Origin of the sequence: Pseudomonas sp. MWU12-3088 (assembly GCF_023242405.1) — a bacterium.
Classification (GTDB): Bacteria; Pseudomonadota; Gammaproteobacteria; order Pseudomonadales; family Pseudomonadaceae; genus Aquipseudomonas; species Aquipseudomonas kribbensis.
The window spans coordinates 798140-855810 of record NZ_JALJEA010000001.1 but is presented as its reverse complement, the minus strand read 5'-3'; the positions used below and the strand labels follow the sequence as shown (position 1 = coordinate 855810).

Genomic DNA, 57671 nt, shown 5'->3' with positions numbered 1-57671 from the left:
ACGGCCAGAGCGGCACGCAAACCAATGGCAGCACTTCGACCACCAACAACGGCAGCACTGGCGGCAGCTACGCCCAAGGCAGCAGCACTGGCAGTGGCAGCAGCAACGCGCAAAGCAGCGAGCAGAACGTGGCCTTCAGCGCCGGCGGCGTGACCATTCAGGCGGACGCGACCACCAACACCTTGCTGATTTCCGCGCCGGAACCGTTGTACCGCAACCTGCGTGAAGTCATCGACCTGCTCGACCAGCGTCGCGCGCAAGTGGTGATTGAAAGCCTGATCGTCGAAGTCGGCGAGGACGACGCCAGCGAGTTCGGCGTGCAATGGCAGACCGGCAATCTGGCCGGCAACGGCGTGATCGGCGGCGCCAACCTTGGCGGTTCGGGGATCAACGTCAACGGCAAGACCAGTGTCGATGTATTGCCCAAGGGTTTGAATCTCGGTTACGTCAACGGCACCGTCGACATCCCCGGCATCGGCAAGATCCTCGACCTGAAAGTGCTGGCCCGGGCCCTGAAGAGCAAGGGCGGCACCAACGTGCTGTCGACGCCGAACCTGCTGACCCTGGATAACGAAGCGGCGAGCATTTTTGTCGGCCAGACCATTCCGTTTGTCAGTGGCAGTTACGTCACCGGCGGCGGGGGCACCAGCAACAACCCGTTCCAGACCGTGACCCGCGAGGAGGTCGGCTTGAAGCTCAACGTGCGGCCGCAGATTTCCGAGGGTGGCACGGTGAAGCTCGACATCTATCAGGAAGTCAGCAGCATCGACGAGCGCGCTTCGGCGGCGTCCACCTCGGCGGGGATCGTCACCAGCAAACGTGCCATCGACACGAGCATCCTGCTCGATGACGGGCAGATCATGGTGCTCGGCGGCCTGCTGCAGGACGGCTACAGCCAGAGCAACGACGCAGTGCCGTGGCTGTCGAGCATTCCGGGGCTGGGCGCGCTGTTTCGCAACGAACGCCGCTCGATCACCAAGACCAATCTGATGGTGTTCCTGCGCCCGTACATCATTCGCGACAGCGCGGCGGGGCGCAGCATCACGCTTAACCGCTACGACTTCATGCGTCGCGCTCAGGGCGGTCTGCAACCGGAGCGCAGCTGGGCGATGCCGGACATGCAGGCGCCGCAGTTGCCGACTGCTGCGCAGGGCGTGCCGGCAGCCGTTCCGACTTCCGGGCCCCGCGCGGTCATAAAGGCTGTGCCGATTGAAGCAGGCCCGCGGTTATGAGCAGCTTGCCTTACGCCTGGGCCAAGGCGCAGCGGATTTTGCTGCGCGACGGCGTGCTGACGGTGTGCCCGTCGACGCCGGGCTGGTCGATCAGCGAAGTACGGCGGCGGTTCGGCGCGGCGAAGCTTGAACGGGTGCGCGATGACGAACTCGACGGCTTGCTCGCCACAGCCTACGCCGACACTGGCAACGCGGCGGCGGTGGTCGGTGCGGCGGAGAACGAAGTCGACCTCGACCGCCTGATGCAGGACATGCCGGAAATCACCGACCTGCTCGACACCCAGGACGGCGCGCCGGTGATCCGCATGATCAACGCCTTGCTCACGCAAGCGGCGCGGGACGAGGCCAGCGACATTCATATCGAACCGTTCGAAACCCATTCGGTGGTGCGCTACCGGGTCGACGGCACCCTGCGCGACGTGGTCTCACCGCGCAAGGCATTGCACGGTGCGCTGGTGTCGCGGATCAAGATCATGGCGCAGCTCGATATCGCCGAAAAACGCCTGCCGCAGGATGGGCGCATTGCGCTGCGTGTAGCGGGGCGACCGATCGATATTCGTGTTTCCACCGTGCCCACCGGTCATGGCGAGCGGGTGGTGATGCGTTTGCTGGACAAGCAGGCCGGGCGCCTGCATCTGGAAACCTTGGGCATGGACGCGCAAGTGCTGGCCAAACTCGACCACCTGATCCGTCAGCCCCACGGCATTGTGCTGGTCACCGGCCCCACCGGTAGCGGCAAGACCACCAGCCTGTATGCGGCGCTGGCGCGGCTCGATGCGAGCACCAGCAATATCCTCACCGTGGAAGACCCGGTGGAATACGACTTGCCGGGCATCAGCCAGATTCAGGTCAACGCCAAGATCGACATGACGTTTGCCCTGGCCTTGCGGGCGATTCTGCGGCAGGACCCGGACATCATCATGATCGGCGAGATCCGCGACCTCGAAACCGCGCAGATCGCGGTGCAGGCTTCATTGACCGGTCACCTGGTACTCGCAACGTTGCACACCAACGATGCGGTGTCGGCGGTCAACCGTTTGGTCGACATGGGCGTCGAGCCGTTTCTGCTGGCCTCGTCGATGCTCGGGGTGTTGGCCCAGCGCCTGGTGCGGCGGCTGTGCAATCAGTGCAAACAGGAAGACCCGGCCACGCCGGGCACCTGGCGCCCGGTGGGTTGTACGGCGTGCAATCACACCGGTTACAGCGGCCGTACCGGCATTCACGAATTGTTCTGCATCGATGACGACATCCGCACCCTGATTCACCAAGGGGCAGGGGAGCAGGCGTTGCGCGCAGCGGCGAGCAAGGCTGGGATGTTCAGTCTGCGTGAGGACGGCGAACGCTGGATCCGCAGCGGTGCGACGGCGCCGGAAGAAATCCTTCGTGTGACACGGGACGCCTGATGAATCGCTATCGTTTTGAAGCCGCCGATGCCAGCGGCAAGATCGAGTCCGGGCATCTGGAGGCGGACAGTCAGGGCGCTGCATTCGGCGTGCTGCGCGGTCGCGGCTTGACGGCGTTGTCGGTGGAGAAGGAAAGCAACGTCTCCCAGCACGGCGGCGGTGGATTGTTCAGCGCCAGGCTGTCGGACAACGATCTGGCTTGGGCCACACGGCAACTGTCGAGCCTGCTCGGCGCCAGTCTGCCGCTGGAGGCTGCGCTGAGTGCCACGGTCGAGCAGGCCGAGAAAAAACACATCGCCCACACCCTCAGCGCTGTGCGCGCCGACGTGCGCAGTGGCATGCGCTTGGCGGAAGCGCTGGCGGCGCGGCCACGGGATTTTCCGGAGATTTACCGGGCGCTGATTGCGGCGGGCGAGGAGTCCGGGGATCTGGCGCAGGTGATGGAGCGGCTGGCGGACTACATCGAAGAACGCAACAACTTGCGCGGCAAGATTCTCACCGCGTTCATCTATCCGGGCGTGGTCGGGCTGGTGTCGATCGGCATCGTGATTTTCCTGCTCAGCTACGTGGTGCCACAGGTGGTCAGCGCGTTTTCCCAGGCGCGGCAGGATCTGCCGGGGCTGACGCTGGCGATGCTCAATGCCAGTGATTTCATTCGCGCGTGGGGCTGGTTGTGCGCCGGGATCATGGCCGGTGCGTTCTGGAGCTGGCGCCTGTATTTGCGCAATCCGGCGGCGCGCTTGAGTTGGCATCATCGGGTGCTGAAGCTGCCGCTGATCGGGCGGTTTGTGCTGGGGCTGAACACCGCACGGTTCGCCTCGACGCTGGCGATTCTCGGCGGTGCCGGGGTGCCGTTGTTGCGGGCGCTGGAGGCGGCACGGCAGACCTTGTCGAATGATCGCTTGAGCCTGAGCGTCAATGAGGCCACCGCCAAGGTGCGCGAGGGCGTCAACCTGGCGGCAGCGCTGAAAGTGGAGAACGTGTTCCCGCCGGTGCTGATTCACCTGATCGCCAGCGGCGAGAAAACCGGCGCGCTGCCGCCGATGCTCGAACGCGCCGCACAAACCCTGTCCCGCGATATCGAGCGCCGGGCGATGGGCATGACTGCGTTGCTTGAGCCGCTGATGATTGTGGTGATGGGCGGGGTGGTTTTGGTGATTGTGATGGCGGTGCTGTTGCCGATCATCGAGATCAACCAGCTGGTGCAGTAAACTTTTCCAATCTTTTTTCCTCTCGTCCAACTATCACCCGAGCGCGGAAGCAACCGTCCTCGGGTTCTCCTTTCTGTCATCTGCAACGGCCCTTCAAGGGCTGTGGCCGATTCTCTCGAAAAGCCTGCTGCAGACACTCCGCACAACCCCCGGAACACCCGAGAAAATCCCTCGAAAAACAGCCTGCACCTCCCGAGGTTTTTTCCTTTATCTGTCACCGGAAACTGCGAATTTCTCAGTGCGACTTAACCACGGACCCCGCTTGCGAAGGTCAGCGGTGAGTCCTCCCAGTGTCATGCAAGCAATCCGAAAACCTGTGTTCCCAACCTAGTTGAAAAGGAGATTCTTCATGTTCAAGCGCACTCTGATCGCAGCTTCCCTGACCGTCGCTGCCCTGGCTTCCGCCCAGGCCATGGCTGCCAACGTAACCGGTGGTGGCGCCTCACTGCCTGCCGCTCTGTACAAAGGCTCTAGCAACAGCATCCTGCCTGCCAACTTCAGCTACGCCGTAACCGGTAGCGGCATTGGCAAAAGCGCTTTCCTGACCAACACCGCTTCGCAGTTCGGCACCACCGGCACTGTGCATTTCGCTGCCAGCGATTCGATCCTCAGCGCTTCGGAACTCAGCACCTACACCGCCAACTTCGGTACTTCCTACGGCCCGCTGATTCAGCTGCCATCGGTTGCCACCTCGGTAGCGATCCCATACAAAAAGGCTGGCAACACCACCCTGAACCTGACCAGCGCTCAGCTGTGTGACGCACTGTCCGGTGCCAAGACCACTTGGGGTGAACTGCTCAACAACGACGCCAAAACCGACGAGACCCCGATCCGCGTTGTTTATCGCACCGCTTCCAGCGGCACCACTGAAATCCTCACCCGTCACCTGAACTCGGTTTGCCCTGGTCAGTTCGCCGTCAACACTACCTTCACCAGCGCTCGTCTGGGCGGCTCGCCGCTGCCAGCCAACTGGGTAGGTGTGGTCAACACCGCTGACGTCGCTACTGCCGTGAACGCTGTCGACGGTTCGATCGGTTATGTCGGTCCGGACGGTGTGAACGCCTCGAGCAACGCCGTTGTGGCGCGCATCAACGGTGTTCAGCCTACCAGCGCCAACGTCAACGCTGCCTTGTCGTCGGCTGCTCTGCCAGGCACGCCTTCCAACCCGGCTCAATGGGTACCGGTTGTAGCCAACCCGAGCACCGGCTATGCCATGGCGGCCTACACCAACTTCATCTTCGGCCAGTGCTACAAGGATGCAGCCGTTGCCGCTGACGTGAAGGCCTTCCTGACCCAGCACTACAGCACTCCAGGCAACGCCGTTGCTACCGCTGCCCACGGCTTCATTCCAGTTCCAACCAACTGGAAAAACGCTGTGACCGCCAACTTCATCACCAACTCCACCGGCAACAACCTGGACATCAACAACGCCAGCGTCTGCAACGCCGTCGGTCGTCCTTTGTAAGCTTCGCAGTCTCCCCGCAACACGAATGGCAGCCCTTCGGGGCTGCCATTTTTTTTGCCTCGTCGCGCCGCTACACCCCAATCATGAAGTTTGTGTGACATGAGTTCGGTCGCGTCCCTCGCCAACTGCCTATGTCGTAACAGCAGGTTCTCGCCAACCTGCGGCAATCAAAAGGATCTCGTAGTGATGCTCGCTCGCCCATCCCGTCGCCGTACCCAAGTTCAGTCCTCCCCGCGTGATGCCGTGGAGCCGGCACTGTGGCTGCTCAAGCCGCTGGCACAGGCCGTGGCGCTGTGTCTGGTGGCGGGCGGTGCGCAGGCGCAAACGGCGTTCAGTTCGAGCTGGTTCGCCGCCAAGGGCGCTGCACAACAAGCGGCGGCAGCGCGCCCGAGTAGCGGTGGTCTGCCGGGCATGACCCCGCCGCTGGCTCAGCAACAACGGGCCAATCAACAGTTGCAGCGTTCGCTGCAGACGTTGAACAACACGGTCGCGGCGATTGCTGCGCAACAGGCTGCGCAGGCTGCCGGGCGTGCAGCGGCGTTGGGTTCTGTGCAAGTGGTGCCGGACGGACTCGGCGAGGGCGGCCTCAAGGTCGACAACAGCCTGTCTCAGGGCTGGCTGAACGCCAAAGGCCCGCAGCAGACGCAAGTCGACGGCAAGACCAATGTGAAGATCGAGCAGACGGCCGACAAGGCCATCCTCAACTGGGAGACCTTCAACGTCGGGCGAAATACCACCGTCGAATTTGCCCAGCAGTCGAATTGGGCCGTGCTCAACCGGGTGAACGATCCAAATGCGCGCGCCAGTCAGATCCAGGGCCAGATCAAGGGTGACGGCACAGTGATGCTGATCAACCGCAACGGCATCGTGTTCAGTGGCAGCAGTCAGGTCAACGTGCGCAACCTGGTGGCTGCCGCCGCCAATATCACCGACATTCAGTTCCGTGACCGCGGTCTGTATTTCGACAGCAACGGCAGCCAGCCGACGTTCACCGATGCCGCCGGTAAGGTGCTGGTGGAGCGCGGTGCGGTGATTGAAACCCACAAGCCCGCCGTGTCGACCGACGCCGGGGGCTATACGCTGTTGCTCGGCAAAGACGTCGTCAATGACGGCACCATCAACACCGTCAAAGGCCAGACCGTACTGGGTGCCGGTGATCGTTTCTACATCCGCAAAGGCTCAGGCACGGAGGGCAACACGTTATCGACCACCTTCGGTAACGAAGTCACGCCAGGCTTCAAGTCGGGCGCGAGTGCCGGCCGGGTCAGCAACAGCGGTCTGATTCAGGCCGCCACAGGCGACATCACCCTGACCGGGCATGAGGTGGAACAGGCTGGCGTATTGCTGAGTAGCACTTCGGTCGCCACTCGCGGCACCCTCCACTTGCTCAATCCGGCGAGTGACACAAGCGGCAGCGTGACCCTGGCACCCGGCAGTGTGACGGCTGTCATGCTCGACAGCAGCGACCTGACGGCGCTGGACAGTCAGCATCAGGCGGCCCTGAGCGGAGTCAACCTCAACAACAGGATTCGCGGCGATCAGTCGCGCATCGATCTCCAGAGCGGCGGCAGTGTCGACTTCCAGAACGGTTCGATTACCCTGGCCACCGGAGGGCAGGTCGCTGTTGCCGCGCAGCGCCGCAGCCTGGTTCGTGAAGGCGCCGTGATCGACGTTTCCGGCGCTGTCGGCGTCAAGGTGGCGATGGAATCGAACAACATCAAGATCAACGTGCAGGGTAACGAGCAGCGCGATGCCTCGGTCAACCGCGAGAAAGGCGCGCTCAACAGTAATGATGTCTGGGTCGATGTGCGTGAACTGGTCTACGTGCCGGCCGGCACCAATGGCTATGCGACGGACCGTTGGTACACGGCGGGTGGCTTGCTGGAAGTCGGCGGTTATCTGGGCACCCAGGGGCATGGCATCGGCGAGTGGATGGCGCAGGGCGGCACGGTGAGTTTTGCCGGCAACGACGTGGTCACTCAGAAAGGATCTCTGATCAATCTGTCCGGCGGTACCCTCGATGTGCAAAGCGGCGAGATTCGTCAGAGCTGGCTGCGCGGCACAGACGGTCGCTTGTATGAAGTCTCGCGCGCGCCGGGGGATCTGCTCTACACCGGTTTGTACAAGGGCTACGAGGATCACAGTGAGCGGTGGGGCCAGACCCGCACGTTCTACAACCCGCTGATTGCACCTTCCAGTCGTAAAGAGTCGGGTTACACCGTTGGTCGCGATGCCGGGCAGTTGGTGGTCAGCACTCGAAACGCGCTGCTTGACGGGCAACTGCAGGGTGACGTTTTTCAGGGTGAGCGACAGACTCAGGCTCCGCGTGCGGTGATCGACGGTTATGAGCAGAGCCAGACTGCGCTGGCACGGCGCGCGCAGTTGATCGTCGGCAGTTATCTGCCGACCTATCAGGCGGCGTCCGGCGGATTGCGCTACACCCTCAATCCGCTGATGGATCAGGTTCTGATCGGCGGCGAGCGGCGGGACGAGGAGTTTACCGGGGATCTGAACAACGCGGTCGCGCAAGACCGTCAGGGCAAGTTGTTTCTCGACGCCGCCCGGCTCAATGGCTTTGATCTCGGCGCGTTGAAGATTTCGGCGCTTGAGCGGATTGAAGTCAACGACGCACTCAGGGTAGACGCCGGTGGTGACATCACGCTGTACGCACCGGATGTCCGCGTTGCGGCCGATCTTACGGCTCGCGGTGGCAGTCTGAACCTGGGCAACGTGTTGAACCAGGTGCGCAGCACCATCCTTGACGACACGCTGATCGCGGCGCCGACGGGCAATCGGGCTCAGGTAGCGATCGCCAGGGATGTACGACTCGACACCCGTGGCCTGTGGAGCAATCTGCGTACTGATCAGGACGACGTGGCAAGTCTCGGGTACCTGAACGGTGGTCGAGTCTCGATCCGCAGCAGTGGCGATATCGACGTCGCGACGGGCAGTCTGATCGATGTGTCGTCCGGTGGGGCGATTCTGGCCAATGGCAAGTCCCGGGGTGGCAAGGGCGGCGACGTGAGTCTTGAGTCCAGCGCGATTTCTGCGCCTGGCGATTCGCATCTGACGCTGGCCGGCGACATTCTCGGCCATGGCGTGACGGGTGGAGGTACGCTGGCCATTCAGGCCAACCGAGTGCGGATCGGTGCGTCCGCGGACGCGTTGCCAGAACATACCTTGCAGCTGACGCCCGAGTTGTTCGACAACGGTTTCTCTGCCTACCGGGTCACCGGCCTGAACGGTCTGGACGTGACAGCGGGCACGCAGATTGATGTCACGATGCCGGTCTACCGTTTTGCGGATACAACGCTCAATCCGGTCAGCGGGGTTGACCCGAACCAGGCGATGGAACTGTGGACCCCCACGCTGTACCAGGAAAACCCGCTCAAGGGCGTGCTGACGCAGCGCGCCGGTGCGAGCCTGGCGTTGCAAGCCGGCTCGAGTGAGCTCAATCGGTTCGACACCGCCAGCACCCTGACGCTGGGGCGCGGATCGCGCATCACAGTCGATCCCGGACAACGGATCAATCTGCGCGGGACCGGGCAGATCACCCTGGAAGGCGAGCTGCAGGCCTGGGGCGGTACGCTGGATATTCGTCAGCAACAATTCGGTTCGATGGACGTTGCCACTTCACAGGAACTGGCCGACGGCACTGCGCACAACCGGTCAATCTGGATCGGCGAGCAAGCGTTGCTCGATGTCGCGGGACGTGCTCACACGGCTGTCGATGCGTTGGGTCGGGTCTACGGTCAGGTCGACAAGGGCGGCAGCATAATCATCGGCGGCGAAATCGATCCCAAGCGTGCGACGGCGACGGCGGCCGATGCATTTCTGATTGTGCGCGAAGGCGCACGTCTGGACGCCTCCGGGGCACAGGCTGTGCTGGACATCAACGGGCAGGGCCCGACCCACATTGCTTCGGATGGCGGACGAATCAGCCTGAGCTCGTATAACGGCCTGTGGATCAATGGTGAACTGCGCGCTGCTTCAGGTGGCAGCGGTGCTGCCGGCGGACGGTTGGAAGTGGCTCTGGAAACGCCGCTGTATGCTACGCAGAAGGCAGCGGCCGAAGTTTTGCGAGCGCGGGAAATCGTCATTGGCCAGGGGCCGGACGATGCTCTGTTACCCGTGGGCCTCAAGCCCGGTGAAGCGACGAACAATCTTCGCTACGGCCATGCCCGACTGAGCGCCGATACGTTGATGTCGGGCGGATTCGACAATCTGAGCCTGTTCAGCAACGGCCTCCTGTCGTTTGACGGCGACGTCGGCCTGCACATGAACCAGAGTCTGAATCTCTACGCCGGGGCCTTGTCCCTGGCGCAGACTTCCAGCGATTCGGCGCGGATCAATCTGTCGGCGCCCTCTGTGCGGTTGTCCGGTGTGGGGACTTATTACGGCGTGGTTGGCACCCTTCGTCCTCGGGTCCTGAACAGTCCGACTGCAAGGGTTTCGGCGGCGCAGTTCAATGTGAATGCCAACGTGCTGGATATTGCCAACAGTCTGTCGTTCGGCACGCAAGATTCCATCCTGCAGAACAACGCAGCCCCGGTTGAAGTCAGCCGTCGCGGCTTTGATCAGGTATCGCTGACCAGCACCGGGGACGTGCGGTTTCTCGCGCCTACCAGTGGTCAGGCGAAGTCAGAGTTGTGGACACCGGGAGACCTGAATTTGCGCGCCGCGCAGATCTACCCTGCGAGCGGAGTCTCGGCCGAAGTCCGGGTCGGCTATCAGAGCCAGCGTTTTCTCGTCGATACCGATCGGACATTGCGCATCTCCGGTCAAGGGGCGGCGCCGACAGCGCTGCCATACTCGGTGTTTGGCACGCTGGCGATGAACGCCAGCCGGATCGAGCAGGGTGGTGTGCTGCGGGCACCTCTGGGCGTCATCAGCCTGGGTGACGATCTGCTGACCAAAACCAAGGAATTACGCTTGCTGCCGGGCAGTACGACGTCGGTCAGTGCGGCCGGTCTGGTGATGCCTTATGGAGGCACCACCGACAGTATCGAATACCTTTACAACGGCGCGGCGGTCGCATTGAAAGGTATCAGCGGCGACAGCGCCGGTGTGACCCTGCGTTCACAGTATGTAGATGTGCAGTCCGGCGCGCTGATCGACCTGTCGGGCGGTGGCGATTTGCGCGGCGCCGGGTTTGTCTCCGGTCGCGGTGGCTCCACCGATGCACGGTTCAATCCGCTGGTACGTAATGCCAGCGATGGAACGTTCAATCTGCCGGGGCTGGCCAGCAATCCGGTGTACGCCATTGTCCCGGGGGATCAGAGTGGATACGCGCCGATACTGGGGGAAGCGGGAGCGGTCGATCCGCGCATCGGTCAGCAGATCACCCTGGGCAACGGTGTGCCAGGGCTGGCGGCGGGCACCTATACGTTGTTGCCTTCCACCTTCGCATTGCTGCCGGGCGCATTCCGGGTCGAAGTGAACGGCCAGGCGGTGCCGGGTGCCACCAACGGCGCGGTGGCAATGCGCAACGGCTCGTGGACAAGCAGTGCGCGGATGTCGATTGCCAATACCGGCGTGCGGGAAAATCTCGCCAGTCAGGTCATCGTGACATCGGCGGATGTGTTGCGTCGTTACTCGCAATACAACGAAACCACACTGGAGCAGTTCATCGTCAGCGATGCGACGCGCCGAGGTGTGCCGCGTGCTTTGGCGCCCATGGACGCCAAAGCACTCAACCTGTTTTTCCTCGCGGGGGGCAAGCAAGATACCGCGCTGGACTTCAACGGCCGGATCGCCTTCGCAGCCGCCAAGGGAGGTGTGGCCGGGACGGCTGTGATACGTGGCGGCAGTGGTGCCAACTTTGAGATTCTCGGTACCGGACAGTCAGCCACGGAAGGCTTTGCCGGCGTCTCGCTGAAGGCCGATACACTCAACCGGCTGGGCGCTTCTCGTCTGGCGATCGGCGCGAGCCCGACGGTGTATTACGGCACGGCCGGCAATATCGTCAGCTTCATCGGCAGCACCTACAACATCACTTTGCGTGAAGGCGCGCTGCTTTCCGCGCCCGAGGTCCTGCTCTGGACCAACAAGAAGGACGGAGCCATCACGGTTGAGGCCGGTGCCGGCATCAATTCTCTGGGACGCGGCGAAGTGCCGTACGATTCCGCGAGCGGTTTCGTCTATCAGCCCGGCGCCGCCAGTCTGCTGGTGGTGTCCAACGGCTGGACGAATGTCCTGGCACCAGAGGTCAGCGACAGCGCAGCGTCAGGCAGCATCCGCATCGGAACCTGTGATCACCAGGCGTGCGCCAATCCGGCAATGCTCTATTCCAATGGCAGCATCACGGCGGCCACCAACAATCAGTTCGAGCTGGCCGAGGCGGTGCGTTTCGGCACTCGTCATCTGGCCTTGGCTGTCGGAGCGGTCAACATCGGTACTGCCGAGACACTGGCGGCTGTCGGTCGCTTGCCTGCCGGTCTGACACTCAACCAGAGCGTGCTGGACCGGTTGCTTCGCGGCGATACGCAGTTCGGTGCACCAGCCCTGGAAACGCTCAGCCTGACCTCCCGCGACGCGTTCAACTTCTACGGTACCGTCGCGCTGGACACCCTGGATCCTCAGTCCGGGCGTAGCAAGTTACAGAATCTGATCATCGCGACCCCGGCCCTCTACGGTCTGGGCGATACCGGCGACGTGGCCACTATCCGCACGGCCAACCTTATCTGGAACGGTGCCACTCAGGCGCCCGGGGCTGTGGTCAGCGGTGGTGCGGGCACCGGACATGGCACGCTGAACATAGAGGCTCAGCGCATCGATTTTGGCTACGGCCCCTATTCCCAACCGAACGGTCTGGATCAGAACGCTCGCCTTGCACTGGGCTTTGCCAACGTCAACCTCAACGCCAGTGATCGCATCACCGCCAACCACAAGGGCAGTCTCGCGGTTTACGAGACGCAGGGGACTTACGATCCGATCAAGGGTTACCTCTACAGCGGCGGCAACCTGAACCTGCGCACACCTTTGCTGACCGGAGAGGCGGGCTCGGTGAGTGCGCTCAAGGCCGGCGGCAGTCTGGTGCTGAGTGGGCAGGCCGGGACGGGGCTCGCCGATGCACTGGGTGCCGAACTGACTCTGGAGGGACGTAATGTGGTACTCGACGGCCGGATTGCCCTGGCCAGCGGTAAATTGCAGGTCAAGGCCGAGGGCGATCTGACCCTGACGAGCGGGGCCATCCTCGATGTGGCGGGCCGAACCCTGCCATTCAACGATATCAACCAGTACAGCTGGGGCGGCGATGTGGCGTTGTACAGCCGCGAGGGCAGTATTCGTCAGGCGGCCGGATCGCGTATCGACCTGTCGGCGCAGAACAATCAGGCCGGCAATCTCAGCGTCGTGGCACTCTCGGATACGGCTGGCGAGGTCGATCTGCAAGGCGAGATCCGTGGCAGCAGCACTGGGCATTACGATGCGGGCGGCACGTGGGTACCGTACAAATCCGCTGGCGTGGACATTCGCGCGCAACACCTGGGTGGGGCGTTGAATGAGCAATTTGCCGCGCTCAACCAACGGCTGAACGCAGGGCAGGTTTTCGGCAGTCGCAGCTTCCAGCTCAAACAGGGCGATCTGGTGATCGGCGATGGCCTCAAGGCGGGTGAGGTTACGGTTTCGGTGGATAACGGCAGTCTGACGGTAAACGGCCTGGTCGATGCCAGCGGCGAGCGGGTGGGCAGTATTCGGCTGTCGGCCGCCCATGGTCTGAGCGTGGCGGGCAGTGCGGTGCTGGATGCTCACGGCCGGGTATTGCGAGTCGACAGTTACGGCAAGATCATCGACGCGCCCAACCGGGCCATGGTCGAACTCAGTTCCGGCGACGGCCTTCTGACCCTCGCTTCCGGTGCGCGGATAGACCTGCGTCATGGCACGGATGCGGCAGTCGGCACACTGGCGGGGCAGAATGACGGTCGCCCGCGTGGCACGCTGGAGTTGAATGCACCGCGACTGGGCGCCAATGACATCGCCATCGACGCCCGTGGCGCGTTGACCATTCAGGGCGCGCGGTCCATTGGGCTTAACGCTGTGCGTCGCTATACCGATGCCGCCGACGGGGTGGATCCGGTGGCCAGCGGCCGGCCTTATCAAATCATCGACCAGGCGTACCTGAACCGTATCCACGGTGACAGCGACCTGTTCATCAACGCGGCCTTGGGCAACAGTGATCTGCTGCAGCGCAAACTGGCGGGGTTGAACAACGCCGGTTACGCCGAAGCCTTCCATTTGCGGCCAGGCGTAGAGATTGCCAGTAAAACCACCGACGGCGATCTGGTGGTACAGGGCGATCTGGACTTGTCCGGCTATCGTTACGCCAGTCTCAATCCAAACACCCGCAAGACCTCGGTCTACGGTTCTGGCGAGGCGGGAAGCCTGGTGATACGAGCCGGGGGCAACCTGGACATCTACGGCAGCATCAACGACGGTTTCGCGCCACCACCGGAAACCGTGGACGATGCGGGCTGGAAACTGTTGCCTGGCGTCCAGCCGTTTGGCGGCGATCTGATTGTGCCGGGGGCGGGCGTGACGCTGGCCGAAGGCACGCTGTTCCCCGCGGGCGTCAAGCTCAACTATGACTTGCCGATCCAGGCCGCCGTCCTGGCCAGCGGTACGCTGTTGCCCATCGAAGGCGTGCTTGCCGCCCCTTACACGCTGCTGGCCGGCACGGTGTTGAGCGCAGCCGTACACGATGCCTTCGGCAACCTGCTGTATGGCGCCGGAACGCTGCTCAACGACAATGTGACATTGCCGGCCGGCAGCCGTCTGGGCGCCGGGACCCGACTCGGTCAGGCCACCGGGATGCAGGCCATGCTCTGGCCCAAAGGCGTGCCGCTACCGAGTGTTCTGGATGACCAAAAGCGTTCGGTGGGGGTGAAGTTGAGTGGGTCACTGGCGCTGTTGCGCGGTTCCCTGATTCCGTCCATGACCGATGTAGTGTTGGCCGCCGACACACCCTTTATCGAACTTCGTTCGTTGAATGGAACACGCCAGGGCGCTAACTGGGCGGTGGCGAGCATGTTGCCGTCGGGCAGTGCATCGTGGTCGATGCGTATGGTTGCGGGTGCCGACCTCGAAGCCGCTGACAATCGTGTGGTGAAACCGGTCAACAGTGCCGGTGACTTGCGCCTGGCGGACACTCACTACGGGATGATCGTCACCGAGAAAAAACTCGACAGCACCTGGTCGGCGGACAACCCGCTGGGGTATCCGGCGGGTAGCGTCGTCAGCGAAGAGGACAGTTTCTGGTGCGATTTGATTCCCGGGGTCTGTATCCCTCCGGCCAAGTTCTTGTGGGCGGACGGCAACATGATGGGCATGCCTGCCGGTAGCCCGGTCAGCGATGACGATCTGTTCTGGTGTGACATCGATCCGGGGAACTGCCTGGCCAACAAGGGCGGGATAACCACCAGTACCCACTCGCAGATGTTCAGCGTGCTGCGCACCGGTACAGGCGATCTGGACTTGATGGCGGCGGGCAATCTGAGCATGGACTCACCGTTCGGCGTTTATACGGCGGGCACTCAATCGAGCGATGTCGATCCACGTTTCAACCAGCCCCGTGGCCGGTTGTCTGACGATGGTTCGGTACTGGGCAGTGCCGGCAGCGCTTACGAAAAATGGGTCAATGGCGGTTCAGAAAGTCTGTATCAGGCCTGGTATCCGCAGATGGGTGGCAACCTGACGATCGGTGCCGGCGGTTCGGTGTCGGGGGACACACTCGGGCGGCGCACATACGCTCCGAACGCGCCACTGCGTGAGCAGGTACCCAGTGTTGCCGTGGGCAACTGGCTCTGGCGTCAGGGCGATGGAAAGGCGGATCTGCCCACGGCGTGGTGGATCAACTTCGGCAGCTACGCCACGCAGCCCTTGCCGGACCAGAGCACCGACACCGGGTCGTACCTGGTCGGCTTCACCGGCTTCGGCACGTTGGGCGGCGGCAATATCAGCCTGCGGGCTGGCGCGGATGCAGGCATGCTCAGGCCCATCGGCGATCAGACGCTGAACCCCCGCAGTCAGGGATTGATCGTGGCAGTGGGCAGCACCGGCCGGGTTGGAGCTGACGGCAGCCTGCAATTGACCGGCGGTGGCGACATGGACATTCGTCTTGGCGGCATGCTCAATCCGTCATTGCAGGCGAGATCGGGACAAAACGGCACGACACCGCCGCGACACGACCTTCAAGGCGCCCTGATCAATCTGCGGGGGGCAGCACAGCTGAGCGGCGCTGCTGCGGGTGCAATCAACCTGCAATATGGCGTCCAGAAATTCCAGCAGGACGCCCGGGAAACCCGAACCTACGATTTGTTCAGCGCCAGCACCGGAACGGCCGGCGGTGGCGTGGTATTGATTCCGGGTGATTCGGGGATGCGCATCAGCACACGCGGTGACCTGGTGATTGGTGGCGCCGCGGATCCGGGTCGGGTAAGGCTGCAGAACTCCACGCCGTTCACCACTGACAGTGGCGTGGCCCATGCAGGTGGCGGGCTGAGCGGATTTTCGTTGTGGACCGGGCACACGGCCATTGATCTGTTTTCCGCCGGTGGCAATCTCACGCCCAGCACGCAGATCGCTGAAATCATCTCGACGTCGTCGCAACCCGTGGAGGGAATGAACAGCTCCCCGACCGATGGCCGCTATGTATACCCCTCGATTCTGCGCGCCGTCGCAGGCCAGGGCTCCATTTATGCGGGACCGTCGGCCGCGTACGGTGCATCGAGCAATCTGTTTCCGACGGTGGGCTACTCGCTGTTGCTGGCGCCTTCGACAAACGGACAACTGTCGTTGCTGGCCGGTGATTCCATCTACGCCGGCGGCTATGCGATCAATCAGTCAGGTGCGAGTCCGGGAGTCATCGCGACCCCCTTCGCGCCGTCGTTCTCGGGATACGGAAACAGCAATGCGAACGCGCCGTTGGTCAGCAACTACAGCCCCGATGGTGTGACCCCGAGCAGAAACCTGCGTTATCCGCTGTTTGCCTTTGGCGCCGACACCTTCTCCGGGTTGAGCGATGTACAGGGACCGGCGCGGTTCTATGCCTTGGCTGGCGATCTGGTCGGCATTCGCAGCGGCGAGACGCTGAGCTTTTCCCCATCGGGTCGCACCTGGTATGAAGCGGCGGGGCCGGTGTGGATGATGGCCGGTCGCGATATCGTCGCCTCCGGCACGTTCCTGGGGCAGCCAGCGACGGCACCGAATGAGGCGTTGGGCGGATCCCGGCAAAGTATCAGTTCCACTGGCAACCTGTTCATTCACAACGACTCGCGGGATGTCTCGCGGGTATCTGCCGGGCGCGACATTCTCTACAGCAGCTTCGATATCGCCGGCCCGGGCCTGCTCGATATCAATGCAGGGCGCAACATTTTGATGGAGAACCAGGCTGCCATTACCAGCCTTGGACCGATCATGGCGGGGGACAGCCGGCCGGGGGCAAGCATTGTGTTGCAGGCCGGTGCAGGTGCGCAGGGGCCGGACTATTCGCGGTTCATTACGCGTTATCTCAACCCGCAGAATCTGGCCGATCCGAACACTTCCCTCAACGGTCAACCGGGCAAAGTGGTCAAGACTTACCTCGACGAATTGCAGAGCTGGCTGACCCTCGGCTATGGCTTCAGCGGCAACGCCGAACAGGCGCAAGCCTTCTTCGCTGCGCTGCCAAGCGCCGAGCAGGCGATCTTCGCCCGTCAGGTGTACTTCGCCGAACTGCGTGCCGGTGGCCTGGAGTACAACCAGGTTGGCGGCCCACGCAAAGGCAGTTACCTGCGCGGTCGCAATGCCATCGCTTCGTTGTTCCCGACCACCGATGTGGCCGGCAATCCGGTCCGTTATGACGGCGATATCACGATGTACGGCGGAGCAGGGGTGAAAACCCTGTTCGGCGGCGACATCCAGATGCTCACGCCGGGCGGTGGCCAGGTATTCGGCATCGAAGGCGCGGCACCGCCCTCCACGGCGGGGATCATCACCCAGGGCTCGGGCAATATTCAGCTCTACTCCGAGGGCAGCATTCTGCTGGGGCAGAGCCGGATCATGACGACGTTTGGTGGCTCGATTCTCGGCTGGTCCGCCAAGGGCGACATCAACGCCGGCCGCGGTTCGAAAACCACCGTGGTCTACACCCCGCCGAAACGCGTGTACGACACCTGGGGCAACGTGACCCTGTCGCCATCGGTGCCGAGCACTGGCGCGGGTATCGCCACGCTCAACCCGATTGCCGAAGTGGCGCCGGGGGACATCGACCTGATCGCGCCGCTGGGCACTATCGATGCGGGCGAGGCGGGGATTCGCGTCTCGGGCAACGTCAACATCGCCGCGCTGACCGTGGTCAACGCCGCCAACATTTCGGTGCAGGGCAAGGCGACCGGTGTGCCGGTGGTCTCGGCGGTCAACACCGGGGCGATCACCTCGGCCAGCTCCGCCGCGTCTTCGGCGACCCAGGCAGCGGAAGACGTCGCCCGTCAGCAACAAGCCGCGTCGCGCCAGAACCAGGCCTCGGTGTTCACCGTGCAGGTGCTGAGTTTCGGCAACGAACAACTGGCCCCGACCCGCGACGGCGCCAGCCGTGCACCGACGCCGGGCTACAACCCCAATAGCCCGGTGCAGGTACTCGGCGCCGGGGTGCTGGATGAACAGGCGAAACAGCAGCTGACCGAGGAGGAGCGGGGACAGCTGACGTTGTAAAAGGACTCTCGTGTAGTACGCTTCGGGCGGCCTTTTGGCCGCCCTTTTTTTTAGGTTGATGAGGTTCGTGGGTATTGTCGCCGGGTGTGGACTAACGTCAGTATTTTGATGTGCCCGTTCACTCGATAGACCAGCAGATAGTTTGGATTGACCACCATTTCCCGAGTGCCTGGCGCTCGACCGGACCGGTAACCATAAGGAATTGATGAAAGCCTTTGCGTTGCTGCACCAACCTTGTGCTGCAGAGCCGTTGAAGCGTTTGAGTTGTATTGTTCAATGTAATCGATAATGTCAGCCAGATCGTCCAGAGCTTGATCGCTCCATTCAAGCGGCAGAGCGTCGATTCTTGCGTCTCTCTTCTAATAGTTGGTCGAGCCGCACCATGGCTTCCTCATGGGGAATACCCGGGCGAGGATCATCCAGTACAGCCTGCACCTTGGCACGAAACCAGCGATCGTAGCTCTCTGCCTCTTCTTCGGAGTCGAAGTCAGAGTAAAACGGGGAATGCAAAATGCTCATAGTGATCTCCGTGATCAATTTCAGCAGTCTAAGGGGGGATGGGCCCATTGTCGTCACTGGCAGACGATGCACCCCATGAGCCCTTGAAGAACCATGAGGTAGCGGGACCCAGTATCTGCAAGTACCCCCATTGAAATCTGCCGGACGTTTCCCACCGTTGTCCGGCAATCTCGACCGCCGTTGTAGGCCTATTCCACCCCAGCGTTTTTCAGGTTTTCCGGCTACAAATTCAGGCGTGCTTTCCTACAAATGCACTCAGAACGCATAGGGAATACTCACCTTCGCCCACAACATATCCCCCTCCGGCCGGTTCTCCACGTCGAACTCCCTGGCCCAGCGGATTTCCGCGCTGGCGTACTTGAGGAAGGTGAAGTGCAGCGCCGGGCCGATGGCGAACACCTGGCCGCGCACGCCGTCATCAACGTCCTGGCCGGCGAACTGCACGGTGTGGCCGAACTGTTTGTCGTCGGTGGTCTGCTTGAGGTAATAGCCATTGACGCCGAGCATCAGGTCGTCGGTGATCTTGTAGCTGGCCGAGTAATCGAAGTGGAAGATCTGCCCGGACTTGTAGTCGGTGTCCTTGTTCTTCTCGTTGAAGCTGTAGGTGGTCTTCATCGAGACTTCGGTGTTGTCCGTCGGCAGCCAGGTGAAGGAGAACAGCGGCTTGTAGGTGTAGAAATTGTTGCTGGTGTTGGCCAGCCGATCGACGCTGTATTCGCCAGTGGGCACGGTGATTTCCACGGCGGCGCCGAGGGTCAGGTTCTTGCCCATGTCCCACAGGATGATCGGCGCGAAGGTGGTATCGCCCATGCTTTCGCGGGTATCGCTCTGGCCGAACACCGAGACTTCCTGTTTCAGCCATGGCTGCGCGATGTAGCCTGCCAGGCGTCCGCCGAACACCCGCACCGGGCTCAGGTAGTCGAGACGCGGGATCACGGCGGTGGATTCGATATCGACATTCGGCACTTTGCCGCCGAACGAGCTGATGTTGAGCTTCGTCGCCTTGTAGTGGTTGTAGTAGAGATTGAAGGCAACCATGTTTTCGGGGAGGTTGTCGACGTCCAGCGGCAGCACGAAAAAACCGTCGGTGCCGGTACCGATGTTGTCGACGCCGGCCTCGGTAGCCAGGGCTGACAGGGTCACGGTGCAGCCAAGCAGGCTCAATGCCAGTCGCACAGGGAAAGTCGCGCGGTTCGGGTTCATGTCCGTCCTCATTATTATTGTGTTTGGGCGCAACGCCGGCACGCAGGACGCCCGGCCACTATAGAAATAAGCCCTTGGCGTACAACGGGGCAGGGTATTGGCGGACACGGAAGGGGGCTTCTGCGGACACTTCGTCAACCCTGTGCTAACTTCCTTCGACATAACCGGTAACAAAAATAACAATTCAGCGTGATCCGGAATGTCAGCCCCCATGAACGCAAAACTCCAAGACCCCACCTTCGATCTGGCGCTGGTGTCGCCATTTCTGCTGCAGACCCTGGCAGAAGTTGCCGCCAACAAGGGCATAGAGCCGCAAAGCCTGTGCCGTGGCCTGGGTTTTGACGTCGAGGATCTGCAGGATCCTTCGCAGCGGATTTCCTATCGCCAGGCCGTGGCCATGATCCAGCGGGCGCTCAAGGCCTTGCCCAATCAGGGGCTGGGGCTGTGGGTCGGCGCGCAGAACGTGCTCGGCACCCTGGGTTTGCTCGGGCATGTGCTATCGCTGTGCAAGAACCTGCGCGATGCGTTCGAGCTGGGGATTCGCCATCAGCACACGTCCGGCGGGATCGTGGTGATCAGCGTGGATGTGGTGGGCGAGCAGGTGTACGTCGACGTGGAGTGCCGCTTGCCGTTCGCTGAGGTGCAGATATTCGCCGTCGAAGAGTTTTACGCCAGCCTGCTGGTCTACGGCCGGGCGCTGGTGGGCGAGACGTTCAAGCCGATTGCGGTGGAGTTCGTCCACGCGGCGCCGGATTACGTCGATGAATACCGGCGCCTGCTGGGGCCGGACGTGCGCTTCGGTTGCCTGCACAATCGCATGCTGATCGATGTGCAATGGCTGGATGTGAACCTGCCCAACCATCATTCGCTGGCGTTGCGTCAGGCAGTCAAACTGCTGGAGCTGGAAGCCGCGCAGGTGCATCAGAAGCTCGATCTGATCCAGGCCGTGGAGCGCGCCATTGCCCGGGACCTGAGCCGGGGCAGCCATATTGAAAAGATTGCTGGTGATCTGAACATGAGTAGCCGAACCTTGCGCCGGCGGCTGACTGAGCATTCGTTGACGTTCGAGGCGTTGCTGGAGCAGGTGCGGCAGGCGCGCACCATGAGTTTGCTGGCTAATCCTGATATGCCGATTGAGCGGATTACCGAAGAAGTCGGCTACAGCGACGTGCGCAGTTTTCGTCGGGCGTTCAAGCGCTGGACCGGCAAAAGCCCGAGTGCGTGGCGCAACGAGTGCGTCATCTGATCCCCCACAAACCCTCCGGCTACAGTTAAACTCCGCGCTCTTTCCCAAGGAGTTCACATGAGTTACTACCAGCCGGGCATCCTCGCCACCCCAGTTCCGCCGCAAGCACGTCACCTGTTTTTCGCCCTCGAGTCGGTTGAAGCACTGCCGCAGGCGATCGACAACCTGCTGAACCTGGTGGACGGCAAATCGGCGGTGGTCGGTTTCGGTGAATCCCTGGCCAAGGCCCTGAATGTGAACATCGACGGCCTGCGCAGCTTCCCGGCGCTGACCGGTGTCGGCGTGGAAAACCCGTCGACCCAGCACGCCCTGTGGGTCTGGCTGCACGGCGTCGACCGTGGCGAGCTGCTCAACCGCAGCACTGCGCTTGAGGCTGCACTGGCCCCGGCGCTGCGTCTGGTGCAGATGCAGGAAGCCTTCCGCCACAAGGACGGCCATGACCTGACCGGTTATGAAGACGGCACCGAAAACCCGCACGACGAAGCCGCCATCGCCGCCGCACTGCAAAGTGAAGGCGCCGACGGTCTGATCGGTGGCAGCTTTGCCGCGATCCAGCAATGGCAGCACGACCTCAAGGGTTTCCATGCGCTGTCCGCCGAAGACAAGGACAACATCATGGGCCGTCGCCTGAGCGACAACGAAGAGATCGACGACGCCCCGGTGTCCGCCCACGTCAAGCGCACCGCCCAGGAAAGCTTCGCTCCGGAAGCCTTCGTCGTGCGCCGTTCGATGCCGTGGATCGAAGGCGACCGCGCCGGCCTGATGTTTCTGGCCTTCGGTTTCTCCCTCGACGCGTTCGAAGCGCAACTGCGCCGCATGAGCGGTCTGGAAGACGGCATCACCGACGGTTTGTACCGCATCAGCCGGCCGATTACCGGCGGTTACTACTGGTGCCCGCCGATCAAGGACGGCCACCTCGACCTGCGCGCACTGCGCATCGGCTAAGGCGTGACGATGAACGTGGTGCGCTGGGGCATGATCGGTTGCGGCAGTGTTGCCGAACGCAAGAGCGGGCCGGCCTTCTACAAGGCGCCCGGTTCTGCGCTGGTGGCGGTGATGGGGCGACGCCTCGAAGCCGTGACCGATTACGCCGCGCGCCACGGCATCGCCCGGACTTACACCGATGTCGATGCCCTGATCAACGACCCTGAGGTGGACGCGGTGTACATCGCCACGCCACCCGACAGTCACCACGCCTACAGCCTGAAAGTCGCCGCCGCCGGCAAGCATTGCTGCGTGGAAAAACCCATGTCGCTCAACGCCGGGCAAAGCCGCGAGATGCAGCAGGTGTTTGCCGATGCCGGATTGCACCTGTTCGTCTCCTATTACCGCCGTTCGCTGCCGCGTTTCCAGCAGGTTCGGCAATGGCTGGAGCAGGGGCGCATCGGCGAGGTACGACACCTGAGCTGGACGCTGACCAAGGCGCCGTCGCCGAAGGATCTGGACGGCAGCGCCAACTGGCGCACCGATCCGGCGGTGGCCGGTGGCGGCTATTTCGCGGATCTGGCCAGCCATGGTTTTGACCTGTTCCAGTACCTGCTCGGCGATATCGTCGAAGTCGCCGGTTTCACCGCGCGTCAGGCCGGGTTGTATGCGGCGGAAGATGCAGTCAGCGCCAGTTGGCGGTTTGCCTCGGGCGCGCTCGGCATGGGCTGCTGGAGCTTCGTTGCGGACCGGCGCGAGGATCGGGTCGAGATCATCGGCAGCCAAGGGCGGATTGGCTTTTCGGTGTTCGACGAGCATCCGGTCGAGCTGCACGCCGAGGAAGAAATCAGCCTGGAAATCCCCCATCACGAACACATCCAGTGGCATCACGTGCTGGGCATGAACGCGCAGATTCGCGGCGAGTCACAGCATCCGGCGACCGGGGCAGAGGCCCTGAAGACCGATTGGGTCATGGACCGGATCCTCAAGCGCCACTGAAGGCGCATCTAACCTTATGCTCATTCGGTATTTCTCAAGCTTGTCATCACGTCTCTAAGATCACGTCATAACTCGTTATAACAAGTGATCCCGTGATGACCGATAACGTTCTCTCCCTGGGCAGCGTCCCGCTGCACACCCAACTGCGCGACGTACTGCGCGCCCGGATTCTCGACGGCGAATACCCGCAAGACAGCCAGATGCCGTCCGAAAGCGAGCTCGGCACGTTGTTCAAGGTCAGCCGCATCACCGTGCGCCAGGCCCTGGGTGATCTGCAGAAAGAAGGCCTGATCTTCAAGATCCACGGCAAAGGCACCTTTGTCGCCAAACCCAAGACCTTTCAAAACGTCAGCACCCTGCAAGGCCTTGCCGAGTCCATGACCGGTCGTGGCTACGAGGTGATCAACCGCCTGCGCAGTTTCAAATTCATCGCCGCCGACAAACTGGTCGCCGAGCGTTTGCAGGTTGCTGAAGGCGAAATCGTCGCCCAGATCAAACGCGTACGGCTGATCAACCGCGAGCCGATCTCGCTGGAAATCACCTACCTGCCCAAAGCCGTCGGCGAGCGGCTGGAGAAGGCCGATCTGGTCACCCGCGACATCTTCCTGATCCTCGAAAACGACTGCGGCATCGCTCTCGGCCACGCCGATCTGGCCATCGACGCGGTGCTGGCCGACAGCGACCTGACCCAGGCGCTGAACGTCGAGGCCGGCTCGCCGATCATGCGCATCGAGCGTCTGACCCATGACGCCAACGGCCAGCCGCTGGACTTCGAACACCTTTACTACCGTGGCGATGCGTTCCAGTACCGCCTGCGGATCGACCGGCAAAAAGGGGAGCAGGCATGAGTCGAACGACACTCGAACAGGAATACGACATCGTCGTGATCGGCGGCGGCACCGCCGGCCCTATGGCCGCGATCAAGGCCAAGGAAAAGAATAAGGATCTGCGCGTGTTGCTGGTCGACAAGGCCAACGTCAAACGCAGCGGCGCGATCAGCATGGGCATGGACGGCCTGAACAACGCGATCATTCCCGGCCACTCGACGCCCGAGCAGTACACCAAGGAAATCACTATCGCCAACGACGGCATCGTCAATCAGGCGGCGGTCTACGCCTACGCGACGCACAGTTTCGAAACCATCGAGCAGCTCGACCGCTGGGGCGTGAAGTTCGAGAAGGACGAAACCGGCGATTACGCGGTGAAGAAAGTCCACCACATGGGCGCCTATGTGTTGCCGATGCCGGAAGGGCACGACATCAAGAAAGTCCTGTATCGCCAGTTGAAGCGGGCGCGGGTGAGCATTACCAATCGTCTCGTCTGCACCCGTTTGCTGACCGACGCGGAGGGCACCGTCAACGGTGTGATGGGTTTCGACTGCCGCACCGCCGACTTCCACGTAATCAAGGCCAAGGCAGTGATCCTCGCCTGCGGCGCCGCCGGGCGTCTCGGTCTGCCTTCTTCGGGTTACCTGATGGGCACCTACGAAAACCCGACCAATGCCGGTGACGGCTATGCGATGGCCTATCACGCCGGGGCCGAACTGGCGAACCTTGAGTGCTTCCAGATCAACCCGCTGATCAAGGATTACAACGGCCCGGCCTGCGCCTACGTCACCGGCCCGCTCGGTGGCTACACCGCCAACAACAAGGGCGAGCGCTTCATCGAGTGCGACTACTGGAGCGGGCAGATGATGTGGGAGTTCCACCAGGAACTGGAAAGCGGCAACGGCCCGGTGTTCCTCAAACTCGATCACCTGGCCGAGGAAACCATCCAGAACATCGAGGAAATCCTCCACAGCAACGAGCGCCCGAGCCGTGGCCAGTTCCACGCCAATCGCGGCACCGATTACCGCACGCAGATGGTCGAGATGCACATCTCGGAAATCGGCTTTTGCAGCGGCCATTCGGCGTCCGGGGTGTGGGTCAACGAACGGGCGGAAACGTCGGTGAAAGGTTTGTACTCGGCCGGCGATATGGCCGCCGTGCCGCACAACTACATGCTCGGCGCGTTCACCTACGGCTGGTTCGCGGGTCACAACGCAGCGGAGTTTGTCGCCGGGCGCGAGTTCTCCGCACTGGATGCCGAGCAGATCGACAAGGAAAAGACCCGGGTCTACGCACCGCTGGACCGCGAACACGGCCTGCCGCCGGCCCAGGTCGAGTACAAGCTGCGGCGCTTCGTCAACGACTACCTGCAACCGCCGAAAGTGACGAAGAAGATGGAAATCGGCCTGCAACGCTTCAGCGACATCGAACGCGATCTCAACGAGATGAAGGCCAACAACGCGCATGAGCTGATGCGCGCGATGGAAACCAGCGTGATCCGCGACTGCGCCGAAATGGCTGCGCGCGCCTCACTGTTCCGCGCCGAAAGCCGTTGGGGTCTGTACCACTACCGCGTCGATCACCCGCAACGGGACGACCGCGAGTGGTTCTGCCACTGCCACCTGAAGAAGGGCGAAGACGGACGCATGACCAGTTTCAAAAAAGCCGTCGAGCCTTACATCATCCCCCTCGATGCCGAGGAAATGCAGGCCTACGACCGCTTGCGGGTCGGCGCTTTCGCCGCTTGAGGCATCACTAGAGAGAGTCCGAACCATGGCCTACCAAGCCCAGGAAATCTTCTTCCGCTCCAATGCCCCCGTCACCGTGGACGAGGACAAATGCATCGCCGAAAAAGGCTGCACCGTGTGTGTCGACGTCTGCCCGATGGACCTGCTGGCGATCAACCCGGCCACGCAAAAGGCCTACATGGCCTTCGATGAATGCTGGTACTGCATGCCTTGCGAAAAGGATTGCCCGACCGGTGCGGTGAAAGTCGAAATCCCGTACCTGCTCCGCTAAAACGCTATCCGGCAACACCGGACGCCTGATTCAAGACACCCCTCGTTTCCCACCGCGCCCTGATCGCGGCGGAGACGAACATCCTATAAATGATTCGAGGGGATTCAACCATGTTGCGTGCAGCAATCGCCGGTCTGGTACTGGCTTCGTTCACCCTGTCGGCCTCGGCCGAAACCATCCGCATCGCCATCGGCACCCAGGACACCACCATCAACTGCGCCGCCGGCGGGCTGTTGATCCGTGAGCTCGGCCTGCTCGACAAATACCTGCCCCACGACGGCGCCTACAAGGACGCCAAATATGATGTGCAGTGGAAGAACTTCACCAGCGGCGCACCGCTGACCAACGAGATGGTCGCCGGCAAACTCGACTTCGGTGCCATGGCCGATTTCCCCGGTGCGTTCAATGGCGTGGCGTTCGAAACCGCCGGCAAACACAGCCTGTTCATCAGCGTGTTGTCGGGCAGCATCAAGGGCAGCGGCAACGGCATCGTGGTACCGAGCGCGTCCGGCGTGCAGTCGTTGAGCGAGCTCAAAGGCAAGACCATTTCCGTGCCGTTCGCCTCCACCGCCCACGGCATGCTGCTGCGCGCCGTGGCGGAGCAGGGCTGGGACCCGCTCAAGGATGTGAACATCATCGCCCAGCCGCCGGAGGTCGCAGGCTCCGCGTTGCAGGCCGGCAAGATCGACGCCCACGCTGATTTTGTACCGTTCGCCGAACTGTTTCCGAGTCGCGGTTTCGCCCGCAAGATCTACGATGGCGCCCAGGCCAATGCGCCGACCTTCCACGGTGCGCTGGTCGATCAGGCCTACGCCAAGAAGTACCCGGAAATTGTCGTTGCCTACCTGCGTGCAAGCATCGAGGCCAATCAACTGCTGGCCGCCGAACCGGAGAAATACAGCGAGTTGATCGCCAAAGTCACCGGCGTCGATGCCGAGGTCAATTACCTGTTCCACGGCCCGCTCGGCGTGCAGACCCGTGACCTGAGCTGGAAACCGGAATATCGACAGGCCGTGGGCACTGCCATCGACACGCTGAAGTTGCTGAAGAAGGCCGATCGCGGGCTCGATCTGAATACCTTTATCGACGATCAGTACATCCGCGCAGCGTTCAAGGCCTCGAATCTGGATTACACCGCGCAACTGGCCAACTACGCGCAGACGCCGTTGAAGTCTGTTGATGCGGTGACTGGAAAAGCCATCAGCGATTTCAGCCATGTCGCGGAAATCTGGGTGCGGGGGGAGGACAAGGTTCGGAGTTATGCCTCGGCTGAAGAGGCGTTTGCCGCACTGGCCGGCCTGAAGTCGGAAGGCAAGAACATCCGTGCGGTGTATGCCCAGGCGAGTGACAGCGGGATCAAGTTGCTGGCGGAGCAGGCGTGGTTTGCCAGTGATGGGAAGGGGCGGTTGAGTGCGTTTTTGTTGAAGGGGCAGGCGCAGCAATTTGCCACGGCGCAGGGTGGGAAAGTCTTCGACTTCACCGATGCCACCACCCAAGCGGTTGCTGCCCGCTAATTGAAGATCAAAAGCCCCTCACCCTAACCCTCTCCCGGAGGGAGAGGGGACTGACGGTGTTGTTCTGGAAAGTTACGCCGACCGGAGATATTGAGCCGAACTCAGGACTTGAAAACGATGCAAATCGGCTCCCTTTCCCCCTCGCCCCCTTGGGGGAGAGGGCTGGGGTGAGGGGGTCGATCTCAGTCATTACACCGCTCCAAACCTGGAAACCCGATCCATGAAAATCCCGAAAGCCCGCTGGACCACCAGAGCAACCTCCATAGCGTTCTGCCTGCTCTTCTGGCAACTAGCCGCCAGCCACCACTGGAACCTCGGTCTCGTCACCTTCGCCAACGTCCCGACCCCGCTGGCCGTGATCGAAGCCGCCCTCGGCCTCGGCGACTCCGGCAAGCTCATCCAGCACCTGAGCGCCAGCCTCGGCCGGGTTTTCGCCGGTTACCTCGCGGCACTGCTGATCGGCATCGCCCTGGGCCTGGCCATCGGCCGCTCGAAATGGGCCGAAGACCTGCTGCTGCCACCACTGGAAGTGCTGCGCCCGATCCCCGCCGTCGCATGGATTCCACTGGCGATCCTGATGTTCCCGTCCTCGGAGCTGTCGATGGTCTTCATTACCTTCACCGGCGCGCTGTTTCCGATCCTGCTCAACACCGTGCATGGCGTCGAAGGCGTCGATCCACGGTTGATCGCCTCGGCCAAAAGCCTCGGGGCCGGGCGTCGGGCGATCCTGCTGGAAGTCATCCTGCCGGGCGCCGCGCCGAGCATCATCACCGGGTTGGCGATCGGTATGGGCACGTCGTGGTTCTGTCTGGTGACCGCCGAAATGATCTCCGGCCAGTTCGGCATCGGTTATTACACCTGGGAGTCCTACACCATCCAGAACTACGCCGACATCGTGGTCGGCATGTTGCTGATCGGCGTGTTGGGCATGGGCAGCAGCCTGCTGATCAAACGTCTGGGCGGGCTGTTCACGCCCTGGCACCGACCACGAGGGAAAGCCTGATGAGCGTGATGCAAACCCCGGAAGGGCGGATCGACATCCGCCAGTTGTCCATCGTCCTCGGCGAAGGCCGGCAAGCGTTCGAAGCGGTGCAGGGGCTGGATTGCCAGATCGAGCCGGGCCAGTTCGTGTGCGTTCTCGGACCGTCCGGTTGCGGCAAGTCGACCTTGCTCGGCGCATTGGCCGGGCATCTGCAACCTCACGGCGGGCAGTTGAAAGTCGACGGCGCCGAAGTGTCCGGCCCGTCACCGCAGCGCGGCATGGTGTTCCAGCATCACACCTTGTTCCCGTGGCGCACGGTGCGCGACAACGTTGCCTTCGGCCTGAAGATGCGCGGCATCGGCAAGGCCGAACGTCATCGCGCCGCTGATGAAATTCTCAAACTGGTCGGCCTCGAAGGCTTCGCCGAGCGCTGGCCGGATCAACTCTCCGGCGGCATGCAGCAACGGGTGGAAATCGCCCGGGTGCTGGTCAACCGGCCACGGCTGTTGCTGATGGACGAACCCTTTGGCGCACTGGATGCGCTGACCCGACTGAACATGCAGGAACTGCTGCTGGACATCTGGACGCGGATTCGCACCACCGTGGTATTCGTCACTCATGACATCGATGAAGCGTTGTTCCTCGCCGACCGTTTGCTGGTGATGAGCGCACGGCCGGGGCGGATCATCGAAGACCTGCGCCTGGATTTCCCGCGCCCACGCACCACCGGACTGGTCACCAGCCACGAGTTCTCGCGCCTCAAGCGCCACTGCCTCGACCTGCTGCGCCACGACAACGACCGACCGCTGCCGCGCCTCAATCCGCTCGGTTTGCCTCCTGAAAACGCCTTGCCGAGATTTGCCCTGTGACCTCATTTTTTGCTGTGACCGATAACGATGACATTCTCGCCCTGCAACCGCGCCTGACTGCCGATGACGCCGGTGTGCGCAGGATTGCCCTGATCGATCTGGCTGACCTCGAAGAGCCGGACGGCTTGCTCTGGCTGGTCGAGCGACTGGCCGAAGACCCTGCCGAAGAAGTGCGTGCCGAAGCGGCGCGTCTACTGGAAGCCTGGGAAGACGAACCGGTGGTTGAAGCGCTGTGCCAGGCGCTGACGGATCCGTCGCCAGCAGTGCAGGCCGCTGCGGCGCAGAGCCTGAGCCTGCTCAAGACCGAAGCGGCGGGCAGGGTGATTCTGCCGTGGACCGCCCATGCGGAAACCGGCGTGCGGACTGCCGCATTCCGCGCCTTGCGTGAGTTGCGTTTCCCCGGCGCCGCGCCTGCCGCGATTCAGGCGCTGAGCGATGCCGATGCCAGTGTCCGCCGCGAAGCCGTGGGCGTGCTCGGCTGGCTCAAACAGCTGGATGCCTTGCCGGCGCTGGCACGCTTGGCCAGCAATGACCCGGACACCGAAGTACGCCGCGCCGCCACCGGCGCCCTGGGCCTGGCGAGTGGCGCAGATGTGCTGCCGGCCTTGCGTCAGGCCTTGCAGGACAACGCCTGGCAGGTACGCGAAGAAGCCGCGACCACCCTCGGCAAAGTCGGCCACACCGACGCAGGTCCGGCGCTGATCGAAGCCTTGGGCGACGACTACTGGCAGGTACGCCTGCGCGCCACGCGCAGCCTCGGCCGTTTGCGTTACGTGCCGGCCCTCGACGCCCTGATCGACACCCTCGGCCATCGCATCAGCAACCTGCGCAAGGAAGCGGCGCTGGCGCTGGGTGAGTTGAATGATCGCGGCGCCGTGGCGGCGTTGCAGGCCGCGCAGGACGACGGCGACCCGGAAGTGCGCAAAGCCGTGCGGATTGCCTTGAGTCAGCTGCAATGAATCCGCTGGCGATCGGCAATTCCCAAAGTGAACACCGCTTGCGGCTGAGCTGGCCGGATGGCCGCGAGCAGTTGCTCGACCATGCCGAGCTGCGCCGGCAGTGCCCGTGTTCGCAGTGCCGGGCGTTTCGCCTGCAGGGCTCGGCCCCGCTGGTGGATGATCGGGTTCGTGTGATCGAACTCAACCAGCAGGGCTACGGACTGCAACTGGTGTTCAGCGATGGTCATCAGCGCGGGATCTATCCGTGGCAGTACCTGGCGCAGCTCAAGCCTTAGGCTCAGCGCAATCAACCGGGGCTCAGAAGGATTTGCTGACGCTGGCCACCACCGTCGCCGTGCACACATCCCTGAAGCCCCAGTTGCTCAGGCATTGGCTCTGCGAAAGGTCGGTGTCGATGTAGCTCAGGCCCAGCACCACGCCGGCCAGGTTGTGGGTCAGTTTGACTTCCCACTCCCGGTAGGACTCTTCGCCATGACCGGACGCCGAGTACAGATGCGGGTCCTTGAAGTCCATGTTGCCGTAGCGCAGCTTCAGCCCGGAATCGAACGGCAATTCGGTTTCATAACCGATGTAGCTGTAGAGCGAACTCTGTTTGCTGTCGATGCCCGGCGCGTCGCTGGAGTAATAGGCCGCGAGTTTCACCCCGTAGGCGCTGAGAATCGAATACACCTCGCTTTGGTTGAACTGGCTCTCCTTGGGATACGCGTATTTGATGTAGCCCAGATCCAGACTCACAGCCTCGGTCGCCTGCCATAGCCAGCCGGCGTAGTAGTCGACCTCCTGACGGGTTTTCAGGCCGCCGCCGAAATCGACGTTCGAACTCCACGCGCCGAGGTACAGACCGCTGCTGTGAGCCAGGGTCAAACCGGCCTGTACCGCCGGATCGTTCTGGGTCTGGGAGATGCCGCGGGTGCGGTAGTCGCTGGCCAGGGTCAGGTCGACCAGCACCGCGAAATCATCGTTCAGGGGGATCGCGTGGCTGCTCAAAGGCAACAGGCTCAAGGAAGTGAGGGCGAGCAGAGGCATGGCTTTCATGTGAAGTCCCGATGTTGTGATTGTTATGGGCAGGAAGCGGGCAAGGCTGCGCCGGACCCCGGCGGCTGGCGCGGGGTCGGGCAGGGGGTACGGCGATTGTTTTTAGAGGGTAGGGGCGTAGACCTGACGACCACCGAACCAGGTCTGCAGCACCTTCGTGTCATGCAGCGCCTTGTCATCGACGCTGAACACGTCGCGATCGAGCACGATGAAATCGGCCTGCTTGCCGGGGCTCAGCGAGCCGATCTGTTGCTCCAGCCCGATGGTCCGTGCCGCGTTGACGGTGTAGGCGTAGAGCATGGTTTCGCGGTCCAGGCGTTCGTCGGCGTTGAGCACGCCCAGCGGGCCGGTGCGGGTGATGGCCTGGGCGATGGCGTTGAACGGGTTCGGCGAGGACACCGGCCAGTCGCTGGCGCCGGCAATCGTCGCGCCCTGCTTGAGCAGCGAGTGCGCCGGGTATTGATAACGAAAGGCGAGTGCGCTGACGTAAGGCTTGATCATGTCGGTGGTGTAGTCGTCGGCGCTGGCCCACAGCAGTTGCATCGAGGCAATCACGTTCAGCGGTTTGAAACGGGCGAATTCCTTCGGGTTGACCATTTGCAGGTGGGTGATCGAGTGCGTCACGCCGCTCTGTCGGTCCTTGCGTGCCTGGGCGATGCCGTTGAGTGACTCGCGCACCGCGCGGTCGCCGATGGCGTGGATATGCACCAGCCAGCCGCGCTGGTCGATGGCGCTGACCAGTTCGCCGAAGTGCTGTGGGTCGATCAGCAATTCGCCCTGTTTGTGCGAGTTGCTGTAGGGATCGATCATCGCCGCGCTCTGGGCCGGGTATTCGATCACGCCGTCGGCGAAGATCTTGATTCCCGGCAGCGTCAGATTGGGGATGCCCTGGAACTGTTGGCGAACCTTGTCGAGGGTGTCGAGATCGGCCGGGACGCTTTTCGGGTTGGCCACCAGCAATGCGGCGACGTGGGCGGTCATGCCGCCGCTTTCCGACAGGGCTTTATAGGCCGGCAATACGCCGACGGTTTTCTCGGTGGGCTTGAGGGCGAACACCGCCTCGCCCGGGGCGGCGTTGGCGGCGGGGTCCATCCACGCGGTGATGCCGAGGCTGTTGTTGAAACGCATCGCCGATTGCGCAGCCTTGAGCAGGTCGGCAGGGCTTGGCACCGGCATTTTCGAGGCGACCCGATCCCAACCGGCATCGACCACAAAGCCGTTCGGCTCACCGCTGGCCAGTTTGCCGAGGGTGTCTTTTTCCGCATCCGGCAGGGTTTTCAGCAGTGCGGCGTCGATGCCCGCACGCTTGAGCATCACATTGTTGGCCCACGCCGTGTGGTGATCGCTGCCGGTGAACACCACCGGCACGTCGGCCCATTCGCCGTGGTTGAAGATCTTGCCCAAGGCTTCAGCCTTGGCCCAGTACGCCGAACTCATGCCGGCCACGCTCAACACATCGCCATGCCGGGCCTTGCCGTCTTCACGCCAGCTGCGCAGGCGTTTTTCCAGTTCGTCGAGTTCGACCACCTCGTCTTCCATGTTCGCCGAGACCATTTCCAGTCCGCCGAAAATCGCGTGGGAGTGGCTGTCGATCAAGCCGGGCATCATCGCCTTGCCTTGAAGGTCGATCACTTGGGTGCCGGGTTCGATCAAGGCTTTGATCTGCGCATCGGTGCCGACTTTCAGCACTTTGCCGTTCTCCACGGCCAGCGCCTGAACCTGCGGTTGAGCGCGGTCGGCGGTGAAAATCTTGCCGTTGAGCAGCACCAGATCGGTAGCTGCCATGGCTTCCATCGAGGCAAAACTCATAGCGACGATCAGCACATTTTTTGTGAAATGCGGGATGAATCTTTTCATTGAACATTTCCTTGTTATTGCGTCTGATGGCCAGATTAGTGGCTGCCAACGCCCGACAGAACGCCTCCCTCACGAAAAACGTTTTTGCCTGAATGGAAAAAGCATGGACAAGCTGGGTGCACTGAAAATGTTTGTGGTCACCGCGCAGCTCGGCAGTTTCAGCCGCGCTGCCGAGCAACTGGGCAAGACCCCGTCGGCCCTGACCAAAGCGGTCAATCATCTGGAAGCTGAACTTGGTGCGCGGCTGTTCGAGCGCAGCACGCGGCGGATTTTGCTGACGGAAATCGGCCGCCTCTATCTGGAAACCGCACGACAGGTGCTGCAACGGCTGGACGAGGCCGGCGAAGAAATCGAGCAGTTGCAGCACGGCCTGCGCGGCAGCCTGAAAATCACTGCGCCGCTGGCTTACGGCCGGGCGTTTCTCGATCAGGTGTGCGACGGCTTTTTGCAGCAATACCCGCAGATCAGCCTGCAAGTGGATTTGTGCGACGAATTCGTCAATCTGCTGGAAAGCGGCTACGACCTGGCGTTGCGCGAAGGGCACGATGACTTGCCGGGGCTGATTGCCCGGGTGGTCGGCAGCAATCGCCTGGCACTTTGCGGTAGCCCCGAATACCTGGCACGCAAGGGCTTGCCGGTCACGCCGCAAACCCTCGACCAGCATGAATGGCTGCTGTACCGGCATCCGTTGCTCAGTCGCGAATTCTGGTGGGCCGAGCGCGACGGCCAGCGCCTGAGCCTGGCGCAACCGGCGGCGCCGTTGTTGCGCAGCGACAATTACGACCTGCTGCTGGCCAGCGCTTTGGCCGGGCGCGGCTTGCTGCACACGCCGTTGTGGAGTGCCGCCCCGTATATCGCCGACGGGCGACTGGTGCGGGTCATGGCTGATTACGACATAGACCCGGACAGTTTCGGCCCGCACATTCTGGCGGTGTACCCGAGCCATCGGCGGGCGACGGCCAAGGTTGTGGCGTTCATTGACTACATCGCAGGGTTTCTGGCGGAGCGCGGTTTGAGCTGACTGGCGGTGCTTGTCAGGAAATTCCCGCAGGAGTACAAATGTACTCCATGACAAATCTGACTCCCCGCCGTACCGCCATCCTGACCTTTATCCGCGAACGCATCGCCGAACACGGTCAGCCCCCAAGCCTCGCTGAAATCAGCGAGGCTTTTGGTTTTGCCTCCCGCAGCGTGGCGCGCAAGCATGTGCTGGCGCTCACCGAAGCCGGGTTCATCGAGGTCAATCCGCATCAGGCCCGGGGCATTCGCCTGCTCGGGCAGCCTGCGCGACCGGAGCTGCTCGAAGTGCCGGTGCTCGGCCGGGTGGCCGCCGGTGCGCCCATCGGCGCCGACGCTGATATCCACAATCGGCTGATGCTCGATCCGGCGCTGTTCTCCCGCACGCCCGACTACATGTTGCGGGTGCAGGGCGATTCGATGATCGAGGACGGCATTCTCGACGGCGATCTGGTCGGCGTGCGGCGCAACCCCGAGGCGCTCAACGGCCAGATCGTGGTGGCGCGGCTCGACGGTGAAGTCACCATCAAACGCTTCGAGCGGGTCGGCGATGAGGTTCGCCTGTTGCCGCGCAACCCGGCGTACCAGCCGATTGTGGTGCGTGACGATCAGGACCTGGCCATCGAAGGCGTGTTCTGCGGTCTGGTGAGGCAAGGCTGATGGGTGCCGTCGTTGCGCTGGATACGCTGTTCAATGGCGGCCAGGTCTGGAAGGGCCGGCCTGCGCCACCCACCGCGAGCCCGCAACCCACCGGGCACGCGGCGCTGGACGCAGCCTTGCCCAGCGGTGGCTGGCCGGAAGCGGCGCTGAGCGAAATCCTTTTGGCCGGCCCTGGTGTCGGTGAGCTGCAACTGGTGTGGCCGACCCTGGCGCGGCTGTCGGCGGCGGGGGAGCGCATCGTGCTGGTGGCGCCGCCGTTCGTGCCATACCCGCAGGCCTGGGCCAATGCCGGGGTCGATCTGTGGCAGTTGTCGGTGATCCAGGCCAGCGAACGTGATGCGTTGTGGGCGGCGGAACAATGCCTGCGCTCGGGCAGTTGCGGCGCGGTGCTGTGCTGGCCGCACAAGGCCGATGACCGCGCCTTGCGCCGTTTGCAGGTGGCGGCGGAAACCGGCCAGACCCTGGCGTTCGCGTGGCGGCCATTGAGCGAAGCGGTCAACCCGTCGCCAGCCGCGCTGCGCATTGCCATCGATGCCCGCCCGGCGCAATTGCGCGTGCTCAAATGCCGGGGCGGTCTGGCGCGCACTGCACCGATTGCCTTCGCCGTGGGGCATTGAGGTCGCCATGCGCTGGGTTTGCATTCTGTTCCCGCAATTGGCCCTCGACGCCGTGCTACGTCAACGCCCCGATCCCGAGCAACCCCTGGCGCTGCTCAGCGGTCCGGCCCAGCGCCGGGTGTTGCAAGCAGTCAATTCGGCGGCGCGGGCGCTGGGCTTGCGTCCGGGGCAGTCGATGACCGCCGCGCAGGCCATGAGCAAAGGGTTTGTCACCGTCGATTACGACGCGGCCGAGGTCGAACACTGGCAACAGTTTCTCGCCGCCTGGGCCTATCGTTTCAGCGCCCAGGTCAGCGTGCATTACCCGCGCACCGTGGTGTTCGAGATCGAATCGAGCCTCGGGCTGTTCGGTTCCTGGGCGCAGTTCGAGGCGCGCTTACGCACGGAGCTGACGGAGCTGGGCTTTCGTCACCGTATCGTCGCCGCGCCCAACCCGGTGGCGGCGCGAGTGTTGGCCAACGCCTATGACGGACTGGTGGTGCCGGATGGTGAAGCCTTGCGCCATCACCTCGGGCAACTGCCGGTCGACCGTGTCGGACTTGATCCGGGCGTGGCCACGGCGCTGTCGCGCATGGGCCTGCGCCACCTCCATCAGGTGCAGAGCCTGCCGCGTCAGGCTCTGGCCCGGCGTTTCGAGGCGCCGATGCTCAAGCATCTGGATACGCTGTTCGGCGCACGGCCACTGGCGCTGGCGTTCTACCTGCCACCGGATCGTTTCGACGTGCGCATCGAACTCAACTTCGACGTGCAGTCCCATCAGGCGCTGCTGTTCCCGTTGCGTCGCCTGACCTCCGATCTCTCGGCGTTCTTGTGCGGGCGTGACAGTGGCGTGCAGCGCTTCGATCTGCATCTGGAGCATGCAGGGTTGCCGGACACGCTGATCAAGGTCGGCCTGCTCAGCGCCGAGCGCGATCCGGCGATGCTCTTCGAACTGGCCCGTGGTCGATTGGAGCAGGTGCAGGTCGAGGCCCCGGTGCGCGGTTTTCGTCTGCGGGCCGAGGAACTGCCGAGTTTCGTACCGCAGTTTCAGGAGCTGTTCGACGACCGCCCGCAGCAGACCTTGCCCTGGGAGCAACTGCGCGAACGCTTGCGTGCGCGACTGGGGGATGACGCGGTACAGGGCCTGCGCTTCCAGGCCGATCACCGACCTGAGTGCGCGTGGCAGAACGCCGATGACAAGCAGCCTTGTGCTGCGTTGCCGGGCGTGCAGCGTCCGGGCTGGTTGCTGGGTGAGCCGCAGTCCGTGCCCGAAGGTTCGGCGCGCATCCTCATGGGCCCGGAACGCATCGAGTCCGGCTGGTGGGACGGTGACGACGTGCGCCGCGACTATTACCTGATCCAGAACCGTGCCGGCCAGCAAGGCTGGGCGTACCGGGCAGTGGGTGAGGGTGGCCCGTTGTGGCTGCAGGGCTGGTTCGCATGAACGAGGGTTATGCAGAGCTGCACTGCCTGTCGAACTTCAGCTTCCAGCGCGGAGCGTCCAGTGCGCTGGAACTGTTCCAGCGGGCGAAGAAGCACGGCTATCAGGCGCTGGCGATCACCGATGAATGCACCCTGGCCGGGATCGTCCGTGCCTGGCAGGCGGCGAAGTCCGTGGAGCTGCCGCTGATCATCGGCAGCGAGATCCGCATCGAGAACGGCCCGAAACTGGTGTTGCTGGTGGAGAACATCGAGGGTTATCAGGCGCTGTGCGGCTTGATCACCCAGGCTCGACGGCGCACGCAGAAAGGCCAATATCAGGTGCTGCGCGAAGACTTCAGCGAACCGTTGCCGGGATTGCTGGTGCTGTGGGTGCCGGATGCGGTCGATGAGGTGGAAGAGGGCCGCTGGCTTAAACAGACCTTCGGCGAGCGTCTGTGGCTGGCGGTGCAATTGCATCGCGGGCAGAACGATCAGCAACGACTTGCCGCACTCCTGAGTCTGGCAGATGAGCTGCAGATTCCGGCCGTGGCCAGCGGCGATGTGCACATGCACGCCCGTGGCCGCCGGGCCTTGCAGGACACCATGACCGCGATCCGTCATCACGTCACGGTGGCCGAGGCCGGGTTGCGGCTGCACCCCAATGGCGAGCGGCATCTGCGCAGCCTCGACGTGTTGAGCGAACTGTATCCGCAGACCCTGCTCGACGAATCGGTGAAGCTGGCCCGCCGTTGCACGTTCGACCTCGGCCAGTTGCGTTATCAGTATCCGAAAGAGTTGGTGCCCGAGGAACACGACGCCAGTTCCTGGCTGCGCCACCTGACAGAAGAGGGCATCGCCTGGCGCTGGCCGAAAGGCGCACAGCCCAAGGTGCTCAAACAGATCGACGATGAGCTGGAGCTGATCGCCGAACTCGGCTACGAAAGCTACTTCCTCACCGTGCACGACGTGGTGCGCTACGCCCGGGAGCAGAAAATCCTTTGTCAGGGTCGCGGTTCGGCGGCCAACTCGGCGGTGTGTTTTGCTCTGGGCATCACCGAGATCGACCCGGATCGCACCACGCTGCTGTTCGAGCGTTTCATGTCGAGGGAGCGTAACGAGCCGCCGGACATCGACGTGGATTTCGAGCACGAGCGCCGGGAAGAAGTCCTGCAATACGTGTTTCGTCGTTATGGCCGCCGTCGTGCGGCGCTGACGGCGGTGGTCAGCACCTATCACGCGGCCGGTGCGGTGCGCGATGTGGCCAAGGCGCTGGGCTTGCCGCCGGACCAGATCAACGCGCTGGCCGACTGCTGCGGCCACTGGAGTGATGAAACACCACCCGTGGAACGCCTGCGCGAAAACGGCTTCGACCCGGACAGCCCGATCCTGCACCGGGTGCTGAGCCTGACCGGGCAACTGATCGGCTTCCCCCGGCACCTGTCGCAGCATCCCGGCGGTTTCGTGATCTCCGAGCAGCCGCTGGACACGCTGGTGCCGGTGGAAAATGCCGCCATGGCCGACCGCACCATCATCCAGTGGGACAAGGACGATCTCGATGCGGTCGGGCTGCTCAAGGTGGATATCCTCGCCCTCGGCATGCTCAGTGCGATTCGTCGTTGTTTCGACCTGCTGCGCCGTCATCGCCATCAGGATCTGAGCCTGGCCACCATCCCGGCTGACGATCGCCCGACCTACGACATGATCAGTCGCGCCGACACCATCGGCGTGTTCCAGATCGAGTCCCGGGCGCAGATGTCGATGCTGCCGCGCCTGCGCCCGCAAAACTTCTACGATCTGGTGATCGAGGTGGCCATCGTCCGGCCGGGGCCGATCCAGGGCGGGATGGTCCATCCGTATTTGCGCCGGCGGAACAAGGAAGAAAAGGAAACCTATCCGTCGCCGGAGCTGGAGGTGGTGCTCAAACGCACCCTCGGCGTGCCGCTGTTTCAGGAACAAGTGATGCAGATCGCGATTGTCGCGGCCGACTACAGCCCCGGCGAGGCCGATCAGTTGCGGCGCTCCATGGCGGCGTGGAAACGCCACGGCGGGCTGGAGCCGCACAAGGAGCGGTTGGCGGCCGGCATGAAGAAAAACGGCTACAGCCCGGAATTCGCCGCGCAGATCTTCGAGCAGATCAAGGGCTTCGGCAGTTACGGTTTTCCCGAGTCCCATGCCGCCAGTTTTGCCTTGCTGACCTATGCCAGTTGCTGGCTCAAGTGCCATGAACCGGCGGCGTTCGCCTGTGCGCTGATCAACAGCTGGCCGATGGGTTTCTACAGCCCGGATCAGATTCTCCAGGATGCGCGCCGGCATCATTTGCAAATCCGCCCGGTGGACGTACGCGCCAGCGACTGGGATTGCAGCCTGGAGCCGATCACCGGCGAGCAACCGGCGATTCGCATGGGCCTGCGCATGATCAAGGGTTTTCGCGAAGATGATGCGCGGAACATTGAAAAGGCTCGGGCGAGGGGCGCGTTTGCCGATGTCGCCGATCTGGGCGAACGGGCCGGGCTCGACAGCCGGGCCCAGGCGCTGCTGGCGGACTCAGGAGCGCTGCGGGGCCTGGCCGGGCATCGCCATCGGGCACGCTGGGAGGTGGCCGGAGTGCAGAAGCAGCTCGGGTTGTTTGCCGGATTGCCGAGTCAGGAGGAGCCGGATGTGCGGTTGCCCACACCGAGTGTCAGCGAGGACCTGTTCACCGATTACGCCACCCTCGGCACCACGCTGGGGCCGCATCCGCTGACGTTGTTGCGCGACGAGTTGCGGGCGCGGCGCTGTCGCAGCTCCCGGGAGTTGCTGGAGGTCGAGCACGGGCGACCGGTCAGCGTGGCGGGGCTGGTGACCGGACGCCAGCGCCCGGCCACTGCCAGCGGCGTGACCTTCGTGACGCTGGAAGACGAGTTCGGCAACGTCAACGTGGTGGTCTGGCGCGATCTGGCCGAGCGTCAGCGGCAGGTGCTGGTGGGATCGCAACTGCTCAAGGTCGATGGTCGCTGGGAGCGCGAAGGCGAGGTGCGGCATCTGATTGCCGGACGCTTGAGCGATCTCAGCTCGTTGCTCAACGGGATTCGGGTGCAAAGCCGCGATTTCCACTGACAACCTCTGAACCTGTGGGAGCGAGCCTGCTCGCGATGGCGTCCAGACAGCCGATAATTATTTCGTCTGACGCATCGCTATCGCGAGCAGGCTCGCTCCCACGGGGTTTTGTGTCTGATATTTAGCCAATTCACTGGCGTCAAAAAAACCTGTCCTCACTGATGGCACTTTGGCATAATGCCGGCCCTTTCCCGATCCCCCACGATTTTTGCCGTGCCGGGACACATCATTTTTCAGAAGGAATGCACAGTGAGAATGATCTCCCGGATGTTGGTCTCGGGCGTTGCGATTGCCGTCCTCGGCACCCTGGCCGGCTCGCTTTCCGGTTGCGCCACCGAAAGCTCCCGCGCATTGCCGGTGGCCAAGGTGGAAAGCGCCACTCAGGCCTGGACCGGTGTCCGTATCCCGATGGCCGTGGGCAAGTTCGACAACCGTTCGAGCTACATGCGCGGAATCTTCTCCGACGGCGTCGACCGTCTCGGCGGTCAGGCCAAGACCATCCTGATCACTCACCTGCAGCAGACCAACCGTTTCTCCGTGCTCGACCGCGACAACATGGGCGAGATCCAACAGGAGGCGGCGATCAAGGGCCAGGCCCAGCGTCTGAAAGGTGCCGATTACGTGGTCACCGGTGACGTCACCGAGTTCGGCCGCAAAGAGACCGGCGATCATCAACTGTTCGGCATTCTCGGCCGTGGCAAGACCCAGGTCGCCTACGCCAAGGTCAACCTGAACATCGTCAACATCAGCACTTCCGAAGTGGTGTATTCGACCCAGGGCGCCGGCGAATACGCCTTGTCCAACCGCGAAATCATCGGCTTCGGCGGCACCGCTGCCTATGACTCCACCCTCAACGGCAAAGTCCTCGATCTGGCCATGCGCGAGGCGATCAATCGCCTGGTTGATGGCATGAACGCCGGCGCCTGGAAACCGGGCAACTGATAGACGCCCATCGCAAGGAGCAACACACCATGAATCTGTCCCTGTCCCGGCCGCTGATGGCCATGACACTGGCCGCCAGCGCCTTGCTGGCCGGTTGCAGCAGCCCGCAAACCCTGTACCAGTGGGAAGGCTACCAGCCACAAGTCTACGAATACTTCAAAAGCGAAACGCCGAAAGAGGCCCAGGCCGAAGCGCTGGAAGCCGATCTGCAAAAGATCCGCGCCAGTGGCAAGCCTGTACCGCCGGGTTACCACGCACACCTCGGTCTGCTGTACCTGAGCATGGGCAAGGACGATCAGATGGTGCAGCAATTGCGCACTGAGAAGACCCTGTTCCCCGAATCCGGCACCTACATGGACTTCTTGCTCAAGAACGCCAAGACCGGAGACGCCAAATGATCTCCCGTGCCTTGAAACTGCTGGCCGCCGGCCTGGCGCTGACCGTTCTCGGTGGCTGCGTCGCACCGAAAACCGTGGACTATTCGGCGTACAAGCAAGCGCGTCCGAAGTCCATTCTGGTGCTGCCGCCGCTGAACACCTCGCCGGACGTCAAGGCGTCCTACAGCCTGTTGTCGCAAGTGACGTTCCCGCTGGCCGAGGCCGGTTATTACGTGCTGCCGATCACGCTGGTCGACGAGACGTTCCGCCAGAACGGCCTGACCACGCCGGATGACATCCATCAGGCGCCGGTCAACAAGCTGCAGGAAATCTTCGGTGCCGACGCGGCGCTGTACATCACCGTCAGCGAGTACGGCACGCGCTACATGGTGATCAGCAGCGAAACCGCCGTGACCGCCAGCGCCAAACTGGTGGACCTGAAAACCGGTGCGACCCTGTGGACCGGTGCGGCCCGGGCGTCGAGCGAAGAGGGCGGCAACAACAGCGGCGGCGGCCTGATCGGCGCACTGATCACCGCTGCGGTAAAACAGATCGTCAACAGCTCCACCGATGCCGGCTACCCGATTGCCGGTGTGGCCAGCAATCGTCTGCTGTCGGCCGGACATCCGGCAGGCCTGCTGTACGGGCCACGGTCGCCGAAGTACGGCACTGACTGATCGACCTGTCACGGCGGCCCACCTCGGTGGGCCGCTTTTTATTTGCCAGGCCAGAACCGCTCGCCACCTCCCGGTGCCTCCGTCCACGCTTGCAACGAGCGGGTCGGCAGATCGAAGTAATCCCGGGTCCGCGCATAACCATGGCCGCCCATGCGCCCGATCGCATCCAGCCCCAATTGATCGATGTACAGGGTTTTCGGGTCGATCAACTCGTCGCGCACATGCGCCATCAATACCTCGCCAAAAATGATCTCCCGCGACTGGCCGATGTTCAGCGCCATCATCCGCCGACACTCCAGCGCCACCGGCGCTTCGCCGATTCGCGGGCATTTGACCGAAGTGCCGGGGATTGCCGTCAGGCCTGCTGCGGTCAACTCATCGAAGCCCGGCGCGAACGGCACGGCGCAGACGTTCATGGCTTCCACCAGTGCATCGTTGACGATGTTGACGGTGAATTCCTGGTTCATCTGGATATTGCGCGTGGTGTCCTTGGGGCTCTGGTCGCCGTAGTTTTCGACACCGAGCGCGAGAATGGGCGGATCCGCCGACAGCGCATTGAAGAAGCTGAACGGCGCGGCGTTGACCCGGCCTTCACCGTCGATGGTGGTGACCAGAGCAATCGGGCGCGGCACCACGCTGCCGATCAGGATCTTGTACTTTTCCCGTGGACTCAGTTGGCTGAAGTCGAAGCTGTGCATGGCAGTGTTCTCTAAAGTAGTGGATCAATGGCGCTCAGTGGCGCCTCGGCGCTGTAGTCGTCGGCGAACGGAATGGCTGGCCGGAACAGGGTTTTCCAGTCCGGTCGGCCAAAAGCCCGGTCGCTGTGGCTGCGCATCAGTTTTTCGTATTGGCGTTGGGCCTGGCGTTGCAGGGCCGGGTAGTCGACGCTGTTGACCTGACCGTCGTGCATTACGCAGCGACCGTCGATGTAACTGGCGATGCAGTCGTCGCCGCGCCCGGCCAGCAGCAGATTTTTCAGTGGGTCGAACAGCGGGCCCAAATGCAGACCGCGCAGGCTGAACACGGTGATATCGGCTTTGGCCCCCGGTGCCAGACGCCCGAGATCGTCACGACCCAGCGCCTTGGCACCGCCGAGGGTCGCGGCGTTGTACAGGTCGAGGCTGCTGGTCAGCGGTGGGCCGCCCTCCATCAATCGGGCGATGTTCAAACCGTGGCGCATGTTGGCCAGCAAGTCCGCCGGCCAGGTGTCGGTGCCGAGGGCGAAGTTGATGCCCTTGGCCCGATAACGGCCAAACGAATTCAGCGCCTCGCCGTCGCGGGCGAACACCAGCGGGCAGTGCACCAGACTCGCGCCGCCGTCGATGACCCGTTGCAGATCGTCATCGCCCGAGGTGTAGATGCCGTGGGGTAACAGGCTGCGCGGGCTGAGCAGGTCGAGTTGCTGCAACCAGCCCAGCGGCGAGGTGCCGCGCAATTGCTCGACCATCGCGACTTCACTGGTGGCCTGACAGCAATGCAGACGCATCGGTGCATTCAGTTCGCGGCTCAATGCAGAGGTGCGTTGCAGCAGTGTCGGGGTGCAGGTCTGGATTCGATCCGGCAATAGTGCGCCGCGAATCCGTCCGCCATGGGCACCGTCGTAATCCTTGAAAAACCGTTTGGCCGCGTCCAGCCCGGCCAGACCCCGCGTCTCATCCCAGTGATGGGCAAGGCTGCCGTCGGCGCGCCAGTAACTCATACCGCTCATGTAGCAGGGGCCAAGGTACGTGCGCAGCCCCAGTTCGCCCGCCACGTCGGCGACGGCGGCGAACTCGTCGTAGGTCTCCGCCCATTCGCGGTAATACATCGAAGTGATCGGCATCGCCGTGGTGATGCCGTTGCGGATCAACTGGGTGAAGGCGTAGCGGTATTTGAAGACTTCTTCTTCCGGGTTGAACGACTCACGCGGGCCGGCCGCCAGATACTCCGCCGACCACATCCGGCCCATGGCGCGTTCATCGCCGTTGTCCAGGGTCAGCACGGTGGAATCGAGATCGCCGAGGGCATCGAGGTCGATGAAGCCGGGGCCGATCAGTGCATTGCCGTAGTCGATCCACTGATCCACCGGCCCTTGGTAACCGCGCCCGACAAACTCGATCCGCGAGCCGGCAAACACCACTTCGCCGTCGCGCCACAGAACATGTCGCGTGCCGTCGAAGCCGACCACGCAACCGGCCTTCAGGCCGATCCGTTTCACAGACGGCTGCCCAGCAAGCGACCGCCGCTGGCGATCAGTTCACCGCCGCGATAGACCTGACGCACAGGCCGCGCGACCACAGCTTCACCGAGGGTTTCGACGGGCATCAGCAGAAAGTCCGCAGGCTTGCCGATGGCGAAGCCGTAATCTTCGATTCCTAATGCCTGCGCACCGTTCACGGTCGCCGCGTCGAACGCCGCCGCCAGTTCATCGTCCTTGCCCAGGTCGAAACGGAATGCCAGAAGCATCGCCCGTTCGAGCATGTCGCCATTACCCATCGGCGACCACGCATCGCGGATGCCGTCGGAGCCGAGGCACACGTTGACCCCGGTCTCGCGCAACGCCAGGAATGGCGGAACGGCACAGTCGGCCGGCGCCGAACTCATCAGCGAAATGCCAAGTGCAGCAAGGCGTTCGGCGACGGGTTTGACCTGGCTCCACGGCAACATGCCGAGGCAATAGGCGTGGCTGATCATCACCCGGTTCTGCAGGTTGAAACGCTCGGTGTAATCCGCGATCCGGGCAATCTGCCACAGGCCCAGTTCGCCTTTGTCGTGCAGGTGAATATCGACGCCACGCTGAAATTCGCCGGCCAGTTTGAACACGAAGTCCAGTTGCGCAATCGGGTCGTTGTCGATGCCGCAGGGGTCGAGTCCACCGACGTTTTCCACGCCCAGCGCCATGGCCTCGCGCATCAGTTCGGCGGTGCCGGGGCGGCTGATCAGACCGGTTTGCGGGAACACCACCAGTTGCAGGTCGATCAGATCGTTGTAGCGTTCGCGCAGTTGCTGCATGGCTTCGACGTGGCGCAGGCCGAATTCCGGGTCGATGTCGACATGGCAACGCATGGTCAGCGAACCCCGGGCGATGCAGTTTTCCAGCAACGCGCCGGCGCGTTCGGCGATCGGCGCTTTCACTTCGCGCAACACGCGGCGCTCGTTGCTGATGTAGTCCTTGAGCGTCGGGCCGGCGCTGTTCGGGCGCCAGGGCTGGCCGTACAGGGTCTTGTCGAGGTGAACGTGGCTTTCCACCAGCGGGGCGGTGAGTAGCTGGTTCTGGCCGTCGATGTCGGTGGCGGCCAATGGAGCATTGGAGGCCGGGCGGCGTTGGGTGAATTTGCCGTTTTCGATCAGCAGGTCTTCGGCGGGGGCGCCGTAGGGGCGGATGTTTCTGAGCCAGCGGGGGTGGGACATTTCATACCTCTGTTTCTATGTTGTCTGGGCGGTCTCATCGTCGGAGTGCCGCCCGGAGCAGGTTCGCTCCCACAAGGTGAGCGCATTTCAATGTGGGAGCGAGCCTGCTCGCGATGGCCGCGACGCGGTCTTGAGTCAGGCAATCAGCCTTTGAGCTTCGACCAGATCCGATCCTGCAGCTCCCGCGCCTTGTTGCTGCATTCCTTCTCCGGCCGCAGGCGCGAGGCGTATTCCTCGGGCATGTTGATCGCGTCCATGACTTTCCATTTCGCATCCAGCAACTGATCGCTCTGAATGCCGTTGGCATAGGCAATCGCGTTGGACACGGCAGCGGCGTTCTCGGGTTTCATCATCCAGTCGATGAAGACCTTTGCGTTGCCCGGATGCGGTGCGCTTTTCGGTACGGCGAAGTTGTCCTGGAACATCGCCACGCCTTCACGCGGGTACACGTACTTGATGGTGTTCTTCTGCAAGGTGGCGCGGGCCGTCGAGCCGTTCCAGTTCTGCATCATGATCACTTCGCCCGAGGCCATGCGGTCGACGGTGTTGTCGGAGCTGTACATCTTCAGTAACGGTTTCTGCTTTTGCAGCAGCTCGAGGATGCGCTTGGCGTCCTGCGGGTTTTCCGTGCATTCGTCGACATTCAGGTAATGGCTGGCGGCATTGATCACGCTGCTGGAGGTGTCGAGGGCGGCGAGTTGGCCTTGCAGTTCCTTGCGTGGCTCGAAGAACTCTTTCCACGAGTCGTCGAGCTTGCCCCCCGGCACCCGGGCGCTGTCATAGGAGAACCCGGTGGTGCCCCACAGGTACGGCGCCGAATATTTGCGCCCCGGATCGAAGCTCGGGTCGCGGAACGGGCCTTTGACGTACTGGAAATTGCTCAGGGTCGGGGTGTCGATTTCCAGCAGCAGATCCTGCTTGATCAGCGTCTGCATGATCGACTGCGACGGCACGATCACGTCATACGCCGCGCCGCCGGCCTGCAGCTTGGCGAGCAGGGTTTCGTTGCTGTCGTAGCCGTCCATGGTGACCTTGATTCCGGTCTCCTTTTCGAACTTGGCCAGCAGGTCCACCGGGTAGTAATCGGTCCAGTTGTAGAAAAACAGCTCCTTGGGCTCGGCGGCGTGGGCGCCGAACGCGGTGAAACAACTCAGGGCCAGACCGGATACTGCCAGACGCATGTTTTTGACTTTCATGAGCGCGCTCCAGGTTTATTGTTGTTTGCCGCGTTGGCCGAGCCAGAAGGCCAGCACCACGAGAACGATGGAAATCACCAGCATCAGGGTCGAGATCGCGTTGATCTCCGGCGTCACGCCAGCCTTGATCGCCGAGAAGATGTACACCGGCAACGTCGTCGAACCGGGGCCGGCGACGAAGAAGGTCATGATGAAATCGTCGAGACTGACCACGAACGCCAGCACCGAACCGGACAACACCGCCGGCCACAGCAGCGGCAAGGTCACGCGGCGGAATACCTGCCATGGATTGGCGTACAGATCGTTGGCGGCCTCCAGCAGGCTCTTGTCCAGATCGTTGAGCCGTGCGCGGATCGGCAGGTAGGCGAACGGAATGCAGAAGCCGATGTGCGCAACGATCACCGTCATCAGGCCGAGCTTGATCCCCAGCGCCATGAACAGCAGCAGGGTCGCCACGGCGGTGACGATCTCCGGCAGGATCAGCGGCAGGTTGATTCCGCCCTCGACCATTTTCTGCCCGTAGAACGGCCGGTAAGTCGCCAGCGCCGCCAGCAGCGCAATTGCCGTCGCGCACACGGTGGCGATGGTCGCGACGATGATCGAGTTCAGCGCCGCCGTCTGGATCGACGGGTTGGCCAGGATCCGCCCGTACCAGGCGAACGAGAACTCGGTCCACACCGTCGCCGAGCGGTTGGCGTTGAAGCTGTAGACGATCAACACCAGGATCGGCACGTACAGGTAGGCGAGGATCAGCAGGCTGATTTCCCGGGTCGCCGGGAGTTTTTTCAGGTGCAGAGAGATCATGCTTTCGCTCCCCGGTTCAGGGTTTTCGCCGCGCTGCGGCTGTAGAGGGCGTAGAGCACCAGCGACAACAGCAGAATCCCCAGCAACAGGAACGACAGCGAGCTGCCCAGCGGCCAGTTGCGCGCGGTGCCGAACTGCTGCTGGATCAGGTTGCCGATCATCAGGGTCTTGCCGCCGCCGAGGATCGCCGGGGTGATGAAGGCGCCGAGGCTCGGCACGAACACCAGCAACGCACCGGCAATCACCCCGGGCATCGACAGCGGCAGGATGATCCGGCGCAGCGCGTGCCAGCGGTTGGCGCCCAGGTCATAGGCGGCTTCCACCAGGCGCCAGTCGAGTTTTTCCAGGGTCGAGTAGATCGGCAGAATCATGAACGGCAGGAAGCTGTAGACCAGACCGACGCTGACCGCGAAGTCGTTGTAGAGCAGGGTGATGCCGCCGGCGCTCGGGAACAGCGCGTTAAGGCTTTGGGCGACCCAGCCCTGTTCGCGCAGGATGATCAGCCACGCGTAGTTGCGGATCAGCAGGTTGGTCCAGAACGGAATGGTGATGAGCAACACCATCAGGTTGCGCCGGCGCGGGGTCAGGCTCGACATCCACAACGCCACTGGAAAACCGAACAGGAAGCACAACAGCGTGGTGCCACCGGCCTGGAACACCGAGCGCAACAGTGCCTGGGCGTAGACCCAGTTCAGCTCCAGTTCGCCGTCGAAACCTTCCTGGAAAAACAGCTGCACGTAACTCTGCAGTTGCCATTGGGCCTGCCAGTCGACGCCGCCGTAGGTGTTGCGCGGCAGCAGGCTGATGTAACCCATGATCCCCAGCGGGATGGCGATCAGGGCAAGCAGGGTCAACACCACCGGGCTGAGCAACAGCGCACGGTTGAGGGAGGGGGAAGTGCTGCTGACGCTCATCTCAGGCCTCCATCAACAGGCAGGCCTGGGGCGGCAGGTGCACCGCCACGGGCTCGCCGACCGCGCGACACGCGCTCAGGCCTTCGTTGTTTTCCCGCAGCATGACTTTGATGTCGTTGTTCAAGCGGCACTGGTACAGGGTCGCGGTGCCGACATACAGCACGGCCTCGATCACCCCGCGCAGATGATGGGGCTGATCCGCCGTGACCAGTTGCGAACGCTCGGGACGAAACGCCAGTTGCACGCTGCTGCCATTGACGCCTTGTGGCGGGCAGGGGATTTCCACCGGCATGCCGTTGGGCACGAAGAGGTTCTGGTTGTGCTCGCCACGCTTGAGCTGGCCGGGGAGGAAATTGATGTCGCCGATGAACTGGGCGACGAACCGGTGCTGCGGGCGTTCATAGATGTCGGTCGGGGTGCCGATCTGCAGGATCTTGCCGGCAGACATCACCGCAATCCGGTCGGACAGGGTCAGGGCTTCTTCCTGATCGTGGGTGACAAAGATGAAGGTGATCCCGGCTTCCTGCTGCACGCGCTTGAGTTCGACCTGCATTTCCTTGCGCAGCTTCAAATCCAGCGCCGACAGCGGCTCATCGAGCAACAACACTTTTGGCTTCGGCGCGAGAGCCCGGGCCAGAGCCACGCGTTGCTGCTGGCCGCCGGACAATTCCGCCGGTTTGCGCCCGGCCAGGTGCTCCATTTGCACCAGCGCGAGCATCTCGTCGACCCGTCCGGGGATCGTCTTGCGATCAAGACCCTGCATCTCGAGGCCGAAGGCGATATTCTGCGCGACACTCATGTGCGGAAACAGCGCGTAACTCTGGAACACGGTGTTGACCCGACGCTTGAACGGCGGCAGGTGATTCACGGTTTCGCCCGCCAGACGGATCTCGCCGTCGCTGACGTGTTCGAATCCGGCGATGGTGCGCAGCAAGGTGGTTTTGCCGCAGCCCGAGGGGCCGAGCAGGGTGAAGAACTCATTGTCGGCGATGTTCACCGAGACATTGTCGAGGGCTGGCGCGAGGCCGGGATCGTCGGAGTACCGTTTGGAGACATTACGCACTTCAATTGCTATTGGTTGACCCATAATGGTGCAATCCTCTAATTATTGTATGCAATATCTGAATGCAATTTAGAAATACCCGGATTAATCTGCTTGTGCAACCCCCATTTCCCTGGCTGAGTCTTTCGCCGGGTCGCGTTGCCAGCATCGAAGGAGCTTTCAAATGACCGAAAAGAAAACGGAAACCACGGTCGACCGCGTCTACCAAGGGGTTTACGAGGCGATCAGCAAGCGTTCGCTGCGTCCGGGGATGAAACTGGGTGAGGCGTCGCTGGCGGAATTGTTCAATGTCAGCCGCACGTCGGTTCGCGCCGCGCTCAAGCAACTGGAGGCCGACGGACTGGTCACCACCGAGCCCAATAAAGGTGCGTCGGTGTCGCTGCCCAGTGATGAAGAGATCCGTTCGCTGTTCGAAACCCGGCGCCTGATCGAAATCGGCATCGTCACCGAGCTGTGCCGGCGCAAGGACTCTGCCGCGATGCAGGACCTGCGCGAGCATTTGCTGCTGGAAGATGAAGCCCATGCGGCCGGCGACCACGAGCGGCTGATTCACCTGCTCGGCGAATTCCACCTCAAACTGGCCCGCAGCCTGAACAACCCGGTGCTGCTCGACTGGTTCCAGAAGCTGATTTCCCGCGCTTCGCTGTATGCTGCCGCGCTGGATGACGACAGCCACGAAGCCTGCCGCGACGACGAGCACCTGCGATTGATCGAGTACATCGAGGCCGGTAACCAGAGCGCCGCCATCGAACTGACCTGCATGCACCTGGACGGCATCCAGAAGGCGATTCTCGACGTCGCTGCGAAGCTCAAGACCGGCTACCACCCGCTCAAACACCTGATCGAAGTCTGAGCGTCGGGCAAGGGTGAAATCGGCTATACCTCTAATGAAACCATCGTTGCCCGGTGCGCTCGAAACAGACGGGCGCGACGCTTGAACGCGCAGCGATTGAACCGGATCAACCACAAGGCGTTGAAGCAGCCAATGCAGTTTTTATCCGATAGCCATGGGTGTGACGGCTGGCAAGGCGAGATGGCCGGGCGAATCCGTGCGTTCGACTGGAGCGGCACGGATCTGGGGCCCCTCGAAACCTGGCCGGCCAGCCTGTGCAACACGGTGCAACTGATGCTCGCCTCGCCGTTGCCGATGGTCATGCTCTGGGGCTACGCCGGTTACATGATCTACAACGATGCCTATTCGCGCTTTGCCGGCGGGCGTCATCCGTACCTGCTCGGTGTGCCGGTGGAACTGGGCTGGCCGGAAGTCGCCGACTTCAACCGGCATGTGGTCGACACCTGCCTGGCGGGTGGCACCCTGGAATATCGCAACAAGGATCTGGTACTGCTGCGCGACGGCGTGCCCGAAGATGTCTGGCTCGACCTCTATTACAGCCCGGTGGCCAACGACGCCGGGGTTCCGGCAGGCGTGATGGCGATGGTGGTGGAAACCACCGAACTGGTGCTGTCCGAACGCCTGCGCCAGGCCGCCGAAGACGCCTATCGTGCCGACAACGAGCGAGTGCGTCTGGCGCTGAACGCCGGGGCATTGCTCGGTTCGTTTGTCTGGGACGTGAGAAACAACGTGTTGTCGGCGGACGAGCGCTTCGCCCGGACCTTTTCATTCCCCCCGGATCAGGACCTGACCAACCTGCCGCAGCACATTGCCGAAGCGCACATTCATCCCGATGACCGCCCTTGGGTGCAGGAGTGCGTCGAAAACTCGGTGCGCACCGGCGAGCCCTACAACGCCGAGTACCGGGTGATCCGCGCCGACGGCAGCCATCTGTGGGTGCTGGCCAGCGGCTGTTGCGAGTTCGATGAACGAGGCCAGCCGTACCGTTTCCCCGGGGTACTGATCGACATCCATGAACGCAAGACCGCTGAAGAGTCCCTGCTCAAATTCACCCGCAACCTTGAGCAGCGCGTGGCTGATGAAGTGGAAGCACGCCTCAACGCCGAAGAGCAATTGCGCCAGTCGCAGAAACTCGAAGCCATCGGCGGCCTTACGGGCGGCGTGGCTCACGACTTCAACAACCTGCTGCAAGTGATCGCCGGCAACCTGCACCTGCTGGCGCGGCACGAGCCGAACAATGCCAACGTGCAACGCCGCGTCAGCGCCTCGCTGGCGGCGGTGGAGCGCGGCGCCAAGCTGTCCTCGCAGCTGCTGGCGTTCGCCCGCCGTCAGCCGCTGTCCCCGGCGGTGTGCGATCCACGGCAAATCTTCGAAGGCGTCGGGGAATTGCTGCAACGGGCACTGGGGGAAACCATTCAGATCGACGTGCAACTGCCCGAAGAACCGTGGCACATCAACGTCGATCGCAATCAACTGGAAAACGCCATTCTCAATCTGGCAATCAACGCCCGGGATGCCATGAAGGGCGAGGGCACCATCGTCCTCGGCGCCGCCAACACGTCGCTGGATCGGGCGTTCTGCGCCGGCAAGGGCATCGTGCCGGGGGATTTCGTTCGGGTCTCGGTCAGTGACAGCGGCGTCGGCATTGCGCCGCATATGCTGGAGCAGGTGTTCGAGCCGTTCTTCACCACCAAGGCCGATGGCCAGGGCACCGGCCTCGGATTAAGCATGGTGTTCGGCTTCGTCAAGCAGAGCGGCGGGCATGTCGAGATTGACAGCCAGGTCGGCGAGGGCACGCGGGTGCAGTTGTATTTCCCGCGCAGTCTGCGGCCACTGATCAATGAGACGCCTGGCGTGCGCCGTCAGCAGGCCGGTGGCAATGAAACCATTCTGGTGGTCGAGGACAACGAAGCCGTGCGCACTTCGGCGGTCGAACTGTTGCGCGAAGAAGGCTACCGCGTGCTGATCGCCGGCAATGGCGACGCAGCCATGCAGATGCTGCTGGAAGGCGCCCGGGTCGACCTGATCTTCACCGACGTGGTCATGCCCGGGCTGATCAAAAGCTCCGATCTGGCGGCGTGGGCCAAGGTGCAAATGCCGCCGGTGGCCGTGCTGTTCACCTCTGGCCACACCCGCGACATCATCTCGCGCAATCACCAGCTCAGCCCCGACACCCATTTGCTCGGCAAGCCTTACGGCCCCGAAGCGTTGTTGCAGATGATCCGCTCCGTGCTCAGTGCCTGAGCTTCGAATCCCCTGACCAAGGCTGGCCAATGACTTCCAAGCGCAGCTCAAATTCCGCCGCCGGCATGGTTCGCGTGCGCGGCGCCCGTGAACACAACCTGAAGAACGTTGATGTCGACATCCCCCGGGATGCGCTGGTGGTGTTCACCGGCGTGTCCGGCTCGGGCAAGTCATCACTGGCGTTCTCCACCTTGTATGCCGAAGCGCAGCGCCGCTATTTTGAATCGGTAGCGCCCTACGCGCGGCGGCTGATCGATCAGGTCGGCGTGCCGGACGTCGACTCCATCGACGGGCTGCCACCGGCAGTGGCGCTGCAACAGCAACGGGGCACGCCCAGTACGCGCTCGTCGGTGGGCAGCGTGACTACGCTGTCGAGTCTGATCCGCATGCTCTATTCCCGTGCCGGCAGTTATCCGCCGGGCCAGCCGATGCTGTACGCCGAGGATTTTTCGCCGAATACGCCGCAAGGTGCCTGCCCGGAATGCCACGGATTGGGTCGGGTCTATGAAGTGACCGAAGCCCTGATGGTGCCCGATCCGGAGCTGACCATCCGCCAGCGCGCCGTGGCCTCCTGGCCGCTGGCCTGGCAGGGGCAGAACCTGCGCGACATCCTGGTGACCATGGGCATTGATGTCGATATTCCCTGGCGCAAGCTGCCGAAAAAGCAGCGCGACTGGATCCTCTTCACCGAGGAAACGCCGACGGTGCCGGTGTACGCCGGGTTGACGCCGGAAGAAACCCGCGCTGCCCTAGAGCGCAAGATGGAACCGAGTTATCAAGGCACCTTCACCGGCGCCCGGCGCTACATTCTGCACACCTTCACCCATTCGCAAAGCGCGCTGATGAAGAAGCGCGTGTCGCAATTCATGCTGGGCAGCCTGTGCCCGTTGTGCGATGGCAAGCGCCTCAAGCGCGAGGCGCTGTCGGTGACGTTTGCCGGGCATGACATCGGCGAGTTGTCGCGGATGCCGCTTCTGCAAGTCGCTGAGGTCTTGAAGCCGGTGGCGGATGCGAGCTGGCTGGAACACGCCGATGAAACCGGCGAAACCCTGACCCACAACCAGACCCGCGAAGCCCGCCAGCAGCGCGTCGCCCATGGCGCCAGCGGTCACTCACACGCGCCGGACGTGCGCCACACGCCCAACCTGTCGCTGGAAAAACGCCTGGCGGCGCAGCGTATTGCCGAGGACTTGCTGGAGCGGGTCAGCACCCTGACCGATCTCGGCCTCGGTTATCTGGCGCTGGAACGCAGTACGCCGACTCTCTCGTCCGGTGAGTTGCAGCGCCTGCGCCTGGCCACGCAACTGGGTTCGCAATTGTTTGGTGTGATTTACGTGCTTGATGAACCCTCCGCCGGTTTGCATCCGGCCGATGGCGAAGCGTTGTTCGAGGCCTTGCAGCGGCTCAAGGCTGACGGCAACAGTGTGTTTGTGGTCGAGCACGATCTGGACACCATGCGCCGCGCCGACTGGTTGATCGATGTCGGCCCGGCGGCGGGTGAAAAGGGCGGGCAGATTCTCTACAGCGGTCCGCCTGCCGGGCTTTCAGCCATCGAGCAATCCCAGACCCGCGCCTATTTGTTCGCCGAACAGCAACGGCCGACCCGCGCTGCGCGCAAACCGTCGGGCTGGCTGAAGCTCGACGGCGTCACGCGCAACAACCTGAACAACCTCAGCGTCGAGTTTCCGCTTGGCTGCTTTACCTCGGTGACCGGGGTCTCGGGTTCGGGCAAGTCGAGTCTGGTCAGTCAGGCGCTGCTGGAGCTGGTCGGGGCGCAGCTCGGTCGCAGCAGTGACGCCGAGCCGGAAGAACTCAATCTGGAAGATGACACGCCGCAAGCCAGTAGCGGCCAGATCAGCGCAGGGCTGGAGTCGATCAAGCGTCTGGTGCAGGTCGATCAGAAACCCATCGGCCGCACACCGCGTTCCAATCTGGCGACCTACACCGGGCTGTTCGACAACGTGCGCAAGCTGTTCGCCGCCACCCCTCAGGCGCAAGAGGCGGGCTACGACGCCGGGCAGTTTTCCTTCAACGTCGCCAAGGGCCGTTGCCCGACTTGCGAAGGCGAGGGCTTTGTCAGTGTCGAATTGCTGTTTATGCCCAGCGTTTATGCGCCGTGCCCGACCTGCCATGGCGCACGTTACAACCCCGAGACGCTTGCGATTCAGTGGCAGGGGTTGAGCATTGCTCAGGTGCTGCAAATGACCGTGGACGAGGCGGTGACGGTGTTTGCCGAGCAACCGGCGATCCGCCGTTCACTGGAGGTGCTGCGCGACATCGGCCTCGGTTACTTGCGTCTCGGGCAACCGGCGACCGAGTTGTCCGGCGGCGAAGCCCAGCGGATCAAACTGGCGACCGAATTGCAGCGCAACCAGCGTGGTGCGACGTTGTATGTGCTGGACGAGCCCACTACCGGGCTGCACCCGCGAGACGTCGACCGCCTGCTGGAGCAACTGGACAATCTGGTGAGCGCAGGGCACACGGTGATTGTGGTCGAGCACGAAATGCGCGTGGTGGCGCAGAGCGACTGGGTGATCGACATTGGTCCGGGCGCTGGAGATCAGGGCGGCAGGATTGTTGTGGCCGGTACACCGCAGAAAGTGGCGGCGAGCAAGAAAAGCCGGACTGCGCCGTTTCTTGTCCGTGCTCTCAGCCGCTAGGCGTAGCGCCTCGAATATTGTCATCGCCAGCAGGCTGGCTCCCACAGGTTTCTGGTGCTTCATGTGGGAGCCAGCCTGCTGGCGATAGCGGTGTATCAGGCGCCGTCGAGCGTGCGGCGCACCTTGTCCAGCAGTTCGCTGATCTGGAACGGTTTGACCAGCATGTCCATGCCGGCGCCGAGAAACACCTGACGGTTGATCGCGGTTTCCGCGTAGCCGGTCATGAACAGTATCGGCAACCCCTCGCGCCAGCCTCGGGCGACGTCCGCCAGTTCGCGACCGCTCATGCGCGGCAGGCCGACGTCGGTCAGCAGCAGATTGATCGACGGATCGTTCTGCAAGCGCTCCAGGGCGGTTTCAATATCGCCGGCCTGGGTGCAGCGATAACCGGCGTCCTCCAGCACTTCGGTGACGAACAGCCGCACCGACGGCATGTCCTCGACAATCAGCACATGCTCGCCGGAACCTTGCGGATCGACCGCTGGCGGCACCAGATCGACGGCCGTCGGGTCGCTGGTGGCCGGCAGCATGATGGTCACTTCGGTACCGCGCCGGGCGACGCTGCGGATGTGTGCATCGCCGCCGGACTGACGGGCGAAACCGTAAATCGTCGATAGCCCCAGACCGGTGCCCTGACCCAATGGCTTGGTGGTGAAAAACGGGTCGAACACCTTGTCGATCAAGCTGTGCTCGATGCCGGTGCCGTCGTCGCGCACCGACAGCGCAACGTAAGAGCCATCGGTCAGATTCGGGTCGCCATGGGAGTACGCCGCATAGGTGCTGACCCAGATATTGCCGCCCTGCGGCAAGGCATCCCGGGCATTGATGACCAGGTTGAGCACGGCGCTTTCCAGTTGAATCGGATCGACCAGGGCGATGGCCGGTTTGGTGGTCAGCTCAAGCTTGAGGGCGATGCGTTCGCCAATGGTGCGCACCAGCAATTCTTCGAGCGAACGCACGTGATCGTTGATGTCCACCGGCCGGGTGTCCAGTGGTTGTTGCCGGGCGAAGGCCAACAGGCGATGGGTCAGCGATGCGGCGCTCATTGCCGAATTCAGCGCGGCGTCGGCGTAGAACTGCACCTTGTCGAGACGGGCATCGGCGACGCGTTTCTGGATCAGTTCCAGGCTGGTGATGATCCCGGTCAGCAGGTTGTTGAAGTCATGGGCGATGCCGCCGGTGAGCTTGCCCAGCGCGTCCATCTTCTGCACTTGCAGCAATTGCGCTTCGGCGCGTACCCGGTCGGCGACTTCCTTGGCCAGTTGCGTGGTGGTGTCGTCCAGTCGCGCCAGGTGCGAGCGTTCGCGGTGACGGTGTTCGGTGACGTCTTCGACGAACACCAGGCTCAGTTCCGGCGTGCGGTACGGGGAAATCTGCCACTGGGTTTCGCGGATTTCGCCCTGCACACGCATGTTCAGCGTGCCTTTCCAGCGTTCGCCGTCCACCAGTCGCAGGCGCAATTCCTTGAGGATGGCGCCCTGATCTTCGGCAAAGCACTCGTCGAGGATCTGCGCGTCGCGGTTGTCCTGGATCAGTTGGGCAAAGGCGTGGTTGCACTCGTGGACTTTCAGGGATGCATCGATGACCGCAATCGGCGCCGAGACATTGACGAAGATTTCCCGGAAGCGCGCCTCGCTTTCGCGCAGGGCATTTTCCGTGTCGCGCACCCGCAGCAGGGTGCGCAAGGTTGCCAGCAGCACGTCCGGGTCCACCGGGTGAATCAGGTAGGCGTCGGCCCCGGCGTCGAGGCCGGTGATGATGTCGCCGGTCTGGATAGACGCCGCCGACACATGGATCACCGGAAGCAGGGCGGTGCCGGGATCGGCGCGCAGTTCACGGACAATATCGAAGCCGCTCATGTCCGGCAGGTTGACGTCGAGAATCAGCGCATCCAGTGCCTCGCCGGCGATCAGCGCCAGGCCTTCGCCGCCGGTGCCGGCCTCCAGCACTTCGTAGCCGTGGCGCTCCAGGCGCCGGCGCAGGGCGTAGCGGGTGGCGACGTTGTCGTCGACGATCAACAGGCGGATGTCATGTTTCATCGACGTTCTCCAGAGCGATCGCCAACGGGATGATCACAAAAAAGGTCGAGCCGACCCCCGGTGCGCTTTCCACCCCGACTTCGCCGCCCAGCAGCGCCGCAAAGCGTTTGCACAGGGACAACCCGAGCCCGGTGCCGCGCAGGCGTTTTTGCAGCGGTGAATCGACCTGGGAGAAGTCTTCGAACAGGGTGCCGTGCAGCTCGGCGGCGATGCCGATGCCGGTGTCGCTGACGGCGAAACGCACTTTGTCCTGGCCTTCAAGCCGTGCCGAGACCCGGACTTCGCCGCGAGTGGTGAACTTCAGCGAGTTGGAGATGAAATTGCGCAGGATCTGCGCGAGCTTCTTGTCGTCGGTGTACAGGCGCGGCAGGCCCACCGGTTCTTCGAAAATCAGGTCCACCGCCGTGGCGTCGACAATCGGCCGGAACATCCCGCGCAACGCCGCGAACAGGTCGAACATGTCGAACCACGCCGGGGAAATGGTGATGCGCCCGGCCTCGATTTTCGCCAGATCCAGCAGGTCGTCGACCATGTCGCTGAGTTCCCGGGCGGCGCTGCTGACGAACGCCACCTGCTTGTGTTGCTCCGGGCTGAGCGGGCCGTCGAGTTCGTCGGCCAGCAAGCTGTTGATGCTCAGGATCGAACCCAGCGGGGTGCGGAATTCGTGGCTCATGTACGACAGGAAGCGGCTTTTCAGGTCCGAGGCCTGGCGCAGTTGCTCGGCCTGGGTGTCGAGCTCGGCATACAGGGCCAGTACGCCCTGATTGGTT

General features: G+C 62.8%; 42 protein-coding genes (2 of these 42 running past the window's edge). 27 read left to right on the top strand and 15 right to left on the bottom strand.

What is annotated here, in order from left to right:
* The 5 genes from gspD to M5B98_RS03820 all read left to right on the top strand — a co-directional run.
* A protein-coding gene (gene gspD, locus M5B98_RS03840) for a type II secretion system secretin GspD (protein ID WP_248741876.1) crosses the window boundary here: on the top strand, positions 1 to 1232 show its 3' portion. The gene continues 1141 nt to the left of window position 1, outside the view; 1232 of the gene's 2373 nt are visible here — the last part of the coding sequence; its start codon lies off the left edge, out of view; its stop codon occupies positions 1230 to 1232.
* Positions 1229 to 2635: a type II secretion system ATPase GspE gene (gene gspE / locus M5B98_RS03835; RefSeq protein ID WP_248741875.1), complete on the top strand. Its 1407-nt coding sequence runs from the start codon at positions 1229 to 1231 to the stop codon at positions 2633 to 2635. The genes gspD and gspE overlap by 4 nt, the downstream gene beginning before the upstream one ends.
* Entirely contained in the window at positions 2635 to 3846 is a 1212-nt protein-coding gene (gene gspF / locus M5B98_RS03830) for a type II secretion system inner membrane protein GspF (protein ID WP_248741874.1), read from the top strand. The genes gspE and gspF overlap by 1 nt, the downstream gene beginning before the upstream one ends.
* A gap of 349 nt (positions 3847 to 4195) precedes the next feature.
* Positions 4196 to 5311, top strand: a complete 1116-nt coding sequence (locus M5B98_RS03825) for a substrate-binding domain-containing protein (protein ID WP_248741873.1) — start codon at positions 4196 to 4198, stop codon at positions 5309 to 5311.
* A gap of 186 nt (positions 5312 to 5497) precedes the next feature.
* Positions 5498 to 17998: a filamentous haemagglutinin family protein gene (locus tag M5B98_RS03820; protein WP_248741872.1), complete on the top strand. Its 12501-nt coding sequence runs from the start codon at positions 5498 to 5500 to the stop codon at positions 17996 to 17998.
* Positions 17999 to 18048: 50 nt separating this feature from the next.
* On the opposite strand, the gene M5B98_RS03815 is transcribed toward M5B98_RS03820, so the two are convergent.
* From M5B98_RS03815 to M5B98_RS03805, 3 genes are all read right to left on the bottom strand, one after another.
* Entirely contained in the window at positions 18049 to 18276 is a 228-nt protein-coding gene (locus M5B98_RS03815) for a type II toxin-antitoxin system RelE/ParE family toxin (RefSeq protein WP_248742168.1), read from the bottom strand.
* Between the two features lie 46 nt (positions 18277 to 18322).
* Positions 18323 to 18517 carry a stability determinant gene (locus M5B98_RS03810; protein WP_248741871.1) on the bottom strand — a complete coding sequence of 65 codons (195 nt, stop codon included), beginning with the start codon at positions 18515 to 18517 and terminating at the stop codon, positions 18323 to 18325.
* A 255-nt stretch (positions 18518 to 18772) separates the two neighbouring features.
* Positions 18773 to 19720 carry a transporter gene (locus M5B98_RS03805; protein WP_248741870.1) on the bottom strand — a complete coding sequence of 316 codons (948 nt, stop codon included), beginning with the start codon at positions 19718 to 19720 and terminating at the stop codon, positions 18773 to 18775.
* A 211-nt stretch (positions 19721 to 19931) separates the two neighbouring features.
* On the opposite strand from M5B98_RS03805, the gene M5B98_RS03800 reads away from it, so the two are divergent.
* From M5B98_RS03800 to M5B98_RS03770, 7 genes are all read left to right on the top strand, one after another.
* Positions 19932 to 20966, top strand: a complete 1035-nt coding sequence (locus M5B98_RS03800; protein WP_085710145.1) for an AraC family transcriptional regulator — start codon at positions 19932 to 19934, stop codon at positions 20964 to 20966.
* Positions 20967 to 21023: 57 nt separating this feature from the next.
* Positions 21024 to 21911 (top strand): Dyp-type peroxidase, encoded by an 888-nt coding sequence (locus M5B98_RS03795; RefSeq protein WP_248741869.1) that lies wholly within the window; start codon positions 21024 to 21026, stop codon positions 21909 to 21911.
* 9 nt (positions 21912 to 21920) lie between these two features.
* Positions 21921 to 22889 carry a Gfo/Idh/MocA family protein gene (locus tag M5B98_RS03790; RefSeq protein WP_248741868.1) on the top strand — a complete coding sequence of 323 codons (969 nt, stop codon included), beginning with the start codon at positions 21921 to 21923 and terminating at the stop codon, positions 22887 to 22889.
* Between the two features lie 95 nt (positions 22890 to 22984).
* Positions 22985 to 23737: a GntR family transcriptional regulator gene (locus tag M5B98_RS03785; protein ID WP_119429335.1), complete on the top strand. Its 753-nt coding sequence runs from the start codon at positions 22985 to 22987 to the stop codon at positions 23735 to 23737.
* Positions 23734 to 25464: a fumarate reductase/succinate dehydrogenase flavoprotein subunit gene (locus M5B98_RS03780; RefSeq protein WP_248741867.1), complete on the top strand. Its 1731-nt coding sequence runs from the start codon at positions 23734 to 23736 to the stop codon at positions 25462 to 25464. The genes M5B98_RS03785 and M5B98_RS03780 overlap by 4 nt, the downstream gene beginning before the upstream one ends.
* 25 nt (positions 25465 to 25489) lie before the next feature.
* Positions 25490 to 25735, top strand: a complete 246-nt coding sequence (locus M5B98_RS03775; protein WP_007959413.1) for a ferredoxin family protein — start codon at positions 25490 to 25492, stop codon at positions 25733 to 25735.
* 110 nt (positions 25736 to 25845) lie between these two features.
* Positions 25846 to 27249, top strand: coding sequence for an ABC transporter substrate-binding protein (locus tag M5B98_RS03770; RefSeq protein WP_248741866.1), 1404 nt, complete (start codon positions 25846 to 25848; stop codon positions 27247 to 27249).
* 7 nt (positions 27250 to 27256) lie between these two features.
* Here the strand turns inward: M5B98_RS03770 and M5B98_RS03765 are convergent, their stop codons facing one another.
* Positions 27257 to 27439 (bottom strand): hypothetical protein, encoded by a 183-nt coding sequence (locus M5B98_RS03765; RefSeq protein WP_248741865.1) that lies wholly within the window; start codon positions 27437 to 27439, stop codon positions 27257 to 27259.
* Between the two features lie 30 nt (positions 27440 to 27469).
* On the opposite strand from M5B98_RS03765, the gene M5B98_RS03760 reads away from it, so the two are divergent.
* Genes M5B98_RS03760 through M5B98_RS03745 form a run of 4 tightly spaced genes read left to right on the top strand, consistent with a single transcriptional unit; the run spans position 27470 to position 30334 of the window.
* Positions 27470 to 28252 carry an ABC transporter permease gene (locus M5B98_RS03760; RefSeq protein WP_248741864.1) on the top strand — a complete coding sequence of 261 codons (783 nt, stop codon included), beginning with the start codon at positions 27470 to 27472 and terminating at the stop codon, positions 28250 to 28252.
* Positions 28252 to 29100, top strand: a complete 849-nt coding sequence (locus M5B98_RS03755) for an ABC transporter ATP-binding protein (protein WP_248741863.1) — start codon at positions 28252 to 28254, stop codon at positions 29098 to 29100. Before M5B98_RS03760 ends, M5B98_RS03755 begins: the two co-directional genes overlap by 1 nt.
* On the top strand, positions 29097 to 30059 hold the full coding sequence (locus tag M5B98_RS03750; RefSeq protein WP_248741862.1) for a HEAT repeat domain-containing protein: 963 nt from the start codon (positions 29097 to 29099) through the stop codon (positions 30057 to 30059). The genes M5B98_RS03755 and M5B98_RS03750 overlap by 4 nt, the downstream gene beginning before the upstream one ends.
* Positions 30056 to 30334 (top strand): DUF971 domain-containing protein, encoded by a 279-nt coding sequence (locus M5B98_RS03745; RefSeq protein ID WP_248741861.1) that lies wholly within the window; start codon positions 30056 to 30058, stop codon positions 30332 to 30334. Before M5B98_RS03750 ends, M5B98_RS03745 begins: the two co-directional genes overlap by 4 nt.
* A 22-nt stretch (positions 30335 to 30356) precedes the next feature.
* Here the strand turns inward: M5B98_RS03745 and M5B98_RS03740 are convergent, their stop codons facing one another.
* Together M5B98_RS03740 and M5B98_RS03735 are read right to left on the bottom strand one after the other, a co-directional pair.
* Complete coding sequence (locus tag M5B98_RS03740) at positions 30357 to 31094, bottom strand: TorF family putative porin (protein ID WP_248741860.1); 738 nt, start codon at positions 31092 to 31094, stop codon at positions 30357 to 30359.
* A 102-nt stretch (positions 31095 to 31196) separates the two neighbouring features.
* Positions 31197 to 32951, bottom strand: coding sequence for an amidohydrolase (locus tag M5B98_RS03735; protein ID WP_248741859.1), 1755 nt, complete (start codon positions 32949 to 32951; stop codon positions 31197 to 31199).
* Between the two features lie 103 nt (positions 32952 to 33054).
* Between M5B98_RS03735 and M5B98_RS03730 the strand changes: the two genes are divergently transcribed.
* From M5B98_RS03730 to M5B98_RS03695, 8 genes are all read left to right on the top strand, one after another.
* Positions 33055 to 33972 carry a LysR family transcriptional regulator gene (locus M5B98_RS03730; RefSeq protein ID WP_248741858.1) on the top strand — a complete coding sequence of 306 codons (918 nt, stop codon included), beginning with the start codon at positions 33055 to 33057 and terminating at the stop codon, positions 33970 to 33972.
* Between the two features lie 38 nt (positions 33973 to 34010).
* Positions 34011 to 34628 (top strand): transcriptional repressor LexA, encoded by a 618-nt coding sequence (gene lexA, locus M5B98_RS03725; protein WP_114883516.1) that lies wholly within the window; start codon positions 34011 to 34013, stop codon positions 34626 to 34628.
* Positions 34628 to 35245 (top strand): translesion DNA synthesis-associated protein ImuA, encoded by a 618-nt coding sequence (imuA, locus tag M5B98_RS03720; RefSeq protein WP_248741857.1) that lies wholly within the window; start codon positions 34628 to 34630, stop codon positions 35243 to 35245. The genes lexA and imuA overlap by 1 nt, the downstream gene beginning before the upstream one ends.
* A gap of 7 nt (positions 35246 to 35252) precedes the next feature.
* Positions 35253 to 36668 (top strand): Y-family DNA polymerase, encoded by a 1416-nt coding sequence (locus M5B98_RS03715; protein WP_248741856.1) that lies wholly within the window; start codon positions 35253 to 35255, stop codon positions 36666 to 36668.
* Entirely contained in the window at positions 36665 to 39742 is a 3078-nt protein-coding gene (locus M5B98_RS03710) for an error-prone DNA polymerase (protein ID WP_248741855.1), read from the top strand. The genes M5B98_RS03715 and M5B98_RS03710 overlap by 4 nt, the downstream gene beginning before the upstream one ends.
* Positions 39743 to 39997: 255 nt before the next feature.
* On the top strand, positions 39998 to 40684 hold the full coding sequence (locus tag M5B98_RS03705; protein WP_167748751.1) for a CsgG/HfaB family protein: 687 nt from the start codon (positions 39998 to 40000) through the stop codon (positions 40682 to 40684).
* A 29-nt stretch (positions 40685 to 40713) separates the two neighbouring features.
* Complete coding sequence (locus M5B98_RS03700) at positions 40714 to 41082, top strand: DUF4810 domain-containing protein (RefSeq protein ID WP_192558170.1); 369 nt, start codon at positions 40714 to 40716, stop codon at positions 41080 to 41082.
* A complete protein-coding gene (locus M5B98_RS03695) occupies positions 41079 to 41738 on the top strand; it encodes a DUF799 domain-containing protein (protein WP_192551849.1) in 660 nt (219 codons plus the stop codon). The genes M5B98_RS03700 and M5B98_RS03695 overlap by 4 nt, the downstream gene beginning before the upstream one ends.
* Positions 41739 to 41776: 38 nt before the next feature.
* Here the strand turns inward: M5B98_RS03695 and M5B98_RS03690 are convergent, their stop codons facing one another.
* From M5B98_RS03690 to M5B98_RS03660, 7 genes are all read right to left on the bottom strand, one after another.
* Positions 41777 to 42436, bottom strand: coding sequence for a flavin reductase family protein (locus M5B98_RS03690; protein WP_114883506.1), 660 nt, complete (start codon positions 42434 to 42436; stop codon positions 41777 to 41779).
* Between the two features lie 11 nt (positions 42437 to 42447).
* The gene (locus M5B98_RS03685) at positions 42448 to 43935 is read right to left on the bottom strand and encodes an amidohydrolase family protein (RefSeq protein WP_248741854.1); all 1488 of its coding nucleotides are present in this window, start codon (positions 43933 to 43935) and stop codon (positions 42448 to 42450) included.
* The gene (locus M5B98_RS03680; protein ID WP_248741853.1) at positions 43932 to 45128 is read right to left on the bottom strand and encodes an amidohydrolase family protein; all 1197 of its coding nucleotides are present in this window, start codon (positions 45126 to 45128) and stop codon (positions 43932 to 43934) included. Before M5B98_RS03680 ends, M5B98_RS03685 begins: the two co-directional genes overlap by 4 nt.
* 143 nt (positions 45129 to 45271) lie before the next feature.
* Positions 45272 to 46324 (bottom strand): extracellular solute-binding protein, encoded by a 1053-nt coding sequence (locus tag M5B98_RS03675; protein WP_248741852.1) that lies wholly within the window; start codon positions 46322 to 46324, stop codon positions 45272 to 45274.
* A 15-nt stretch (positions 46325 to 46339) separates the two neighbouring features.
* Positions 46340 to 47128 carry an ABC transporter permease gene (locus tag M5B98_RS03670; RefSeq protein ID WP_085695903.1) on the bottom strand — a complete coding sequence of 263 codons (789 nt, stop codon included), beginning with the start codon at positions 47126 to 47128 and terminating at the stop codon, positions 46340 to 46342.
* Entirely contained in the window at positions 47125 to 48042 is a 918-nt protein-coding gene (locus M5B98_RS03665) for an ABC transporter permease (protein WP_085710121.1), read from the bottom strand. Before M5B98_RS03665 ends, M5B98_RS03670 begins: the two co-directional genes overlap by 4 nt.
* A gap of 1 nt (position 48043) precedes the next feature.
* Positions 48044 to 49129, bottom strand: coding sequence for an ABC transporter ATP-binding protein (locus M5B98_RS03660; protein WP_248741851.1), 1086 nt, complete (start codon positions 49127 to 49129; stop codon positions 48044 to 48046).
* A gap of 139 nt (positions 49130 to 49268) precedes the next feature.
* On the opposite strand from M5B98_RS03660, the gene M5B98_RS03655 reads away from it, so the two are divergent.
* From M5B98_RS03655 to M5B98_RS03645, 3 genes are all read left to right on the top strand, one after another.
* The gene (locus M5B98_RS03655; RefSeq protein WP_085710119.1) at positions 49269 to 49958 is read left to right on the top strand and encodes a GntR family transcriptional regulator; all 690 of its coding nucleotides are present in this window, start codon (positions 49269 to 49271) and stop codon (positions 49956 to 49958) included.
* Positions 49959 to 50090: 132 nt separating this feature from the next.
* Positions 50091 to 52202: a hybrid sensor histidine kinase/response regulator gene (locus M5B98_RS03650; RefSeq protein ID WP_248741850.1), complete on the top strand. Its 2112-nt coding sequence runs from the start codon at positions 50091 to 50093 to the stop codon at positions 52200 to 52202.
* Positions 52203 to 52231: 29 nt separating this feature from the next.
* Entirely contained in the window at positions 52232 to 54862 is a 2631-nt protein-coding gene (locus tag M5B98_RS03645) for an excinuclease ABC subunit UvrA (RefSeq protein WP_248741849.1), read from the top strand.
* Positions 54863 to 54957: 95 nt separating this feature from the next.
* On the opposite strand, the gene M5B98_RS03640 is transcribed toward M5B98_RS03645, so the two are convergent.
* Both M5B98_RS03640 and M5B98_RS03635 read right to left on the bottom strand, forming a co-directional pair.
* On the bottom strand, positions 54958 to 56901 hold the full coding sequence (locus tag M5B98_RS03640; protein ID WP_248741848.1) for a response regulator: 1944 nt from the start codon (positions 56899 to 56901) through the stop codon (positions 54958 to 54960).
* Positions 56891 to 57671 carry the 3' portion of a sensor histidine kinase gene (locus M5B98_RS03635; protein ID WP_248741847.1) on the bottom strand. 95 nt of this gene lie beyond the right edge of the window, so 781 of the gene's 876 nt are visible here — the last part of the coding sequence; its start codon lies beyond the right edge, outside the window; it ends in the stop codon at positions 56891 to 56893. The genes M5B98_RS03640 and M5B98_RS03635 overlap by 11 nt, the downstream gene beginning before the upstream one ends.

What these genes read in the sequence shown, in the direction of transcription:
- M5B98_RS03715 (WP_248741856.1), top strand. Translation starts at nt 35,253, where the DNA reads ATGCGCTGGGTTTGCATTCTGTTCCCGCAATTGGCCCTCGACGCCGTG.
- M5B98_RS03655 (WP_085710119.1), top strand. Translation starts at nt 49,269, where the DNA reads ATGACCGAAAAGAAAACGGAAACCACGGTCGACCGCGTCTACCAAGGG.
- imuA (WP_248741857.1), top strand. Translation starts at nt 34,628, where the DNA reads ATGGGTGCCGTCGTTGCGCTGGATACGCTGTTCAATGGCGGCCAGGTC.
- M5B98_RS03690 (WP_114883506.1), bottom strand. Translation starts at nt 42,436, where the DNA reads ATGCACAGCTTCGACTTCAGCCAACTGAGTCCACGGGAAAAGTACAAG.
- M5B98_RS03730 (WP_248741858.1), top strand. Translation starts at nt 33,055, where the DNA reads ATGGACAAGCTGGGTGCACTGAAAATGTTTGTGGTCACCGCGCAGCTC.
- M5B98_RS03645 (WP_248741849.1), top strand. Translation starts at nt 52,232, where the DNA reads ATGACTTCCAAGCGCAGCTCAAATTCCGCCGCCGGCATGGTTCGCGTG.
- M5B98_RS03670 (WP_085695903.1), bottom strand. Translation starts at nt 47,128, where the DNA reads ATGATCTCTCTGCACCTGAAAAAACTCCCGGCGACCCGGGAAATCAGC.
- M5B98_RS03800 (WP_085710145.1), top strand. Translation starts at nt 19,932, where the DNA reads ATGAACGCAAAACTCCAAGACCCCACCTTCGATCTGGCGCTGGTGTCG.
- M5B98_RS03795 (WP_248741869.1), top strand. Translation starts at nt 21,024, where the DNA reads ATGAGTTACTACCAGCCGGGCATCCTCGCCACCCCAGTTCCGCCGCAA.
- M5B98_RS03695 (WP_192551849.1), top strand. Translation starts at nt 41,079, where the DNA reads ATGATCTCCCGTGCCTTGAAACTGCTGGCCGCCGGCCTGGCGCTGACC.
- M5B98_RS03790 (WP_248741868.1), top strand. Translation starts at nt 21,921, where the DNA reads ATGAACGTGGTGCGCTGGGGCATGATCGGTTGCGGCAGTGTTGCCGAA.
- M5B98_RS03775 (WP_007959413.1), top strand. Translation starts at nt 25,490, where the DNA reads ATGGCCTACCAAGCCCAGGAAATCTTCTTCCGCTCCAATGCCCCCGTC.
- M5B98_RS03740 (WP_248741860.1), bottom strand. Translation starts at nt 31,094, where the DNA reads ATGAAAGCCATGCCTCTGCTCGCCCTCACTTCCTTGAGCCTGTTGCCT.
- M5B98_RS03700 (WP_192558170.1), top strand. Translation starts at nt 40,714, where the DNA reads ATGAATCTGTCCCTGTCCCGGCCGCTGATGGCCATGACACTGGCCGCC.
- M5B98_RS03825 (WP_248741873.1), top strand. Translation starts at nt 4,196, where the DNA reads ATGTTCAAGCGCACTCTGATCGCAGCTTCCCTGACCGTCGCTGCCCTG.
- M5B98_RS03755 (WP_248741863.1), top strand. Translation starts at nt 28,252, where the DNA reads ATGAGCGTGATGCAAACCCCGGAAGGGCGGATCGACATCCGCCAGTTG.
- M5B98_RS03805 (WP_248741870.1), bottom strand. Translation starts at nt 19,720, where the DNA reads ATGAACCCGAACCGCGCGACTTTCCCTGTGCGACTGGCATTGAGCCTG.
- M5B98_RS03660 (WP_248741851.1), bottom strand. Translation starts at nt 49,129, where the DNA reads ATGGGTCAACCAATAGCAATTGAAGTGCGTAATGTCTCCAAACGGTAC.
- M5B98_RS03770 (WP_248741866.1), top strand. Translation starts at nt 25,846, where the DNA reads ATGTTGCGTGCAGCAATCGCCGGTCTGGTACTGGCTTCGTTCACCCTG.
- lexA (WP_114883516.1), top strand. Translation starts at nt 34,011, where the DNA reads ATGTACTCCATGACAAATCTGACTCCCCGCCGTACCGCCATCCTGACC.
- M5B98_RS03665 (WP_085710121.1), bottom strand. Translation starts at nt 48,042, where the DNA reads ATGAGCGTCAGCAGCACTTCCCCCTCCCTCAACCGTGCGCTGTTGCTC.
- M5B98_RS03810 (WP_248741871.1), bottom strand. Translation starts at nt 18,517, where the DNA reads ATGAGCATTTTGCATTCCCCGTTTTACTCTGACTTCGACTCCGAAGAA.
- M5B98_RS03640 (WP_248741848.1), bottom strand. Translation starts at nt 56,901, where the DNA reads ATGAAACATGACATCCGCCTGTTGATCGTCGACGACAACGTCGCCACC.
- M5B98_RS03680 (WP_248741853.1), bottom strand. Translation starts at nt 45,128, where the DNA reads ATGTCCCACCCCCGCTGGCTCAGAAACATCCGCCCCTACGGCGCCCCC.
- M5B98_RS03760 (WP_248741864.1), top strand. Translation starts at nt 27,470, where the DNA reads ATGAAAATCCCGAAAGCCCGCTGGACCACCAGAGCAACCTCCATAGCG.
- M5B98_RS03820 (WP_248741872.1), top strand. Translation starts at nt 5,498, where the DNA reads ATGCTCGCTCGCCCATCCCGTCGCCGTACCCAAGTTCAGTCCTCCCCG.
- M5B98_RS03785 (WP_119429335.1), top strand. Translation starts at nt 22,985, where the DNA reads ATGACCGATAACGTTCTCTCCCTGGGCAGCGTCCCGCTGCACACCCAA.
- M5B98_RS03705 (WP_167748751.1), top strand. Translation starts at nt 39,998, where the DNA reads ATGATCTCCCGGATGTTGGTCTCGGGCGTTGCGATTGCCGTCCTCGGC.
- M5B98_RS03675 (WP_248741852.1), bottom strand. Translation starts at nt 46,324, where the DNA reads ATGAAAGTCAAAAACATGCGTCTGGCAGTATCCGGTCTGGCCCTGAGT.
- M5B98_RS03780 (WP_248741867.1), top strand. Translation starts at nt 23,734, where the DNA reads ATGAGTCGAACGACACTCGAACAGGAATACGACATCGTCGTGATCGGC.
- M5B98_RS03765 (WP_248741865.1), bottom strand. Translation starts at nt 27,439, where the DNA reads ATGACTGAGATCGACCCCCTCACCCCAGCCCTCTCCCCCAAGGGGGCG.
- M5B98_RS03710 (WP_248741855.1), top strand. Translation starts at nt 36,665, where the DNA reads ATGAACGAGGGTTATGCAGAGCTGCACTGCCTGTCGAACTTCAGCTTC.
- gspF (WP_248741874.1), top strand. Translation starts at nt 2,635, where the DNA reads ATGAATCGCTATCGTTTTGAAGCCGCCGATGCCAGCGGCAAGATCGAG.
- M5B98_RS03735 (WP_248741859.1), bottom strand. Translation starts at nt 32,951, where the DNA reads ATGAAAAGATTCATCCCGCATTTCACAAAAAATGTGCTGATCGTCGCT.
- gspE (WP_248741875.1), top strand. Translation starts at nt 1,229, where the DNA reads ATGAGCAGCTTGCCTTACGCCTGGGCCAAGGCGCAGCGGATTTTGCTG.
- M5B98_RS03745 (WP_248741861.1), top strand. Translation starts at nt 30,056, where the DNA reads ATGAATCCGCTGGCGATCGGCAATTCCCAAAGTGAACACCGCTTGCGG.
- M5B98_RS03650 (WP_248741850.1), top strand. Translation starts at nt 50,091, where the DNA reads ATGCAGTTTTTATCCGATAGCCATGGGTGTGACGGCTGGCAAGGCGAG.